Here is a 57,671-nt window from a genome sequence, read left to right as displayed (position 1 = left end):
CAACCGTTCTTGTAATTCGGCGGTTAAACGGTCGGAGACTTCCGTTGGATTACTCCGGAGGGTAATCTTCTTTGCATCATCAAACGTGTCATACGGATATTCAGAAGCCACGTGACGAACCGCCGACTCACTTTGAATCTCCACAAATTGTTCATAGTCATCGACTGCAAATAAAGCTGTACTCGTATCGACCACTTTAAACACAATTACGGCCGCAATTTCAATCGGATTTCCACGTAAATCATTGACCTTTAAAATCGCACTATTAAAGTTCCGAACACGCAATGAAATCGCAAATTTATACGTTAGCGGCACGGTCATAAACAATCCCGAGTCACGAATGGTCCCAATGTACTTCCCAAAAAACGTTAAAACCTTAGCTTGGTTCGGCCCAACAATCGTCAGTGAACTGGCCCCAAACGCTGCAATCACAATCAATAACGCCCCTAAGAACACACTAACAATATGATCATCAGTCGCGCCTGACCAGATTAACCAACCACCACCTAGCACGAACAATACGGCCAATACTAAGCCGACGTAGCCATTAATATGAAACACTGATTTTTCTTGCATAGTAAATCCCCCTTTACCTAGTAAGTATACCTGATTTAACCATTGAACACGATCTTCAACGCCATCATTATACGCGTGTAACGTTTAGTGCTATTTAGGCAATGTTCCATTAAACCTGGTTATTAACTAACAAAAAAACCGCCCTAACTGTTAAACAGTTAAGACGGCCTAACCTAATTCGCAACGACAGTTACGCAATTAAGCTTAAATGATCTAAATTAGTTACGGCGACGTTCTGGGATACGAGCGGCCTTACCATGTAAGTCACGTAAGTAGTATAACTTAGCACGACGGACACGACCTTCGCGGATAACATCAATTGAAGCAACCCGTGGGGTGTGTAATGGGAAAGTACGTTCAACACCGACACCGTTACTGATCTTACGAACAGTATAGGTTTCGCTGATACCTGAACCATGACGCTTGATAACAACACCTTCGAACAATTGGATACGTTCGCGGGTACCTTCGACAACGCGGGCATGAACCCGAACAGTGTCACCAGGACGGAAATCAGGAATATCAGTCCGTAGTTGTTCTGAAGTAAGTTTTTCGATTAATTGATTTTGACGCATAATATATCTTCCTTTCGCCGATATTCGTGACAGCTTTGGTCAGCGGAATGTCGTTTATGGGCATTAACAGCCAATAAATAGAATACCATATCCTAATTATCAGTGCAAGCCTTCTTTAAGCTTCGTCGGCATCGGCTTTAATATCCGCCAACATTTGTCGTGCTTTAACTGATAAATCTAATCCAGTTAACATGTCTGGTCGCCGTTCATACGTCCGTTTTAAGGCTTGTTCCAGCCGCCAGTCATCAATCTTACCATGGTCACCGCTTAACAAGATATCTGGCACTTTCATCCCACGAAAATCAGCTGGTCGCGTATATTGAGGGTATTCCAATAAACCAGATGAGAATGAGTCACCGGGCGCTGATTCGGCATTACCTAAAACACCAGGAATCAAACGCACCGTCGCGTCAATCATCACCATCGCACCAAGTTCGCCACCAGTTAGGACATAGTCCCCTAACGAAACTTCGTCAGTCACGAGCGAGCGAATCCGTTCATCGTAGCCTTCATAGTGACCACAGATAAACGTTAAATGATCTTCTTTAGCAAAGTCTTCAGCCACACTTTGGTTAAATTGATACCCAGCCGGATCAAGCAAAATAACGCGACCCTTTTCAGGATGCTTCGTTTGTACATTCGCTAGAGCATCAAAGATCGGTTGTGGTTGAAGTAACATTCCGGCACCACCACCATAAGGATAATCATCAACATGATTATGTTTATCCGTGGTGTAATCGCGGAAGTCGGTCACGCCAATGTCGATTTTCTGGTCATTGACGGCGTTTCCGATCATTGATGTGTGCAACGGACCATCGAACATCTGCGGGAATAAGCTTAAAATATCAATCCGCATTAATCGATCAACCCTTCCATGAGTTCTACCGTCACTTGGCCAGCCTCGATATCGACATTTTTAATCACTTGCGGGATCTTTGGCAATAAAACATCACTTTGACCATGGTCGCGTTGTACGACCCAGACATCATTAGCGCCTGGAGACAAGATTTCTTTAATCTTACCCAACGTCTCACCATCAGTCGTGACAACTTTTAAGCCGACAATTTCGTGATAATAGTATTCACCTTCTGGTAAATCATGCAAGGTTTCAGCGGCCACTTTAATGGTCCAGCCTTTATATTTTTCAACGTCATTAATGTTGTCGAACCCTTTAAATGTCAGGAAAAAGAGTCCTTTTTGTTCGCGTGACTTTGAAATCGTCATCGAAACGCCACCTGTTGTGGCATCAACATCTTTAAATAACGTGACTTTTTGACCCTTAGCAAACCGTTTTTCAGGAAAATCGGTGATGACGACAACTTTAACTTCACCCCGAATCCCGTGAGTATTCACTAATGTCCCAACGCGATAGTAATCCATATATTAGCCTCCTCAAAAATTGATAAATTGTTATGGTAATAAAGGTTGAAAGATACTTTTTAACAATAATCGTTGATATGACAAGTATTTAACGGCCAAGACTAGTCATACTTGCCACCTACCGTTCGCCCACATTGAGCCGGAACCCTGTGGGTGGACCGGTTCAGCCAAAGTGCGGTCTGAACCATCGTTTTGAACCGCCTAACCCGCGTTTCAAAAACGCCACGCTCTAAGCGATAAATCGCTAAGAGACTCCCATGGCTGGGCTCAATGTGCGCTCACTCTCGGTTATCTTCGTGATCACAAAACTATTTAACATCTGCGATATAACCGAAGTCAGCCAGTGATGGCGCTGGCCGTGACGACACCGTTAGTCCGGGTGCTTTTGCCGGACTTTACGATGTAGACGACTTTTGAGACTAGTGGTTTTGGCTAGGCTCAAAAGCGAGGTGGAAGCCCGTCCTTTGGCTGGAACCGGTCCCCACCGCCGGCAGAATCGCTGACTGACGTAGGTGACCAATTTAGCATCACTCAGACCAATACCAGTAAGGCTTCTATCGCCATAATTATTTTCAACCTTTAGTTATGGTAATAAAAAAGCTCTTAAACAAAACATCGCTGCTTCGCTCAAGAGTTTTTTTTCTGTCCATCTTCGATCGTAAGACGAACACGTTTAGGTCCTGAAACTCGGACACTATACACAATCGTGCGAATTGCCGAAGCAACTCGACCTTGGCGACCAATCACCCGACCGATATCCTCAGGATTAACCGTTAAGTTATATTCTAAGTAACGATTGGTTTCTTTGAAACTAACCGCAATATCAGCTGGATATTGAACCAATGGTGTCACGACTGTAATGATTAAAGCTTTAATATCTGCCATGATCTATTACCGCTTTATTATTTAGTGAACTTAGCTTCGTGGTACTTCTTCATGACACCGGCTTTAGATAAGATATTCTTAACCGTATCTGAAGGTTGGGCACCATTGTTTAACCAACCGAGGATATCTTCCTCTTCAAGTTTAACTTGGGCTGGTTCTGTAAGTGGGTTGTATGTGCCGACTTGGGCGATAAAACGACCATCACGTGGTGAACGTGAATCAGCGACAACAATCCGGTAAAATGGATTTTTCTTAGAACCCATCCGCTTTAAACGAATCTTGACTGACATTTAAACACCTCCCGAATTCTTTAACAGGTAATAATATACCAGTAAATCAATAGCTTGTAAAGGACTTTTTCTTGACAGGCTAAAAAATGTTTTAAATTAACGCTTCCGACGGCGCATGGCCTTGGCTAAACGCTTTTGTTTTTTCTTCTTGGTCTGACGAACCATCCGCTTCATGGCCATTTGTTGCATCTTGCCACCGATACCGCCACCACCAGCGCCGCCCATCAGGCCTTCCATGCCAGCAAAGTTACCTTTGGACATTTGGTTCATCATTTTCTTCGTCTGATTAAATTGCTTGATCATCCGGTTCACTTCATGAATTGGTCGACCAGAACCAGCCGCAATCCGACGACGACGCGAAGGGTTCAACAAATCAGGATCAACCCGTTCTTGCGCAGTCATAGAGTAAATAATGGCCCGCACGTGCCCCATATCTTTGGGGTCCATGTTCATATTCTTCATGGCTGGATTGTTGGCCATCCCAGGAATCATCTTCATGATGTCTTCCATGCTACCCATTTTTTCAACTTGATCGAGTTGATCGATGAAATCATTAAAATCAAAGCTGTTTTCTTGAATCTTCATGTTCATTTCTTCAGCTTGTTTTTCATCGAACTGTTGTTGGGCCTTTTCGATCAAGGTCATCATGTCACCCATGCCCAAGATCCGGTTAGCCATTCGATCTGGATGGAAGACATCCAAATCAGTCATTTTTTCACCTTGACCAACGAACTTGATTGGTTTCCCAGTCACAGCACGAATTGATAAGGCGGCCCCACCACGGGTATCCCCATCTAACTTGGTTAAGACAACCCCAGTCACATCAAGCTTGTCATCAAACCCTTGGGCGGTGTTGACGGCATTTTGACCGGTCATGGCATCGATTACCAAGAGGATTTCATCAGGATGAGCCAGAGCTTTAATATTGGCCAATTCTTCCATCAACTGTTCGTCAATTTGCAAACGACCAGCGGTATCAATGAAGACATAGTCATTGTGATTTTCTTTGGCTTGCGCTAACCCTTGCCGCACAATTTCAACCGGATCAACATCGGTGCCTAATTGGAAAACAGGCACGTCAATTTGTGACCCAACTTGTTGTAACTGTTCAATGGCGGCTGGCCGGTAAATATCGGCCGCAATCATCATTGGTCGCGCATTTTGTTCATTTTTCAGCTTTAAAGCGAGCTTCCCAACGGTGGTCGTTTTACCGGCCCCTTGGAGCCCAGCCATCATAATGATCGTTGGAATCTTGTCAGATTGGTTCAACGGCACTGCCGTTTCCCCCATCGTCTTCGTTAATTCTTCGTCAACAATCTTGACGATTTGTTGGGCTGGATTTAACCCTTCGAGGACTTTCGCCCCCAACGCGCGTTCGCGGACCGTTTTCACGAAATCCTTAACCACGGTAAAGTTAACATCGGCTTCCAGCAAAGCTAAACGGATTTCCCGCATGGTTTGCCGTAAGTCACTTTCTGAGACCTTCCCCTTCCGACGGAGATTGGTCATTGCGTTTTGTAAACGCTCTGTTAGGCCTTCAAATGCCATCAGAGTCACCTAACCTTTACTTTTTATTCTGAGTCAGCTTCTAAGTTGACTAGTTGTTGAATCATTTTCATTAAATCCGCATCACCATGATAGTGTTGCTGAATGTACGCCGAAATCGCATCGACTTGTTCGTTACGTTCCACAAACGCCTGATACAAATGGAGTTTGGCTTCGTAACCTTCTAAAATCTTTTCGGTTCGCTTGATATTATCGTAAACCGCTTGCCGTGACACCGAAAACTCGGCGGCAATCTCGCCTAAAGAATAATCATCACCATAGTATAACTGAATATAAACTTTTTGTTTATTCGTTAGTAGTGGTTCATAAAATTCAAATAGGGAGTTGATTCGATAATTTTTTTCAATTTCCATCGCTTGCTCCTTCGGTCACGATTGCGTGACTGCATACTAACTTAGAGTACCGATTTTTCCCCGTCACGTCAACCAACTAACGCGATTTCGCCATAAAAAATGAAAACGGTCTTCCGTTAACCGAAAAACCGTTTCATCACTAATTATGCCGTAATGACGTCTTTAAATAACCCGTAGACAAAGTCGTTGGCATTGAATGGTCGTAAATCGGTGACCTTTTCACCTAATCCAACGTATTTGACCACCAGATGGAGTTCATTACGGATCGCTAACACAATCCCCCCACGAGCCGTTCCATCAAGCTTCGTTAAGACAATCCCGGTCACATCAGTTGATTGTTTAAACAACTTGGCTTGGTTCAAGGCATTTTGTCCAGTCGTTGCGTCTAAGACCAACAAGACTTCGTGTGGTGCTTCTGGTAGTTCCCGCGTAATGACCCGTTTGATCTTTTCCAGTTCATTCATCAAGTTAACCTTATTTTGCAACCGACCGGCAGTATCAACAAATAAGATGTCGTAATCTTCGGCTTTGGCTTTCTTAACCGCATCAAAACAAACTGAAGCTGGGTCACTCTTTTCAGGACCCGCGACGACGTCAACACCGTCACGTTGTCCCCAGACTTGTAATTGTTGAATAGCGCCGGCTCTAAACGTATCACAGGCTGCTAACAAGACTTTCTTACCTTGTTGCTTGTACATGTTCGCCATTTTCCCAATGGTCGTCGTTTTACCGGCCCCATTGACGCCGACAAACAAAATGACGGTTGGACCAGATGTCGCCATGTGAATGGAATTGTCTTCACCCTCACCGGCTTCGCCATACATATCGACTAGTTTCTCAACAATAACGCTAGAAATATCTTTTTTGCTCTTGGCATTTTGTAGCTTCACTTCATCACGTAATTCTTCGCTGATCCGCATGGCAGTTTCGTAACCCACATCAGATTCGATTAACGTATCTTCCAAATCGTCAAAGAACGCTTCATCAACATGTCGGAAATTGGCTAAAAAGGCGTTAATTCGTGCCCCAAATGTTTGCCGTGATTTCTTCAAGCCTTCGTCATAACGTTGGGCTTCCGTTGGTTCTGGCGTGCTTTCTGCCACTTCAGCGGAGTCAACTACTGGTGCGGTCGAAACAGCAGCTTCAGTCGCACTCGCTGGTGCACTAGAAGCAGGCGTTGCGGAAGCTGTTTCAGCAGAAATTGGGCCAGCAGCAAGACTGGCATTGGCTGCGGCAACGCTAGCTTGAGCGCTCTTAATCCGTGCCGCCATACTTTCCGTTGCGGTTAATTCATGACTGGTCGCTTCACTAGCAATACTTGGTGCTTCACTTTCGGTACTCGTTACTGGTGCCGTGCTTTCGGCACTCATTGGTGCGGCTGAGCTCTCGGCACTCGTTGGTACTGAACTCGTCGCTTCTGACTGCGCACTAACTGGTGCTGCCTCGGATTCGGCAACGACCGTTTCACTGGCAACGGGTGCCGTACTAGTGGCACTTTCAACAGCTTGACTGGCAACCGATTCACTAACAACAGCTTCACTATTAGCTTGGCTAGTTTGTGACTCAGCAGCCGATTCTGGTTGGCTAAAAGCTTCTTTTAAGCGGCTAAATAATCCCATATATTAATACACTCCTTTGTTATGAGGTGGTGGTTTGATCTTTTAACTCATCCAATGAAACAGAAACCATCTTCGAGACCCCAGACTCTTCCATCGTGACCCCATATAAGACGTTAGCATGTACCATCGTTCCCTTACGGTGGGTAATGATGACAAATTGGGTCTCATTTTGAAAATCATTCAAATATTGACTAAAGCGATCGACGTTGGCATCATCTAACGCCGCTTCGGCTTCATCCAAAATACTAAATGGCACTGGTCGAACTGCCAAAATCGCAAATAACAACGTAATGGCCGTTAACGCCCGCTCACCACCGGATAATAAACTCAACCGTTGGAACTTCTTACCAGGTGGCTGTGCCATAATATCGACCCCACTCGTTAATAAATTATCGGGGTCGGTTAAAATCAATTCGGCTTTCCCACCGCCAAACATTTGACCAAAAATTTGGCTGAATTCACGAGCCACTTGATCAAATGCGGTCTTAAAGCGGGTAACCACGGTTTCATCTAGATCAGCCATCGTTTGAAGTAGGTGCTCTTTTGAGGCTTTCAAATCAACCGCTTGATCGTTTAAGAAATCGAATCGTTGACTCACCCGATCATATTCATCAATCGCACCTAAATTGACCGTGCCGATCTCATCTAACCCTCGTTTCAAGAGCTTCAACTGTTCCGCGATTGCTGATAGTTCAAGATCACTAACGTCAGCTTGAGCAGCCTCCACTGTTAACTGATACTTCTCATTCAGATCAGCCGTCGCATGCTCAATCTCACCCGTTAATTTGGTTTGACTTAATTCTAAGCGGCGATAATCATCAGTCGCCGCAGCGGCTAATTGCTGTGTCCGAGTTTGCTGATCAGTTAAAGTGGCGACCTCATCATTTAGTTGCGTCAAGCTCGTTTGAACTTGTTCTTGTTCAGCCACAACCTTGACTTGTTCTGCTTTAGCTTTGGTTAACAGGGCATCGCGTTCTTTAACGGAGAGTTGTTGCGTATTTAAGGCGTCTTGCACCGTCGTTAAAGCCGCTTCTGCCTGACTTTGAGCCGCTTGTTGGTCACGCAACTGTTCAGCACATTGGCTAACCTGTTGTTGGGTTTGTTTACACCGTTCTTTTAGTGTGACCAACGTTTCTCGTTTAGCTTGCAGTTTACCAGCTTGGTCTTTTTGATACTGGTCGTAATCATTTTGTTGTTGTTCAACCGTGGTCATTTGTTGTTGATAATCGGCCAATTTACGGGTGTTTGCTTCAATCGCCGCCTGATTTTTGGCCACTTGATCATCATAACTATCAGCTTCGCCCGCCCGTTGTTCTTGCTCGTAAACCAATGCTTTGACTTGGCGTGCCAATTGTTGCTGGCTCGCTTGTGCCGCTTGCAATTGGGCTTGAACTTGACTCAATTGATCCTTCAAGTCCGTTAAGCGTTGCTGAGTCGTTTCGACTTGCGCGGTTAAATCTTGCGCCGCTTGTTTCGACTTGGCTAAGGCTTGTTCATAGGTCACTAAGCTGGCCTGCATTTGATCAATGTCTTTAGCCAATTGTTCAGCTTGCGCCTGTTGTTGCAGTGGGCCTTGGTTATCATGACGATTACGACCACCAGTAACAGCCCCACCACTCGCAACCACTTCGCCATTTAACGTTACTAATTTACAACGAAACTGGCGCGTTTGTGAAATTGCTTGCGCATGAGTCAATGTATCCACAATCACTGTGGTGCCTAACAAATACCGTTTAATCGCGGTAAATTGTGGATCCGCACTCACTAACTCACTAGCAACCCCAATGACACCTGGTTGACTAGCTAAAGCCCGTTCAGTAGCAACGGGTAATTGTCGAGCCTGCATCCGTTCTAAAGGTAAGAAGGTTGCCCGGCCAGCTTGATTCTGGTTCAAAAAGGCCACAACTTGCTTAACGGTCGCTTGCGTATCACAGACCACATTTTGCAATTGCCCACCCAAAGCCAATTCAATCGCCTTAGCATAGTCAGCGGGAACCGTTAAGAGTTCTGATACGGCCCCCGCGATTCCAGGAAATGACTGCCGATGTTGCAATACTGCTCGAACGCCTGCGTAGTAATTGGTATAACGATCCTGTAGTGCTTGCAACGCTTCCAACTGTGACTTGGCCTTTTCTTTCAAACCGGCCGCTGACAACCAGCGTTGTTGCTGATCGTCAATCTTGAGTTGTGTAGCTTTTAACTGCTCACGTTGTTGTTGCAACGTTTGTTGTTGCATGGCAACTTGATTGGCTAATTGACTTTGATCGCGATTTTGAACATTCACCGTTGTTTCAGCTTGCTTCAATTGAGCCTGAGCTTGCACAATCCGTTGCGCTAAGGCATCGGTTTGGCTCCCAGTTTGTTGATGTTGTTTCGTTAAGTTTTTCGCTTCGTTATTCAGTTCGGCTTGAACTTGTTTTTCGTCAATATAGGCATTCCGCAAACTGGTCAATTGATCGGCTAACTGTTGACGACCGGCTTCACTGGTCGCCGTGGTTAATGCTGTAACCTCTGCTTGTAAGCTTTTAACTTGCGCTTGCTGATCAGCTAACTGTTGGTCCAGCTGAGTTTGTTGTGCTGTCAAATTAGCCACTTGGGCTTTGGCGGTTGCTAAATCAGCTTCCAGCCGCGTTTGCGTGGCTTGTTGATTTTGCCGACGTTCGGCATCGACACCTTGCTGCCCTTGTGTGTTTTCAATGGTCTTAGTGAGTTCCAAATTTTTGGCGGCTAAAACATCCTTGGCTTTAAGTTGGGCAGATTGCTGCAACTTTAAAGTTGCCAGTTTCGTTGCGCCGGCTTCACTTTGCCGCCGATAGTCTTGCATCAACGCCTTAGCTTGGGCTAACTTTTCGTTCACCCCAACCAATTGGTCATGCGCCACCGTCAGCTTTTTCACCAACCGCGACCGATCTAAATAATCATATTTTTGTTTCTGATCTTGATAATCACGCGCCAAACTGGCCTGTTCAGCAAGTGGTTCTTTTTGTTGCGTCAGTTCAGCGATAATATCATTGACTCGGTCCAAATAATCAGTCGTTTCGGCCAATTTGGTTTCCGTCGTCTGTTTGTCTTTCTTGTATTTCAAGACCCCCGCCACATCTTCAATAATGCTACGACGATCTTCTGGTTTAGCATTAAAAACTGCTTCAACGCGGCCCTGTGAAATGATGGAAAATGACTCTTTTCCAAGACCAGTATCCACCATTAAATTCATAATATCTTTTAAACGACATGCTTGATTATTAATCAAATATTCACTGTCGCCATTGCGAAAGAGCTTCCGCGTGATACTGACTTCGGCATAGTCGAGCGGTAAAAAGTGATCACTATTGTCAAAAACAATCGTGACTTTAGCCATATTTAGCGGTTTGCGATTCGCTGAACCCGCAAAAATGACATCGGTCATCTTAGTACCACGTAAACTTTTGACGGCCTGCTCACCTAACACCCAGCGAATCGCTTCAATGATGTTACTTTTACCGCTACCGTTTGGGCCGACAATGCCAGTCATGCCAGATTGAAAATCAATTTTGGTTTTATCAGCAAAGGACTTGAATCCGCTGATGGTTAATGATTTAAGTTGCATTCGACACAAACTTCCTGTAAGTATTAATCGTTTTGTTGTTGCAATTGTGAGTACGCTTGCCGCGCCGCACTTTGTTCAGCTTCTTTTTTCGAATGACCCCAGCCGGAACCAATCTTCTTGCCATTAGCGGCCACCGAAATTTCGTAAGACCGTTCGTTAGCGGGACCATCTTGTTCAACAAGTTGATAGTCGATTTCGACATCACCATCTTGTTGCAAGAATTCTTGTAACGTGGTCTTGTAATCAAAGACGCCATCAAAACGGCCTTCATCCAATTTCGGAAAAATGACCGTTTCCACAAATTTTTGTACTGGGGCGCGACCTTGATCTAAATACAAGGCCCCCACAAATGATTCAAAAATATCACATAGTAATGAATCACGTTCCCAAGCACGGGCTTTTTGTTCACCCTTACCGAGACGGATATATTGGGGAAAGTCGCACTCGCGGGCAAAGCTAGCAAAGCTATCTTCACAAACCATTGCTGCCCGTAAGCGAGTCAACTTACCTTGGGGCATGTCTTTATACCGTTTGTATAAATACTCGGAAACAATTAATTCCAAGACGGCATCTCCCAAAAATTCGACCCGTTCGTAAAATTTCAATTTTTGATCTTGATGTTCATTCACGTACGACGCTTGGGTAAAAGCTTCTGCCAGTAAATCTTGGTTTCTAAACGTAATGCCAAAGCGACTTTGGAGCATCGCTGCTAATTCAGTTATCATATTGTGCATCCTTTCATAGTCAAATACCGATACATTAAACTATTATACTATGCTTGCTAGCTTAATAACAATTTTCATTCGCAAAAAAATGCGTAAACAAAAAGCAGCGTGATTAATTAACCACAGACTGCCTTTGATTTAGGACTAAATCCTAATTATTTAGTTTGGTGTGCTGCGATATAGTCCACAACTTCGCCAACAGTGTTCAATTTTTCAGCGTCTTCATCTGAAATTTCACTGCCAAAAGTATCTTCCAATTCCAAGACAAATTCAACAAAGTCAATCGAATCAGCATCTAAATCCTTTTGAAGATTCATTTCGTTAGTAACCGTGCTTTGTTCCACTTCAAAACGATCGGCGATGATAGCCGCAATTTTATTAAATATTTCTTCTTTAGTCATTAACTTATCCCTCGCTAACTTAAATTCACTAGAGTATTCTAATCGTTTTCGGTCGGCTTGTCTACACTTGCCGCCTGATTAGCTTGTTGGTTAGCGAAGTAATCTTCAACACCGGGAACAATATCCGTATTAACCATTTGACGAATTTGCCGAATCGTATTCACAATGGTTGGGGCTTTACTGGAGCCGTGAGTCTTGACAACTGGAGCTTTTAAGCCGAGTAAGACGGCACCACCATATTGAGAGTAATCCATTTGTGAGCGGATTTGGTTGAACCCATTTTTGAGTAACAAGCCCCCCAATTTGCCACCAACACCGGTATTATAAACAGCATCTTTGACCAGCCCAAGCATCGCACGAGCCGTTCCTTCAATACTCTTCAATACCGCGTTCCCGGTGAAACCATCGGTAACGACCACATCAGCCACGCCTTTGAGCAAGTCGCGTGATTCCACGTTCCCAATAAAATTAATCCCACTCGTTTGTTGTAAGAGTTCAAAGGCAGCCTTGTGAACCTTGTTCCCTTTATCATCTTCAGTCCCATTATTGAGTAAGGCAACACGTGGTTGCTTAGCGTACATCATCCGTTCAGCATAATACGTCCCCAAAACGGCATATTGTTGCAGATTTAACGGTTTACTATCGGCATTGGCACCGATGTCCATCATGACAAAGTTAGATTGATTTTCATTACGAACGACTGGTAAAGCCGTGACCAAACCGGGACGATCAATCCCTTTGATTCGGCCAACGATGAATAGCCCCGCAGCTAACACGGCACCGGAATTTCCAGCTGAGAAGAACGCATCGGCCTGGCCATCTTTAACGGCTTGAGCAGCCATGACGATTGATGAGTGCTTCTTACGACGAACGGCCCGAACCGGTTCATCTTCCATCGTGATGACTTCGTCCGCGTTAATCACTTGAATCCGATCACGTTTTTTCAAGTACTGATTAATCACCTCACGTTGTCCATATAGTAAAAAGATCGTATCTTCAAATAAATCCCGGGCTTGTTCGACCCCTTCAATGACTGCGGCTGGCGCATAGTCGCCACCCATGGCATCAATTGCAATTTTAACCATTGTTGTTCACCATTTCCTCTCACTGACAGCGTTAGTCGAGCGTGCCGACCGCTGCTAATTTCGTTTTTAAGATTTGGGCTAACGCGCGGTTAGCCGGTTGCTGTTGCCAATCTGGTTGCGCCACAATCGCGTGCGCATCTTGTTGGGCCACTTGTAAGACGTTTAGATCCGCAATTGGATCCCCAACTTTAAACGATGGTAGCCCTGATTGTTTGACGCCCAGCACTTCGCCGGACCCTCGTAATTCTAAATCTTTTTGGGCTAAAACAAAACCATTAGTCGTTTCTGTCATAATTTGCATTCGCTGGACCCCTTGTTCGTTCTTAGGATCAGCAACGAGAATACAATAAGACGCTTGTGAGCCTCGACCAACCCGGCCTCGCAATTGATGCAGCTGAGCCAAGCCGAAGCGATCAGCATCATAGATCATCATGACGGTCGCATTCTTCACGTCGACCCCCACTTCAATAACCGTCGTGGAGACTAACAATTGAATTTCATTGGCTTTAAAGGCCGCCATCACAGCTTCTTTTTCGTCAGGTTTCATCCGGCCATGTAATAGGCCAACTTTATAATCTGGCGCAAAGTAATCTTGTAAGTTAGCCGACAATGCTTCAGCATTTTTAACATCCAATGTTTCTGACTCTTCAATCAAAGGGGTCACGACATAGGTCTGTTCCCCAGCTGCCAACCGTTTGCGGACAAAACTCAACGCCGAGTTGGCTTGATTACTACGAACCCACGTCGTTTGAATCGGCTGACGACCAGCTGGCAGTTCATCGATTTCTGAGACGTCCATTTCACCATAAGCCGTGATTGCCAGTGTTCGTGGAATTGGCGTTGCCGTCATCGCCAAAGCATCGGGTTGATGGCCTTTTTGCCGGAATTCAGCCCGCTGATTCACCCCAAAACGATGTTGTTCATCGGTAATCACTAATCCCAAATTTGCGTACTCAACTCCGTCTTGGATGAGTGCATGCGTCCCAATTAATAAGTCGATCTCACCAGCCGCTAATGCCGCCAATAACGCTTTGCGAGCCGCTGGTTTCGTTGACCCAGTTAATAAGGCAACATTAACATCGGTATCCGCAAAAACTTGAGCCAAATTATTGGCATGTTGTTCCGCTAAAATTTCGGTCGGCGCCATTAGTGCTGCTTGATAGCCCGCGGTGATCGCCGCGTACATCACAATGGCTGCCACGATCGTCTTCCCGGAACCAACATCCCCTTGCAATAACCGATTCATATGTTGAGGGGCCTTCAAATCCAAACAAATTTCATTAACCACTCGTTTTTGCGCGCCGGTTAATTCAAATGGCAAAGTTTTAATAAACGCTTTAAGCTTAGCATTGTCGTAATGAATTGTAATCCCATCAGTCGTGCGATCGGCTTGTTTCAACGTCTGCATCTGCATTTGAAACAGCAAGAATTCTTCATATGTCGCGGATCGACGAGCGGCAGTTGACGCGTCTTGACTGGCTGGAAAATGCATATCATGAATCATTTGCCGACGTGGCAGTAAGCGATATTTTTCGGCTAAGGGTGCCGGAACTATATCGACTAACTGATCACCATACGTCTCAAAAGCCTGTTTAATCAACTTTTGAATCGTCCCTTGTCGAATCGATTTACTAGCTGGATAGATCGACCCAAACGCCTGCTCCGCGTTATTTGGATTGATAATTTTCATACCAGTGAGGCTACTCCGCTTAGCATCCCACTTCCCATAAACAGCCAGCGCTTGACCAGTTTCTAGTTGTTTCATCAAATAAGGTTGATTGAAGAATGTCACCATATAGACATCATGATCAATCAATAATCGAAAGTTTAACCGATTCTTTTTGCGACCAAATCGCGCTAAGACCGGTTCTGACGCCACAGTACCTTTTAACGTGACTTTTTCCTGATCAGCAATCTCGTTAACATCTTTGACTTGTAAATCATCATACCGAAAGGGGTAATAGGTCAACAAATCCGCAATCGTATTAATACCTAGTTCCGCGAGCGCTTTTTGTCGGGCGGGACCCACACCAGTCATGGTGCCAACTGGTGCCGTTAAACTGGTTTCCATTTGCCAACAACCCCTTTCCTCATTTATTTGCTAGTGTTGCCATTATCTATTTATATTGCCAAAGGTTGACCGTTACTTTTTCGCAACAATCGCTAATATGACGGGCATCTACTGATTAAAAATAGCGCGACTTGCCACCTGCCGTTCGCCCACCTTGAGCCGGAACGCGGTGGGCGGACCGGTCCAGCCAAAAAGCGGTCTGGACCGTCGTTTTGAACCACTAAACCCGTGTTTCAAAAGCACCAATCTCTAAGCGATAAATCGCTAAGAGATTCCTACGGCTGGGCCCAATGTGGAGGCACTCTCGGTTATATTAGTGATCACAAACTTAATCAGCATCCACGAACTAACCTACGCCAGCCAATATTTCTATCGCCATTATTATCTGTCAACCTTTAGTTATTATACCAAAAGCCGCCCATATATGGGATGTTAACCGCGCCTTTAGCTAACATTAAAGGGATTAACGCCAATCAACGTCAATCCCTTTAGTAAGAGCTATTATCAGCCTATTCAACTGAAATCAAGAATGGGTAGACTGGTTGGTCCCCTTCATGAATTTCAATTTCGAGTTCATCATCTAAAGCACTGACAGCGTCTGCTAACTGATCAGCATCAGCTTTAGTCGCATCGGCGCCATAGAAAATAGTGACGAGTTCGCTGTCTTCATCAAGCATGCGCTTAACCATCTCGACAGTCGCCGTTTGCCGATCAACATCGGTCACGACAATCTTACCGTCAACTAAGCCCATGTAATCATCTTTATGAATTTCCATCCCATCAATGGTCGTGTCACGAACGGCATGGGTCACTTGACCACTAATGACCGTATCTAAAACGTCTTCCATTTCAGATTGATTTTCATCAAGATCAGCTTCCGGATTGAAGGCTAGCATGGCCGTCATCCCTTGTGAAATCGTCTTGCTGTGAATGATCTTAACAGGAATATCGGCCACTTCGGCAGCTTGTTCAGCGGCCAAGAAGATATTCTTGTTATTTGGTAAAACTAAGGCTTGCTTAGCGCCACTAGCATTAACGGCTTTGACAATATCAGCCGTACTTGGGTTCATGGTTTGACCACCGGCAATCATGTCAGTGACACCCAAACCCTTGAACAACGTCGCAATTCCATCACCAGAAGCCACGGAAATAATCGCATAACCGTGCATATCTGGTTTTGGTCCATTGGCAACTTCTGGGACAGCAGGTGCTAATGGTGTATCTTCAGCTTGATCATGTTCCATGATCGTTTCTTGTTGAAGACGCATATTATCCACTTTAACCTTAATTAAAGCCCCGAAACGTTGGCCCCAAGTCATGACATCACCAGGATGTTCCGTATGAACATGGACTTTCACGATTTCATCATCATTGATGACTAAGAGCGAATCACCGAGTCCAGCCAAATAATTATAGAACGTATCATAGTCAAAGTCTTGATCGACTAACTTACCGTCACCGATCCGAACCATGATTTCAGTACAGTAACCATACTTGATATCATTTGGATCAAGCTTACCTTGGACACTTTGATGATGTGCAGCATCGATCATTGAATCCATTTCAGCATCGTCTGGTTTGTAGTCTTCTGATTCATCAATTTTGCCACTCAATGAGTCACTAAACGCTTCTAAGACGAAAGTTAACCCTTGACCACCAGAATCAACAACACCAACTTGCTTCAAAACTGGTAACAAGTCAGGGGTTGATTTCAAAGCAGCTTCAGCAGCGACAACGACGGCATCCATGACTTCACAAATGTCATCAGTCGTTTTAACGGCTTCCTTACCCGCACCAGCGGCTTTTCGAATGACCGTTAGGATAGTTCCTTCAGTTGGCTTCATAACCGCCTTATAGGCTGTCTGAGCCCCAGCAGCTAAAGCTTCAGCTAAATCGTTTGCATCTAAGCTTTCTTTACCCGCAACGTTTTTCGAAAAGCCCCGAAAAATTTGCGATAAAATAACGCCGGAATTACCCCGCGCGCCCATCAACAACCCTTTAGCTAATGCAGAGGCTAAGTCGCCAACTTGCGTGCTCGTTGCTTCACGTTCATACTTGGCCCCACTGGCCATTGATAAACTCATATTAGTCCCTGTGTCACCATCGGGAACTGGGAAAACATTCAAAGAATTAATAAATTCGGCCCGTTGATTGAGCTTTTGGGAAGCCGCTTGGACCATCTTACCGAATTCAAGATTCGTTATTTTGGTGATTTTCAATTTCAAAATTCCTCCTTGGCTCACACCAATTTTGCTTAGTCAGCCATTACCCGAACACCTTGGACAATGACATTGACTGCATTGGCCGTAACGCCAAGCATATTTTGTAAGTTGTATTTAACCTTCGCCTGCACGTTGCGGGAAACTTCTGATACTTTAGTGCCGTAGCTCACGATAATGTTAACTTCAATAGAAACGCCATTATCTTCTTGACGTACGACCACGCCCCGTGCAAAGTTTTCGCGGCGTAAAATTTCATTTAAATTATCGCGAATTTGATTCCGACTAGCCATGCCGACAACCCCATAATTATCAGTTGCCGCGCCACCAACGACCGTAGCAATGACATCATTATCAATATCAATGGTTCCAAATTGCGTTTTGATTTTGACAGCCATGAAAATAGCCTCCTTATTTTAACGCGTTCATTTACGATAGTTTATCATAGCACAACGTCTAGCGAAAGAAAAATTAAGCGACCGCCCGTTTGAAAGCCTGAACTAGCGGAATTTAGCAGTAAAGTAAAATTACTTGATAGAAATGTATTGCAACCTGTATTAAACTATGATAAATTATTCTAGTGAATGATAAAGCAACGACCTTTTATCAATGATTACCGAAGGAGGCAGATCAACATGGCAAAAGACTTCGTTACAGGCAAGCGGACGCATTTTGGTAACACGCGTTCTCACGCCTTAAACCACAGCCGCCGCAGCTGGAAAGCTAACTTGCAAAAAGTTCGCATTTTAGTTGATGGTAAACCAAAAAAGGTTTGGGTTTCAGCTCGGACTTTGAAATCAGGTAAAGTAACGCGCGTTTAGCGCAACAAAACGCCACCGCAATTTTTTTTGCGAGTGACGTTTTTTGTTACCCAAAAATCAGTTTTTGACAACACTTTTTTATAATCTTTATAAAAATACCCATTTAATCTAACCCGAGGTGAACACATGCAGAATTTTCTCTTTGATTTTGACAGTACCCTAGCTGACACGCGCCATGTCGCTGTCATCGCAACCCAACAAGCTTACAAGCTTCAAGGACTAACTGTGCCAACTCCTGAAGCTGTCATTAGTTATATGGGTATTCCAATTGAAGTTTCCTTTGCTAAAATGGCACAAGAACCTTTGGATGAATCAGCCTTAGAAACCTTATATACTGTCTTCCGTGCTCAATATCAGCAAGCCGAACAACAAGGCATGGCCCCGTTTAACGGAATGGCGACCACTCTTGCACAATTGAAAACACGTGGCAATCGCCTCTTTGTGGTGTCTAGTAAACATTCGGTGGCGCTAAAACGCAATCTTGATCAACTTGAATTAGGGTCATTTTTCGAAGCCGTTAGTGGTTCTGATCTTGTGGACCATTATAAGCCGGCACCTGATGGAATTCTTGATTTGCTAACTCGTTTCGACCTTGACCCCAAAACGAGTCTCATGATTGGTGACGCCAAATATGATATCCAAATGGGCACGAATGCCGGCATTGCCACAGCTGGTGCCATGTGGGGTGCGGCCGATCCAGACTCGGTAAAAGCCGAATCCCCCACCTATATCTTAGTAACTCCCGCTGATTTATTAACCATTTAAGTGTTCACAAATAGGGCCTTTCAAGACTAACTCAATCTTGAAAGGCCCTATTTTAGTGTAACTTTCTAAAGGTTGAAAGCTAAATGTATTGGTCGAAGCCTTACCAACATTGACTTAAGTTGGATTAAATTTGTCACCTACGCCAGCCAGTGATTTTACCGGCTGTGGGGACCGGTTTCAGCCAAAATACGGGCTTCCACCTCGCTTTTAAGCCTAGCCTAAATCGCTAGTCTTAAAAGTCGTCCATATCGTAAAGTCCGGGGAAAACACCCAGACTAACGATATTTTCACGGCCGGCGCCATCACTGGCTGACTCCGGTTATCATGCGGATGCTAGTTAATTAGCAATCACTATCATAACCGAGAGTGAGCTCACATTGAGCCCAGCCGTGGGAGGCTCTTAGCGATTTATCGCTTAGAGCCTGGCGTTTTTGAAACACGGGTTTAGTGGTTCAAAACGACGGTTCAGACCGCTTTTTGGCTGAACCGGTCCGCCCACAGCGTTCCGGCTCAATGTGGGCGAACGGCAGGTGGCAAGTATGACTAGTTTTGATCTTAGTTAACTTTCTAGTGGCAATCATTATTTTTCATCGCGACTTTGAATCACCGCCACGACCCCTTGATCAAAACTAAAATGACTGGTCTCACCGACAAATTCATTGCTCGCCCACGAAATCGGATAATCGTTGACGGCATCATGCAATTGATATTTCGCATCATACAACGTTAAATGTGTCGGCATTAATGGCACGAATGCCAAATAACGTTTATCGGCTTCTTTTTGGATCTGGTACTCCCCGGGCAAAAAGAAACGAACACTATTTTGCCGATCAATTAATTTGATCTGAGGTGCCCAAGGTCGAAACTGTGGGTCTAACACCAGCCACAAGTTCGCCAGCAAGTGATCTAACCGTCCACCGGTTGCCCCATAAATACAGAGCTCATCGGGAGCCAAACGTTGAAAGATCGTTTTAACGGCCAATTGCGTATCCGTTTGATCTTGATCGGGCTTCACAACTACTGTTCCTGTCAACGCCTGTTTGACCGTTTGTAATTCCGTCGCATCGATGGAATCAAAATCACCGACCGCAATTGCCGGTTGGATGCCTAATTTGACCAACCGCAACGCGCCACGATCAGCCCCAACCCACGGTCCCGGTAATTGGGCAAGCTTGTCCGGCCAACTCGTTGTTGGACCACCGACTAACAACCGTACCGTTGCCGTCATTAGTTCGTCGCCACCTTCAAGTCTTGAATCCGTTGTTCTGGTTCCGGGCTATCATAAATATAAGATCCCGCTACCGCTACAGTGGCGCCAACATCGTAACATAACTTCACCGTTTCGGCGTTGATTCCACCATCGACTTCAATGTCAAAGGTTGCGCCAGATTGACGTTTAATTTGATCCAACTCTTGTATTTTTGCCAACATTGGGTGTAAGAAATGTTGACCACCAAATCCAGGATTAACCGTCATGACCAATACTTGGTCGACAATCGGTAGTAAATCCACAATTGCACTAATTGGCGTGCCTGGGTTAATGACCACTTCAGCCTTGGCTCCCGCTTCTTTAATCAATTGTAAAACGTGATAAATATGGCGTGTACTTTCGATATGCACCCCAATCAAGTCGGCCCCCGCTTGGGCAAATTGGGCCACAAAACGTTCCGGTTCAACCATCATCAAATGACAATCCAATGATAATGAGGTCACGGGGCGTAAGGCCGCCACCATGCTCATGCCAAAGGATAAATTCGGTACAAACTGTCCGTCCATAATATCAATGTGCAAGGCATCCACCCCAGCACGATCAACTAACTCAACATCCCGTTGTAAATTTGCGAAATCCGCACTTAAAATCGAAGGCGCAATCTTAATCATCAGCACTCACTCACTTTTTCTTATTATAGATAATCTTTTTATTTTTAATCGTTTCATAAAATTGTAAATAGTTGTCGTACCGACTCGCCAAAACATCGCCGGCATCTAAAGCAGCTTTGACCGCACATTTAGGTTCATTAATATGCACACAACCACGATATTTACAGTCAACGCCTAGCCGGACAAACTCAGGAAAATAATGTGTCAACTCATTAGCTGGAATGTCAAAGACCTCATAAGACGAAAATCCCGGCGTATCCGCAACTAAGCCACCCGCAATTTCGATCAAGCTAACTTTTCGAGTCGTATGTTTCCCACGGTTTAATGCTTGTGAAATTTCACCCGTTGCCAAATCCAAACCAGGTTGTAAATGGTTCAGCAACGTTGACTTACCGGCCCCCGTTTGACCCATAACTACAGCTAAATGGCCGGCTAACACCGTTTTAACGGCAGCTAAAGCTGGTTCACTAAACGCTTGACGATCAATAATGACCTGATAGCCAATCTTTTGATAAGCTGCGGCCAACTCGGCCCGTTCAGCATACTCATCATCGCTTAACAAATCGGTCTTTGCCATATAAACGACGGGTTCAATCCCCGCCACCTCTAATGCGACTAACTGACGATCCAATAAATTCGTCGAGAATTCTTTAGACGTCGTCGCCGTCACGACAATTGCCAAATTAACATTGGCAACGGGCGGCCGTACTAATTCCGTTTTCCGCGCCAATAATTTTAAAATGTAGCCCTCTTTGGGCGTCGTACTATCAAATTCTACTTGGTCCCCGACTAAGGGCGTTAATCGCCGTTTCCGGAAATTACCCCGTGCACGGGTCCGATAAAGTTGACCATCCGCATAGACATCATAAAAGCCACTAAGGGATTGTCGAATTTGTCCAATTTTCAAACTAGCACCACCTTATTTTTCATTTGGTACGGTCCACTTTTAGTAATTGGTTCCATTGTACCAAACTTAACTAAAAAAAGTCATGCCGCAGCATGACTTTTTTATTTTTAATTGGTCGCATCGCGGCTCGTTACTTTTAAGTTTTCAGCGACCACAACACCATTACAGACAATCCGATACTGACCAACTTGTTTGCCAGTCAGCTGGAATGGCAGACTCAAGCGGGTATCTCGAGTAATGGTTAAATCCCGATACACTGAACTGATCAGATGTGTATCGTCTTGAATATATACTTTAACATCATTTGATTGCGTTAGCGACGTGGTTTGATACGGCACCGTCGTTTTAACATAAAAACTCTTTGGTGTCGTGACCGTCGTCGGTTGACTGCCTTTAGACATATTCACCGTGACAGTTGATCCAGACCGAATCTCTGAACCACCATCAGGCGATTGACTATAAGAATAGTTTTTCTTTTGTTCGTCAGAATAACCACGCTTAAAATCGATATTTAACCGATTTGTCCGCGCATAGGCCAAAATATCGCTACGCGTTTCGCCAGTCATATCTTTCAAACTCACATAACGACTCCCAGCACTCACCGTAAAGGTCACGGTCGTTTTACTAGGTAAAACGTTGCTACTCGCCACCACGTCTTGGCTAATAATTTGGCCAGTCGCTAAGCTCGACGTACTGAATTGTTCCTTGACTGTGAAGCCATCGGCCACCAAGTTTTGACGAACCGTTGTGTAATTTTCATTCACGTAATTGCCAAAGCTAATCTTTTTAGTCCCGCTACTAATGGTCAATCCAATTCGTGAGCGTTCCTGAACCGATTGGTGCGCAGTTGGTAAGCTCTTAATCACATGATTTTTGGCGACAGCATTACTTTTAACCCGTTTGATAGTTCCGACTACTAAATTATGTTTCGCTAGCAATTTAGTGGCCGCCGATTGGGTTAAGCCTGACACACGCGGCACCGTCGTTTGTTTCGGTCGGCTGAGCTCCAAACCGACACCTAATGCTCCTAATAGGAGCACAGCAATCGCCGACCAAATAATCACTTTTCGTCGAAACGGGTGTTTTTTTGACCACGAACGCTTTGGCAATGGTTGCTCATCGTCATCCGTGGTCGGTGCTGTTTCAGACGTAGTCGCTGCCGGTGCCGCCGACTCTGGCGCAGCTGAAGCCGCATCCGCTTGTCGTTTGGCCTCAATGGCCGCCGTAATTTGGGCACTCGGCATAATTTTGGTTTCGTCATTACCGAGATCATTCGGTTCAAACCGTTTTTCACCGACACGAGTTGGCGATAAGGTCGTCAATAAATCATTGGCCATATCTTCAACCGTGGCATAACGATCACGTGGGTCTTTAGCCGTAGCCTGCAAGACCACATTTTCCAAGGCTTGCGGAATCTCTTCATCAAAATCCCTGACCGATGGCATTTCATTTTGGAAATGTTTCAGTGCAATCGAGACCGCGGTTTCGCCTTTAAATGGCACCGATCCGGTTAACAACTCATAGAGAATAATCCCTAATGAATAAATGTCAGATTGTTTAGTCGCCATACTTCCGCGAGCCTGTTCTGGTGATAAATAATGCACTGATCCTAAAATGGTATTCGTCTGGGTCATCGTATGTTCAGATAACGCCACCGCAATCCCAAAGTCTGTAATTTTGGCATTTCCATTTTCGTCAATTAAAATATTTTGGGGTTTTAAGTCCCGATGAATAATGTTGTGCGCATGCGCCGTGGCGACTGCACTTAATATTTGCTCCATGATGTCGACAATTTGTGGCATCGGTAATGGAAAATGTTCTTTGATGTAATTTTTGAGATCCATCCCTTTAACATATTCCATGACCAAATATTGCATCCCATTTTCTTCACCCACATCGTATAAGCTGACGATGTGTGGATGCACTAATTCCGTTGTCGCCAGTGCTTCACGTTGGAAGCGTTTGATGGTCTTCGGGTCATCCCGTAAGTCCAACCGCAACAACTTAACCGCGACATCGCGATTCAATATTAAATCGTGCGCCAAGTAAACGTTGGCCATCCCACCTTCACCTAAGGACCGAACGATACGATACCGTCCACTAAGGGTGTAGTTGGGGGTCATTGATGCGCCTCCTCACCATCTACGGCCACGATTAAAGCCGTGATGTTATCAAAGCCGCCAGCATTATTAGCCAGTTTGATCAGGGCTGCACACTTATCAGCCACTGGTTGATCCGTCTTCAAAACAGCCGTTAACTGGTCATCGGTAACCATATTGGTTAGGCCATCTGAACATAACAACAACTGATCACCGGTCTGCATTTGATACAAATTCGTATCAATGTCGGCATCCGGTGAAATACCTAATGTCCGCGTAATGATATTTTTTTGTGGATGTTGCCGAGCCTGTTCCGCCGAAATTTCACCACGTTTAACCAACTCATTGACTAATGAGTGATCTTCGGTCAATTGTTGCAAATGACCGTCACGGAATAAATACCCCCGACTGTCACCAATATTGGCCATCAAAAACTCGTTATTAAACATCAAGGCGGCAACCATCGTCGTCCCCATACCCTTTAAATCCGAGAATTCACGGGCTTTTTCAATAATATGTTGGTTTTCATCTTGAACTTCGGCTGCTAGCCATTTAACGGCATCGGTTGGTTCACTAAACGTGGTATTTTCGAACCGATAACCCATGTGTGAAACGGCCATTTCAGAAGCAACATCGCCGCCTTGATGGCCACCAATGCCGTCCGCAACGACGGCAAAGTTAATCCCCGCAGTATTCTTGAACACCCCGACATAATCTTCATTTTCTTGGCGTTGTTGGCCGATATCCGACCGATATGCAAAATCCACGCTCAATCACTCCACTGTTATTTTTTTCGTAAACAAGCGATGAAAAAGCCATCTGATAAATAGTCATCCGGATAGATTGACAAACTGTCCGTATCACGATCAGTTTTCAACTCACGGGCCGTTGTGACCGGCACCGCTTCAAAATCAGAATGTTCAGCTAAAAAGGCTTGGATCACTTGTTGGTTTTCTTGTTGTAAAATCGTACAAGTGCTATACGTCATGATACCACCTTTTTTCAAGGTCGGGGCCACGGCTGATAAAATCGACAATTGAACCCGTTGCAAGTTCAAACTATCTTGTAAGGATTTTTCGTAACGAATTTCTGGTTTCCGACGAATTAAGCCTAATCCAGAACAAGGGGCATCAACGAGAACTTTATCAAACCGCTCGTCACCAAATTCACTAGCCGCTTTACGAGCATCTAGTTCCGTTGCGTTAACGCGATCAGCCACATGCATCCGCGCTGCATTTTGACCAATCAACCGAACTTTAGGCGCATGAATATCTAAGGCCGTCACTTGACCACCTTGATCAGCATCTAATTCGGCTGCGATTTGCGTTGTTTTCCCACCAGGCGCCGCACAGGCATCTAAGACTTGATCACCAGGGTTTAGTTGCATTGTTGGAACAACTAATTGGGCACTTTCATCTTGAACGGTGAACATCCCATATTGCATCGCTTCGGTATTGATCGCTTGACCGTCTGTTACGACTAACCCCAGTGGTGAAATCTCACTTGGTTCAACCGTTAAGTCATCGTTAGTTAACGCCGTCGTGACATCTTCAACGGTAGATAACGCCGTATTAACACGCAAAGATTGTTTAGCTGGTTGGTTCAGTGATGCAATAATTGCTTGCATCTTGTCCGCCCCTAGTTGATCACGTAATTCATTAATCAACCAAATTGGCATACTGTACGTCACGCTCAACCGTTCATCAGGGTCAGTGATCGCCTCAAACGCTGGCAATCCCGTTCGATCCATCTGATGTAAGACCCCGGTCACAAACCGGCGAATTCCAGGATGACCCTTGACTTTCGCAATTTCAATCGTTTCATTGAAGACCGCCCGCTTAGGAATTTTGTCCAAATATTGCCATTGATACACGGCACTCAATAAGAGTTCGTGAACCCATGGATCGATTTGATTGGGATGGCGCACAAACGGTGCCAACCAATATTCCAAGGTTAACCGATGTTGGATGACCCCATAGACCATATTGGTTAATAAGTTAATATCACGCCGATCCATGTGATGTTGATTGATTAATTGATTTAATTGTAGATTTGAATACGCGCCATCTTTAATTTTTGCTAACGCGGATACCGCTAGCCAGCGGGGGCTATTGCCAACTTCACTCATTTTGTGATTACCTGCTCTCCAATAGTAAATTTATCTGTTGCGCCGTTTAAAAAGTCTGTAATTGATCGTTTAGGTTTGCCGGCAGGTTGAATCGTGTTCAACGCTAACGCCGTATGATCGGCCGCCGCAATCACTAATTCATGCTTGGTTTTACGTACCACTTGACCAGCAGCCTGTTCAACGGTTTCCGTTAACGGCGTGACATCCCACAACTTAGTCCGTTGCCCATCTAAAATCGTATAAGCGATTGGCGCTGGCCGCATCGCCCGTACCTGACAGTCAATTTGAGCCGCAGTTTGACTAAAGAAATCAACCATTTCTTGTTCGGGCTTAATGGTTGGTGAAAAAGTGACTTGGTCTTCGTCTTGTGGGGTCGCCGTGATCTCACCCGCAATGAGTTTTGGCAATGTGGCTAATAACAAGTTCCGACCAACATCGCTTAACTTGGCAAACATTGTGCCCGTATCATCGTTGGCTTCGATGGGAAGCGCTTGTTGGGCCAACATGTCACCAGCATCCATTTTCTTCACCATATAAATAATTGTGATCCCCGTTTCACGTTCGCCATTCATAATGGCGTACTGAACCGGTGCACCGCCACGATACTTAGGTAATAAGGACCCGTGAACGTTCACAGCACCGATTTGAGCGGCTTTCAACAATTTGGTTGGCAAAAATTGCCCAAAAGCGGCCGTCACAATTAAATCAGGCTGTAAGTCGATGACTTGTTGCATTTCTGGACTACCACTGATCTTTTCTGGTTGTAACACGGGAATCTCATGCTCAACGGCCACTTGTTTAACTGGTGATGCCGTTAACACATGTTTCCGACCAACTTTACGATCTGGTTGTGTCACAACCGCTTGCACGTCGTATTCTGGTTTTTCAATTAAACTAGCTAAAATTGGGGCCGCAAACTGCGGTGTCCCCATAAAAACGATTGATGTCAAATTCATATTCCTCCACTACATAAAGTGTAACGGCTCAACGTCGATGGCAATTTGTAACCCTTGCCGTTGTTGGGCTTGAGTCTCTTGCAATAAAGTACTCAGCGTTGCCGTTAAATTTGGATCTTGTTTATATTTAATCACGATTTGATAATAATACCGGCGGTTAACGCGGGCAATCGGCTTAGGTGTCGGTCCCAATATCACTGTATTCGGCGTTAATCGCGGCTTTAACCATTGTAACAGTTGATACATCCGTTTGGCAGCGATCGCTTCATCTAAATCACTAGCCGTGAGTTGCACCGTAAAATAGTATGGCGGATAGCCACCTTGATGGCGCATTCGCATTTCATATTTAAAGAAACCTTCGTAATCATGATGTTGGGCAAACCGAATCGCATAATGATCAGGATTAAACGTTTGAATGTAGACATGCCCGGTTTTTTCAGCCCGACCGGCCCGACCACTCACCTGCGTCAACAGTTGAAAGGTTCGTTCACTGGCTCGAAAATCTGGCAATCCTAACGCGGTATCGGCATTCAACACGCCTACTAGCGTCACATTCGGAAAATCCAACCCTTTGGCAATCATCTGCGTCCCAATTAAGATGTCGGCTTCTCCGGATCCAAACCGCGTCAGCAATTTTGCATGAGCGCCCTTTTTCCGAGTTGTATCATTGTCCATTCGAATAATCCGTGCATCGGGCAACAAGTCTCGAAGCTCTTCTTCGACCTTTTCTGTCCCAGTGCCATAGTAACGAATCTGCCGACTATGGCAGTTTGGACAAACACGGGGAATAGCTTCTTCATGACCACAGTAATGACACTTCATTGTATGCGTATCCATGTGTAGGGTCAGCGAAATATCACAATTTGGACATTTCAACACAAACCCACAATCCCGACACAACACAAAGGATGAATAACCACGCCGGTTGAGCATTAACACGCTTTGTTCGTGTCGATCTAAACGATCTTGTAACGCCACTAACAGGGCCTGCGAAAAATTACTTTCAGCATGTTTTTGTAATTCATTCTTCATATCAATAATCGAGACCTTCGGCAACGGCCGTTTATTAACCCGATCGGCTAAAACTAGCCGTTGGTAGACGCCCTTTTCAGCGCGAGCACGGCTTTCTAATGACGGTGTGGCCGAACCTAGGACGACCGGACAATGATGATACTGACTACGCCACAACGCCACTTGCCGAGCATGATACCGCGGCGCATCGTCTTGTTTGTAGCTACTTTCATGTTCTTCGTCCATAATAATCAAGCCGATATTGTCCAACGGCGCAAACACCGCTGAACGCGCCCCGACCACGACTTGGGCTTCATGGCGTTTGATTCGGCGCCATTCATCGTACTTTTCACCACTAGACAGGCCACTGTGTAAAACCGCCACAGCCTTGCCGAAACGACCTTTCACCCGTTGGACCATTTGTGGCGTCAGTGAGATTTCTGGTACGAGCATTAACGCCGTTTTACCTTGCGCCAATACGGCCGCGATCGATTGTAAGTAAACTTCCGTTTTGCCGCTCCCAGTAACACCTTCTAATAAAAACGTCGTTGTTGCGGGCTGATTAACTGCGGCCGTAATCTGATCAACGGCAACTTGTTGTTCATCATTTAATGTCAACGGTTTAGTGGCCTGAATATCGGCCGTGGCGTAAGGATCACGATACACTTCTAACGGTTGCTTTTTTAGCCAACCTTTTTGAACCCCTGTGCGAATAACCGCATCGCTAACGTCAAATCGTTGTTCGAAATCTTTTTGAGGTAAAACCTCACCATTTAACGTTTGCAGGCCATTCAATAAGGCAACTTGTTTCGCCGCACCTTTACGAACGTCGCCAAGTGCTTGATCAAATTCAGCCGCTGACAAGGTCGCTTTAATGCCCATAATCGTTTTTTTACGCGCTTGGTTTTTAACTTGATAATAAACGTCTACTTCACCGGCTGCTTGCAAACGTAGCAAACGACTAACCGCTTCTGGCGTTGTTGCCACTTGATCATAAACAACACTCGTCTCCGTTGCAAACAAGTCTTGTTGAACTTGCGCCGACGTTGTTGCCGTTGGTCGTAAAATTTTCACGTACTTCGCGCGCATGACTGCCGGTAACATCGTTTGAGCACAAGTAATTTGAAAAGCAAACGTCGACTGTGCGAGCCAGGCTGACAACTCAAGTCCTTCATGATTCAACACCGGTGCCAGATCGACAACAGCATCGATGGCCTTCAAATCACCATCAAAAGTGGTCACATCATCACACTTTAAGACTAACCCCTGTACGCGACGTTTGCCCCGGCCAAAGGGAACCACGACTCGCATGCCTGGCTGAACTTGCGACTGCCAAGCCGTTGGAATCTGATAACTATACGGCCGATCGGTTTGCATCGTCGGCACATCTACCAATACTTGTGCAATTTGAGCCACCCTCAACGTCCTCTCTCTTCATTAAAATACTTCGGTTTTAAACACCACGTTCAATTGCGGCTTTTAAAATCGTTTGGGCAATTTCTGTTTTAGATAATAAGTTAGTCGTCATTGGCGTGCTATTGGGGGTCAATAAAGTCACCTGATTCGTGTCACCATTGAAGCCAACCCCCGGTTTAGACACATCATTAGCCACTAACATATCCAGTTTTTTAGCCGCCAACTTCTTCTCAGCATTCTCAATTAAATGCTGTGTTTCCGCCGCAAAACCGACGACGAACTGATGCGTTTTTAATGGCGCTAGCGTTTTCAAAATATCTTCTGTTTCGGCTAGTTCTAAAGTCAATCCGGTCTGACCAGGTTGTTTTTTAATCTTTTGGTCAACGGCATGCGTAGGCTTAAAATCAGATACAGCAGCGGCCATAACTAATAGATCCGTTTCCTCAAAGTCAGCTTTAACGGCCTTAGCCAGATCAGCAGCTGATATCACTTCGGTATAGGTCACACCAGCTGGCCTGGTTAACGCAGTTGGCGTACTAATTAAGGTGACCTTGGCACCAAGCTCACGAGCCACACGGGCTACCGCATACCCCATTTTGCCGGATGACCGATTCGAGATATACCGAACGGGGTCCAACATTTCACGTGTTCCACCAGCCGTCACCAAGACTCGTTTGCCATGTAACGGTAAATCCGTCGCTTGTAACAAGTGTTGTTGCGTCAACCAATCATAAATGACATCAGGTTCGGGTAGCCGACCTTGACCGGCATAACCTTCCGCCAACATGCCAGTTGCCGGTGTTAGCACGTGCATGCCATCAGCCGTTAATTGCGCCAAATTCCGTTGAGTTGCCGGATTGGCATACATATGTGAATTCATCGCCGGTACCACGTATTTAGGCGCAGTTGTGGCCAAAATCGTTGTCGTGGCTGCGTCATCCGCTAACCCAACTGCCATCTTAGCAATAATATTGGCCGTTGCTGGAACAACGATTAAGCTATCGGTCCAATCTGCGAGTTCAACGTGAACCACGTGTTGTGGATCTTGCAACGTAAACTCATCACAGACCACTGGTTGTTGTGTCAACGTTTGAAACGTCAATGGAGTCACAAATTCTGCCGCATGTGGCGTCATCGCCACACGCACGGTGGCACCCTGTTTCATCAGTTGCCGAATCAAATAAATTGCCTTATAACTAGCGATGCCGCCACTTACTACGACGGTAACGTGTCGATCTTGCCAAATACTCACTACCGTTACACCTTCTTTGGTGAATCGACTAACCGATCCACACGAATTAATTACATTTGAATAGTCTAATTGTATCAAGAATTGACACCGAGTTGAAGCACCAAGACTGTGACCACAAAAAAAGCGTTCAGGCGATTTGCCTCAACGCTCATGTGTCAACTCAAGACTAGTCGACGTCTTTTTCATCGGGATCGATCATTAAATCGCCAGCCGCGATTTCTTCCATGGCCCGACCGATTGTTTTAACTGATTTGTATTCACTCAACATTGGGGCCGCACCGGCATCCAATTCATGCGCCCGTTTGCTGGCTAACATGATTAATGAGTAACGTGAATTAACTTGCTTTAATAAATCATCAACTGATGGGTATAAAATCAAGATTCTGCATCTCCTAACATTTCTTCATATTCTGGCATCACACGTTTAACACTGAAACGTTCACTGTGAATAATGGCTTTAATGCGTTCTGCTGCCAACGGTACTTCATCGTTGACGACCGCATAATCATAATTGCGCATCATTTTGATCTCATCAACAGCCTTCGCCATCCGCTTATTAATGACATCCATGTTATCGGTCCCACGACCAAATAATCGATGCTTTAATTCCATTAAATCAGGCGGCGTCAAAAAGATAAAGACACCATCGGGCATCTTTTCGCGAACTTGCATCGCACCGTTTACTTCAATTTCTAAGAAAACGTCTTTGCCTTCAGCTAAGGACTGCTTAATATATTTTAAAGGCGTGCCATAGTAGTTGTCAACATACTTAGCATATTCCAGCATGCCACCACTCTTGATTTCATCCTCGAACTCGTCTTTGGTTACAAAATAATAGTCCTTACCATTAACTTCACCTGGCCGCATTTGGCGGGTGGTCATCGAGACTGAATATTGAAAATCATTATCATCTGCGTCAAAAATTTCCTTCCGGACGGTACCTTTACCGACACCAGAGGGACCTGATAAGACGATTAACATGCCTTGCTTCGCCATGATCGTAAATTCCCCTTATTAAATATGTTTTAAAGATTATTTTGCACTTTTTTGCGTCACATTGCAAGCTTTATTACACGCTAATCCTGGTCTCCGACGCAATTGAACAATTAAAACAAACAGACGTTCGAAAATAATGCTTGCTTTTTAGAACGTTCGTTCGTATAATAGAAACACAAACAAATGTTCGAGGTGGCTATCATGCAAAACAAGCAAACTAGTAGTATCAAATATATTTCTCAAAATATCCATGCTTCTTATCGTCAATTTCTAACCGAATTGACCACGGCCGCCGAAGTGGAAGTGCCGTTACTACCCGTAATGCCCGCTTTTCAACGGACTTTGTTCTTAACACAAGCTCAAACACGCGACTACGCGGTGATGTTACAAATGAATCCAATGTTGACGCAAACACATCCCTACAATATTCACGGCCACTTACGAACCCTTGCTTCTGGCCAACTCGTTTTGATCAATCGTGCCAAGCATTTGACACACTTGATTGATCCCGATCAAATCCGCTACTTAAAGCGGGTCTAAACGTTAAAATTAACATTGCATCGAAAGATGAGATCAGCCTTAATAAAACCTTGCCTATTAAGTTGGTGTTTTTGATGCAAACAAAAAGATTGATGTTACAGTTCAACCGAACTTCCCTGAATGAGTTTGGTTGGCACCTGTAAATCAATCTTTTTTTATCGTTTATTTTTGCGTTGGATCAGCTTTCTTTTCAATCCAACCTAACACGGCATCAGAAATAATCGCCATCAACGCGGTTGGCAAAGCCCCCGCTAAGATAATGGCACCACCATCGGTTGCATTGGTTCCCCGAATGATGATATCCCCTAAACCACCAGCACCAACGAAGGTCCCAATCGCGGTAATCCCGATTGCCAAAACCAAGGCATTTCGAATACCGGCCATGATCACCGATAATGAAAGTGGTAATTCCACAATTCGGAGGACTTGCATCCGGGTCATCCCCATCCCTTTACCAGAATCCAAGACACTCGGATCAACGTTTTTCATCCCAGTATAGGTATTCTTGATAATTGGCAGTAACGCATAGAGGAAGACCGTCACAATGACCGTATTCACACCAAGACCCAAGCCAATCATAATAATCGATAACATCGCTAACGATGGCACCGTTTGAATCACGTTGGCAGCCGCGATGACCGTCCCACTCAATTTATGATGATGCGCAATGAAGATCCCAATTGGAATCCCGATAATTGCCGCAAACAACACGCCATAGATGGAAATCAAGAAGTGACGCATGAATTGGCTTAAGACGTAGACCCCATTTTGTTGGTAGTAATAGATTAATTGTTGCAGCATATTCATATTAGCCATGCTTACTTACTCCCTTCAAAATAGTTGTGCTTCTCAAGAAATTGCTTAGCAACCACTTCTGGTTCGACTAGGTTATTATCAACTTGGTAGTTCAAACTTTGCATCGTCTTCAGACTAATCTTGCCATTCAAACGTGATAAGATCGATTTCAATTCTGGATGTTGTTTTAAGACTTTATTCGTCGCCACCGCACTAGCATTGTATGGTGGGAAGAAGTTTTTATCGTCTTTCAAAATCTTCAGGTTGTAACTCCCAATTCGACCATCAGTTGAATACCCTAAGATGGCATCCATCTTACCAGATTCCAAGGCGTCATAGACTAACCCAATTTGCATTGGATAAGTCTTCCCAAATTTAAAGCCGTACAACTTCGAAAAGTCGGTATAACCATCGCCCTTCCGTTCCAGCCAAATTTGATCAAGTCCAACGGTCAGCTTTGAAGAAATTTTCTTCATATCACTAATCGTCTTCAAATGATATTTTTTGGCAGTCGCCTGGGTCACCATGAACGCGTACGTATCAGAAAACCCATAAGATGGGAAATACGTCATGTGATATTTAGAGTTAAATTGACGTTTAACTTTGGCATCAGTCGCTTTAACATTGCCACGGTCCGCTTTTTCACCTAAGATCGTGGTTAAATCGGTCCCAGTATAACGGATCGCTGAAATATCAGCTTGTTTATTCTTTAAGGCATTGAAACTAACTGTCCCAGAACCTAAGTTATTAATGATCGTCGTATTTAATTTCGAATAATGTTGAATCATATCCTGGATCATATACGCCATCACTTGTTGTTCAGTGGTATTTTGCGAGGCAATCCGAATCGTATCCGAAGACGTCCCTGCTAAGCCCGGGAAACCACAGCCCGCTAACAATAACCCACTCGCAGCCGTTGCCACGATGGCGAGTAACCATTTTTTAATTTTTCGCATGTCGTTGCCCTCCTTACGCGTGTGACGTCTTTGGGGTAACAACGGCTTCGAGTTTACCCAATAACCAATCAACAATTAACGCCAAAATAATGACGGGAATCGACCCACCTAAGATCAGATCAGTCCGATACAAATTCAAACCGTTGAAAATGAAATCCCCTAAACCGCCGGCACCAATATATGACGCTAACGCCGCCCACGCAATCACGTACGTAGCAGATAACCGAATCCCGGCCATAATGACTGGCGCCGCCATCGGCACTTCGACTTTAATGATCGACTGCCAGCCGGTCATCCCCATGCCTTTAGCCGCATCGATTAATGCGGGATTCACATCTTCCATCCCTAAATACGTATTGCGAAGAATTGGCAACAGCGAGTAAATAAATAGCGCAATAATCGCGGGAATGGCCCCGATCCCAAAGAACGGAATCATTAACGCTAATAAGGCCATTGCAGGAATCGTTTGGAGCATACTGGCAATCGCCATGACCACATTTGCAATGGATTTAACTCGTGTGAGCAAAATGCCTAGTGGCACCGCGACAATGATCCCTAACGCCAGTGAAAACGCTGAAATGTAAAGATGTTGCCAAGTTTTCAGCAATAATTGCATCCCATAAGTTTGTAAGAACGTGATCATTGCTGATCACCGCCTTCAGCGCCGGTTTGGTCAACCTCCGTTGCCGGCGTTTCATCGACATGATGAATGTTGTTAGATTCTTCATCTTCTTCTTCGTCACCCCAGAGGGCATCGTAGACAATATCAACTAACGTGGCCCGAGTCACAATCCCGACTAAACGATGTTGATCATCAACAACCGGAATATTCTTAAATCCACGTTTCAAGATCCGTTCAACCGTATCGCGAATCAAAGAATTAGATTGTACATAGAAAATATCACGATTCATAATGTCATCAACACTCGTTGCCGAATTGAAATTGTAGTCCACATCTTCAATACCAATCATGCCTTTTAAGATCCCAGCTTCATCCGTAACTAATAGTGAATCGACCCGTTTGTCATGCATCAACCGCAAGGCATCTGTTAATGACTTACCTGGCGTTGTGGCAATAGGGTTCTTCAGCATCACTTGGCCAACCGTCGTAATACTTGGACGAGCTTGGATCAATCGATCTTTCCCGATCAAGTTTTCAACGAATTCGTTGGCTGGGTGACGTAAAATGCCATCCGGTGTGTCAACTTGCATGATTTTGCCACCATCCATGATGACAATCCGCGTAGCTAATTTCAACGCTTCATCCATATCATGAGTGACAAAGACGAAGGTCTTGCCTAACCGTTCTTGCAAATCTTTGACTAAATCTTGTAAGGCTTCACGGGTAATGGGATCCAACGCCCCAAATGGTTCATCCATTAAAACCAAATCTTGGTTGGCCGCTAGCGCCCGCACAACCCCGATCCGTTGTTGTTGTCCACCAGATAATTCTGATGGATAACGATCCAAGTAGTCTTCTGGTAATTCGACTAACTTGATCATTTCTTTAGCCCGTTCATTCATTTTATCTTGGGGCCATTTTAATAGTTTGGGGACCAAGGTAATGTTATCGCGAATGGTTAAATGGGGCATTAAGCCGATATTTTGAATCACGTAGCCGATTTGGCGCCGTAGTTTAACAGCGTCCATCTTACTGATATCTTCCCCATTTAACTTAATTGTTCCCGAAGTCTGACTTAACATCCGATTAATCATCCGCATCGTGGTCGTTTTACCGGAGCCCGACGTCCCGATGAAGCAAACAAATTCACCCTTCTCGATTTCCATGTTGAAATCTTCCACCGCAACTTTGCCACCAGGATAAGTTTTATTCAAATGTTCCATTGTCAGAAACAACCTCATCACTCCAATCTTTTTGAAATTATAATTATTTTTTCTAAACAGTACACATTAAATCATAACTTATATTGAAACCCAATTGCAAACAACTCGTAATGGCGACCCGGTAAACGATGGTAAACAATCACTCACGAATGGCATGAGGACGCACAAACGGCCGAAATCAAAAAAAATTCCGGCCGTTCACTCTATAACGTACTTATTCAGCTTTTTCTTCACCAGCCAGCCGTAACAGTTCTTCGGCATGTTCAAGTGATAATTTCGTTACTTTAGTCCCTGCTAACATGCGCGCTAATTCTTGAACTCGTTCAGGATGCGCTAAGTGCGTAATGCTGGTTTTGGTCCGTTGACCCGTAATCTTTTTCGCGATGAAATAATGATGATCACTCATCGCCGCGACTTGTGGCAAATGCGTGATACATAGCACTTGAGAAAAACGGGCAATCCCACTAATTTTTTCGGCAATCGCTTGCGCCACTCGCCCACTCACTCCGGTATCCACTTCATCAAAAATGATACTCGTAATGCCTTGCGATTCAGAGAAAATCGTTTTCAAAGCTAACATCATCCGTGACAATTCCCCACCGGATGCAATTTTCGCTAATGGCCGCATCCGTTCTCCCGGATTGGTTTGAATATAAAATTCAACACTATCTAGTCCACTGCGATAAATTTGACCTTTAGTTGGCTTAAAGCGAACTTCAAAGACGGCCTTATCCATGTACAAATCTTTCAATTCTTGATGAATTTGTCGTTGCAACGTTTTGGCACACGTTCGCCGTTGATCGGAAAGCTTGTGGCCAATTTCCAGTAGGGCCGCTTGATGTTCCTTAACACGTTGGGCCAGGCCTTCACTGTTTTCTTCAGAATCGGTCATCTTGGCTAATTCATCCGAGATTTTTTGATAATAATCTAAAATCTGCTGTTCTGAATCGCCATATTTACGTTTCAATTGGCTTAACACGTCTAAGCGTTGTTCAATTTCATCTAAGCGCCCTTCATCAAACTCCTGTAAATCCAATTGATTTGAAATTTGTCCAGCTGCATCTTGCAAGCCGTAAAACGCATTCTTGACGTTGACCGTAATTTCATTGAAAGCTGGGTCCAAATTGGCAATGGGTTCTAACGCATGCATCGCCATCCCAACTGTATCAACCGCTCCAGTCGTCTCTTCACCAGCTGCTAATAAGGTATAACTTTGTTGTAAAGCTTGATTAATCGTTTGATAGTTATCGAGACGATCACGTTCAGCCGTCAAGTCAGCTTCCTCGCCAACTTTGACTTGCGCGCCTGCAATTTCTTCCACTTGAAAATTCAACATATCAAGCCGCTGAGCCCATTCTTTTTCGTTGGCATTCTTTTGTCGCAGTTCTTGATTAAGTTGCTGATAAGCGTCATATTCAGCGTTATATTGGGCTTTCAGTTTACGAATCTTTCCCGCCGCAAATTCATCCAGTAATCCCAGATGCTTTTCTGGTTGCATCAACTCTTGATGCTCATTTTGACCATGAATATCCACGATCGTTTCACCGATTTGTTTGAGCGTGGTCGTATTTACCAACATGCCATTAATACGACACGTATTACGACCACTTTTGGCAATTTCACGTTGTAAAATCACCGTATTATCGGCATGATCAATCCCGGCTTCATCCAAGAGTTGGGCCGTGACGCCATCTTTTGGTAAGACAAACATGCCTTGTAAGACGGCCTTATCAGCCCCCGTTCGAATGAACTCTTGTGAGCCACGACCACCAGCCAGGAGACCGACCGCATCAATAATGATCGACTTTCCGGCCCCAGTTTCCCCTGTTAGTACCGTCATGCCAGTTTCAAAGGCAATATCCAAATGTTCAATAATCGCAAAGTTGGTAATTGAAAGTTCTTGTAGCACGCTAAAACCTCCTAATAAAAACGACCTGCCACCAAAACTGTGTGCAGGTCGGTGATAACATGTTTTAGTTATCGCTTAGTAGTCGTTGAATCGTTTGTTGTAGCTCTAAAGTGGCGTCTAATGACTTACAAATAATCAAAACAGTGGCATCATCGCCGAGCGTCCCAAAGACGGTCTCGTAATGCATCGCTTCAATTAAGGTCGCTAACGCGGGCCCGTTGCCGGGTAACACTTTAATCAACACAAACTTATCCTGAGTCGCATACGAAACATAGGCATCTTTTAACGTGCGCCGCAATTTCTTTTCAGTGTCCATTTGCTTTTGGACCGGCATGCTGTAATGATAACCACCCGTTACCGAGGGGACCTTGACCAGCTGCATCTCTTTAATATCACGCGAAATTGTGGCTTGCGTCACTTCAATGTTTTCGGCGTGTAATAAGCGGACAAAGTCTTCTTGTCGTTCAATTTCGTTTGAACTCAATAATCGTTTAATGTAGCGTTGGCGCTCCTGCTTTTTCAACCGATCACCCCCGGCGTCGTCTAGTTATTGCTCTATATATTCATATAATAAGCTATTATGCATAAATATGAAAGACTCACCGGTAAAATTTTATTGATTTAATTGGTCATAAGCCGCTTGTTGCGTTGCGTCAATCGACACATTAGGCGCAATCGTGGCCGTTTCATCAGTGGCTTGCAAATGAATTAAAAATTCAATATTGCCTTCGCCACCCTTAATTGGTGAATAATCTAAGCCCAACACATTGAATCCTGCGGTTTGCGCAAAATCGACAATATCAGCTAAGACCGCCGTATGCACGGCATGATCACGGACAATCCCATGTTTACCAACATTTTCACGGCCCGCTTCGAATTGTGGTTTGATTAACGCCACGACTTCCCCACCATTGGCGATAATGCCATGTAGGGGTGGCAAAATTAAGTGTAACGAAATGAACGATACATCAATCGAGGCAAACGTTGGTTGACCACGATGAAAATCTGCTAATTTGCTATAACGGAAGTTGGTATGTTCCATGACTTCCACCCGGGGGTCTTGGCGTAACTTCCAAACAAGTTGATTACTGCCGACATCCAGGGCATAACTTAATTGCGCACCATTTTGTAACATGACATCCGTAAAGCCACCGGTTGATGACCCAATGTCTAACACGATACGGTCGGTAACATCAATATCAAAGCTTTTGAGGGCTTTTTCAAGTTTTAAGCCACCACGTGAGACATACGGCATTGGTTTACCCTTTAAATGCAATTCCGTTGTCACTGGAATCTTCATGCCCGGCTTGTCGAGACGTTCTTCATTGACGCCCAAAATTTCACCAGCCATGACGGCCCGCTTGGCTTTTTCACGGGTATCAAACAACCCTTGTTGTACTAATAATACGTCGATCCGTTCTTTTTCCATCTAATATATGTCCTCTAATTCGTAAAATACGTTAAAAACGATGCTAATAGATCCATTTTCGTTTGACTGGCAGCTTCAGCGCGATCTAAAGCAGCTGTGGCACTCGTCAGTGCCGTCTTAAGCGCCTGTTGTGCACCGTCTAAGCCTAATAATCCAGGATAAGTATTTTTGTGTTCGTCCGCATCTTTATGCGTGGCCTTGCCCATTTCGGCTGGCGTACTGGTAACGTCTAAAATATCATCATAAATCTGAAAGGCTAAACCAAACGCATCACCAAAATCAAGTAAAGCAGCCCGCGTTGCCGCCGAGACGTTGGCTTGAACCGCCCCCGCTAAAACAGCGTAATGGATTAAAGCACCGGTTTTGCGGCGATGTAAGTGTTGCAACTCGGGTAAAGCTAACGTCTGACCAGTCGACTTGACATCCGCAACCTGGCCAGCCACCATCCCTTGCGGACCAGCTGCTAAGGCTAATCCTAACGTTAACTGGGCAATCTGGTCAGCGGTTAGGCCGCTATCCGCCAACCATTGAAACGCCAGCGGTTGTAAGGCATCCCCTGCTAAGATCGCTAAATCTTCACCAAATTTCACATGACTCGTCGGTTTACCCCGCCGCAACGGATCATTGTCCATGGCAGGTAGATCATCATGAATTAACGAATAGGTGTGCAACAATTCCAACGCTGAACTGGCTCGTAACTCGGCCGCCGTAATTGGACAGTCAAAAGTTGCCAAAACGGCCAAACTCAAGAGCGGCCGTAAACGTTTGCCCCCGGCTAGCACTGAATAACGGATCGCCGCCGTTAAATCGGCACGATCACTGACCGTCCGCAAGCTTTCGTCTAAATACGTATTGATCCGTGGCACCCAGGTCGCTTCAAAACTCGTTAAAGTTGCCTTACTCATTGGCGTCAGAAGCTTTCGCATCTTCAAATGGCACTTCATTGCCATTTTCATCCATCATTTTCGTTAAGGTCTTTTCGGCCCCTTCCAAGGTTGCTTGTAATTGCTTACTCAAAGCGACCCCTTTTTGAAATTGATCTAAAGCTTGTTCCAATGGCACATCGCCAGATTCTAGTTGATTGACGATTGTTTCTAAACTCGTTAAATTTGCTTCAAATGTTGGTTGTTCAGCCATCTTGATTTCCTCCATCGACCTTGGTAATTTTAGCGGTCGCTTGACCATCCGCTAAGTGAATCTGTACCGTTGCATCCGGTGCCAATTGTTGCGCCGAACGTACAATTTTATCATCAGGCGGCGTGGTTACAAAGGCATAACCCCGTCCCATAATCTTCAGTGGACTCAATAAGTCTAGCGATTGCGCGGCACGAGCAAATTGTTGCTGCTTAGCGGTTAAGACTTGTTGTGCTCCCCGTTGCAAGCGTTGTTGTAAATTGGTAACTTGCGTCTCAGCTTGACGAACCCGATGAATCGGCGTTTGTTGGGCTAATCGTTGGGTCAACCGTTGGCTTTGCTGCGTCGCCTGTTGCACGTTTTGACTACCCGCTTGTTTCAACCGTTCCATTAAGAAATCCAGTTTTTGTAAATAGCCTTCGTATAATCGGTTTGGCTGGGTAAAGACGTAAGACGCCATTAATTTGGTTAATTGTTGCCGATCATGCTGGACAATATTTTGAAACGCATTAAAGACCCGGGTCCGATTTTGATTCAATTGTAGTAACACTTCGTTATACACCGGTACGGCTAGTTCTGCGGCCGCAGTTGGGGTCGCAGCGCGCACGTCGGCAACTAAATCTGCGATCGTCGTATCCGTTTCATGACCTACTGATGAAATCACCGGCAATGCGCTATCCGCAATTGCCCGGGCGACAATTTCCTCATTAAATGGCCACAAATCTTCAATCGAGCCACCACCCCGACCAATAATCAGCGTGTCAAAATTTCCGGCTTGATTAGCCCGGCTAATTTGTTGCGCAATATTAGCCGCCGCTGCATCCCCTTGAACTTGAGCGGGGTACAGCACGATTTGGGCGATTGGAAAACGTCGCCGTGTGGTCGTGATAATATCTCGAATCACGGCCCCACTGGGACTTGTCACCACCGCAATTCGTTTTGGAAAGCGTGGTAAGGCCTTTTTCGGTGCACTAAACAAACCTTCCGTTGCTAATTTTTTCTTTAATTGTTCATAGGCTTGGTATAAAGCACCCACGCCATCTGGTTCCATGCGTTCCACATAAATCTGGTAACTGCCGCTAGGTTCGTATAATCCAATCCGACCAACGACTAAGACTTTCATCCCCTCTTCGGGTTGAAATTTCACTTTGGCAAACGCCGAGCGAAACATAATCGCTGAAATCTTAGCATGATCATCTTTTAAACTAAAGTATTGATGGGCATTAGCCCGAGGCCGAAAGTTAGAAATTTCGCCAGTCAAATAAACTTTGCCTAAATACGGATCAACTTCAAATTTACGTTTAATATACTGTGTTAGCGCTGAAACCGTCAAATAATCTTGACTGTCACTCACTTAAATCACTCCACTTTGCTAATTCCACCGTGGTTTGCATTAATGTGGCAATGGTCATTGGCCCTACACCGCCAGGAACAGGCGTGATAAAGCCTGCTACCCCCTGAGCTGAGTCAAAATCAACATCACCCACTAATTTACCATCGGCATCACGATCCATCCCAACATCAATTACCGTGGCCCCAGGTTTAATATCAGCACCAGTAATCAAATGGGCAATCCCCGTCGCCACCACTAAGATATCGGCCGTCCGAGCCAATGCCTTTAAGTCTTTAGTCCGACTATGCGCAACGGTAACCGTGGCATTGGCATTCGTTAATAACGCCGCCATTGGTTTGCCGACAATCGTGCTTCGGCCAATCACCACGGCTTGTTTACCGGCGGGATCAATCCCATATTCGGCTAATAACGTCATAATCCCACGAGGCGTATTGGCTACCGGATAGTTGCCAGGAAAATTCGTGATTAATTTTCCCATATTGGTTGGATGGAAACCATCAACATCTTTTTTTGGATCAATAGCCATAGTGATTAACGGTTCATTAATCTGCTTGGGCAATGGCGATTGGACTAAAATACCATGAATTGAGGCATCCGAATTATATTCAGCAATAATTGATAGTAGTTCGGCTTGCGTCGTGGTGACAGGCAACTGACGGACCACCGAATGCATCCCTAACTTGGTTGCTTTCCGATTCTTGTTCCGCACATAGATCTGACTGGCAGGATCTTCACCAACAATGATTACCGCAATACCGGGTTTAATACCTTGTTGTTCGAGTTCTGCAACCGCGGTTTGGGTTGCTGCATTCACTTTTTTCGCAACTGCTTTACCATCAATAATTGTTGTCACACGCGCCACTCTCCTTCGTTTGTCTTTTTTCATTTTAGCATAATCCGACCCGCGATAAATAGCCGTTTTCCTAAGAAGTTTATAAAAAAAGTCTGGCAAAATGCCAGACTTTCATCGTTGAACAGTTTATTGTTCGGTTTTAGACTAAATGGATTCGCGACCGACTGTCTTACCTAAGACACCACTCACGAACTTCCGTGACCGTTCATCGCTAAAAGCCTTCGTCAATTCGATGGCTTCATTAATCGCAACTTTATCGGGCACATCATCCACATAGGTCAATTCAAAGAATGCAAGCCGCAAGATAATTAAATCGGTTTTTGCTAACCGATCTAACGACCATGCTTGGCTCAAATATGGTTGAATCTGAGCGTCTAATTCCGCTTGATGTTCTAAGACGCCGGTTACCAACGTGCTTAGATAACTTGGAATTTCAATTTCAGCGTTATCATCAGGATTCAATAACTGTTGGAATAACTGATCTTCATCAGCATCCGGATTCGCATTCAAGGCAAATAAAGCTTGAAACGCTTTTTCACGGATTTCATGACGCGTTAAACTCAAGATTCTTCACCATCTTCATTTTCATCTACTTCAGGGTCTTCATCACCGAAAAGATTGTTCGGATCAATCGTGCTTTCCGTCTTTTCGGTTACAATCCCGGTAATGTGGACGTTAACTTCATTCAAAGCCAAATCAGTCATAAACAAGATTTGTTGTTTAACTTTATCTTGAATGGCTAAAGCCACCTTAGGTACGGAAACACCGTAGTTTAGGTAGGCATAGACATCAACACTGATTTGATCATCGACAATCGTTAACTTAACCCCTTTACCAAGGCTCTTTTTACGACCGAACAACTCATTTACACTGGAAGAAATCGAGCCACGCATCCGGTTAACGCCATCAATTTGGCTGACCGCGATACCAACGATTATCTCAAGCACTTCGGGTGCAATTTGAATTTGTCCTAAGCTGGGTTCTTTACTTTTTAACGTAATATTGCTACTTTCAGCCATTTTGACATTCCTCCAATTCCATGTTTGTCGGTTCTAAATTAATTTAGGCCCGAGAAACGTAGGTGCTATCAACGGTGTTGACGATTAATTTTTCGCCCGCTTTAACGAAGAATGGCACTTGAATAATCGCACCAGTTTCCAAGGTAGCTGGTTTTGAACCACCTGAAGCTGTATCACCCTTGATACCTGGTTCAGTTTCAGCAACTTCCAACGTTACCGTGTTAGGTAATTCAATCCCTAATACTTCACTGTTGTATAACGTTACTTGAACTTCCATGTTTTCCTTCAAAAACTTCAATTCATTTTGAATGTTTTCGCCAGGAATTTCAATTTGTTCGTAAGTATCCGTATTCATGAAGACATAGCTGTCACCATCAGCGTACAAGTATTGCATCGTACTCTTTTCGATTTGAGCTTGTTCCATCTTAGCACCGGCACGGAAAGTCTTATCTTGAACGGCACCAGTCCGTAAGTTCTTAAGCTTTGAACGAACAAACGCGCCACCCTTACCTGGCTTAACGTGTTGGAATTCCAAAATCCGCCAAATCGCATTGTCCACTTCAATTGTTAAACCGTTTTTAAAATCTGCTGTAGAAATCATTGCAAGTTCCTCCTATGAAGATATCTTTATTACTATAACAAGCCAGCGCCGTTGTGGCAACTGTCTGAACTACAAAATTAATAAATTACGCGTTGCCATCGTCAAGCGTTCATGACCCGTGGCCGTGACCAAAACGTCATCTTCAATTCGCATCCCACCTAAACCTGGGAAATAAACCCCTGGTTCAACGGTGACGACACTATTGGCAATTAAAGTTTCAGTCCCACGCTTAGAAATGAGCGGACCTTCATGAATCGCTAATCCGATTCCATGGCCCATCCCATGATTAAACGCGTCACCATACCCAGCTTGGGTAATCAGCTCACGACCAACTTGATCTAGGTCTGCACTCACTGCACCGGGTTTCACTTGGTCAACCACGGCTTGTTGCGCATCTTGAACCACTTGATATGCGGCTTTTAATTTGGCATCCGGTTCCCCTAACGCAAACGTCCGCGTCATATCTGACGTATAGTCATTCAGGAAGTAACCGAAGTCTAACGTCACCATTTGACCAGCTTGTAACACCGCGTCACTCGCAGTTCCATGTGGCAACGCTGCCCGGGCACCACCAAGCACAATCGTGGTAAATGATGGCCCACTGGCACCATGCGTCCGCATAAAGGCGTCTAACAAGTTGCTGACGTCAATTTCACGCATGCCGGGACGTACGATACTCGTGACATACTCAAAGCCAGCATCGGCTAATTTAGCGGTTGCTCGTAGCTTGGCGATTTCCGCCTCGCTTTTTTCAATCCGTAAATCCGCCACGACTTCAGGTAACGCCACTAGATCGCTAGTGAGATTTTCATCCAAATAACTGTACGCTGCGTACGGTATTTCGGCATCAAATCCCATAACGCCCGTGTTGGTTTGCGCGATGACATCGCACACTGCCCCTAAATAATCACGGGTAATCAATAAGTGTTGGGCATCGTATTGCGATGCAAACGCCGTTTGATAACGGGCATCCGTAATTAAGTAAACGCTATCGTTTAAAACTAATAAATACCCATCGCCAGCCATATCGGCCATTCCAGTTAAATATTGTAAATCGCTCGCACTAGAAACTAGTAACGCATCAATCTTTAACTGGTCAAACGTCTGTTGGACCCGGGCAATTCGCTCTGACATATTGTCACTCCCATCATGGACTCAGCATCCATTATACCAAATATCTGACGGGTGCGACTAATGCGTTAAAAAAAGAGCCTCACGCAGAGGCTCTTTCAAAAGATTATTTTGCTGGGTAAACAGAAACTTGGCGCTTGTCGCGACCTTTACGTTCGAAACGAACGACACCGTCAACCTTTGCAAATAATGTATCGTCACCACCACGGCCAACGTTTACGCCAGGGTAAATATGCGTACCGCGTTGACGATAAAGGATGTTACCACCCTTAACAGTTTGGCCATCAGCCCGCTTTGCGCCTAAACGACGACCAGCTGAGTCACGACCGTTGGCAGTAGAACCGCCACCTTTATGGTGAGAGAAGAATTGTAAGTCCATTTTCATAGTAAGTCCACCTCCGAAATGTGGTTATCGTGTTTGCTCACGAACTTGGATATAATCTGCATAGTTCGTGGCTACATCGTTCAACCCGAGTGTGAAACTTTCAAGGAGCGTCTGTAATTGTTGATTCGCTAAGTCAAGCTTAGTGAAATCAGCAATCAACAACCCGCCGTTGGTTTCATCACTTTGGATTAGTGGCTCGAGATGCGCAACTTGTTCAATCCCATTGATTGTACTAATTGCGAGTACCGAAACCGCCGCACAAACGATGTCTTGTCCATAAGCACCTGAATCAGCATGACCCGTCAATCTAAAACCGGTGACTTGACCAATTGGATTTCGGGAAATCGTTGCTTGAATCATGCAAATGCCTACTTTCTATTTATGCGTTGATTGAGTCGATCGTTACCTTGGTATATGGTTGACGATGACCTTTCTTAGTATGTTGACCCTTCTTGGCCTTATACTTGAAAGTAACCACTTTACGTTCGCGGCCTTGTTTTTCAACAGTACCTTCGACCGTAGCACCGGCTACCGTAGGGGCGCCGACCTTGGTTGAGTCGCCACCGACAAAGATAACTTGATCAAAAGTAATCTTGTCACCTGCAGCTGCATCTAGCTTTTCAACATAGATAGCTTGGCCTGCTTCGACTTTATATTGTTTACCACCAGTTACAATAATTGCGTACACGTTTGTGCACCTCCTTAAATTATAAATCACTTAGACTCGCCAAATTAAGCGTCATTGCTGAACTTAATACTTAACATGAGCGGTTGTAGCTGTAGAAGTCCACAAATACAACAAGAAAATACTATCAAAATAGTCATCACTAGTCAAGTAATATTTTTATTGCACGAAGAAATCCGTGAAGCTAATATTGCCCACGGTCATTAGATGATGCATTTTTTTAAGACACTTCGTTAAATAACGCGGGGTGTACATCATGTCATTAGCGAGCCAGTCGGTGACTAAGCCTAGTGTTGATGACACATAATAAGCAATTTGAATGCTGACGGGCACTTCCAAATCAGCGAACTGATCTTCGAAATCGCAATAAAATCGTTGCATCCATTGCGTGAGTTGTTGTTGCAGGCGGCGACTTACCGCTAACTGGCTCTGGTCTAACAGCAAAGTTCGAAAGGCCTCAGCGTGTTGATCGATGTAAGATAACGCTTTAGTCAGCGAAAAAACTTGGACTCGGCGTAATGGATCGGCAGGATTGGTGATTACTTCTTCAATGGAAACGGTCACAATTGCTTCGGCGAACAATTCGGTGACCAGATCATTAAGTGCTTGATCGATAAAATCTGGTTTGTCTTTATAATGTAAGTAAAAGGTTCCCCGAGTGACAGCGGCTGTCGTCGTCAGTTGTCGAACCGAAATATTTTCGACTTTTTGTGTTTGTAGTAATGTTATTAAAGCTTGGCGTAACCGGCGACGTGTTTTATCGACTCGCGGATCAATTTCGTGACTCATTGGGCTTCCCTACTTTCTAATAATTTCAATATAACATCAATCAGAAAAGGTGTCTATTACCTATTCATCAGCAAGACAAAATGATGTAAAACGTTTATCAAAAATGCCTTTTTTCAAAAAAGAGGCGATTTTAGTTGCAATTTACGTTATAATGGCTTTACAATATTTGTTATTGGACTAATAAAGGAGGAATTTCTCTCATGACTGAAGTACGTAAGCCATATAACACTTGGGCATCACGTCGTCCAGTTGCTGACAAGCAAAAGCGCATTCGTCGCGAAAAGCAAACCGCTGCTATCCAACGTTTTGCCGCTGGTAAGACTGAAACCATTGAAGCAACACCAAAACTTAAGTAAGCATTATAAAAAAAGAACTGACCATTTAATTGGTCAGTTCTTTTTTTGATTGATTGTAATATTTGCACCGTGTGCAGTGCCTTGCTTGATAGAAAACACCCGTCTGCCTAACGGTCACTACGGGCAGTAAAATGTTTGCTAGCAGCGTTTTCCTTGGCAACGAAATTTGAATAGTATTGGACACCGCCGGCAACGGCTAAAATGCCAATAATTGCTAAAACTGAACCCATAATTGTTTCCCCTTCCCTGTTACATTTACATTATCGTTTTGTTACAGAAATATTTCAAGCGTAATGCTCTGATTTTTACACGTTAATTACTTTCTTTAACTTTTCTTAATATTAGTTAAGGGGCGTGATGATGTTGCTAATTTCTATAATTTTAAATAATAAAAAAAGACCCCCTTTTTATTCAAAAGAGATCTCACTTATACTAAAAGTATTACATTTTAGTCTTTCAAAAAATTAAGAACATTCAAATGTAGAAAATTCTATTTTTTTATTCACCATTGCATAAATAGCTAGAAACAATTAATCCAAATTTGATAGAAGATCGCCTAAAGTACCAGCCAAATTTCCCATTTTAGACCGAATTAAATCGATACTGTCAGTTGTCACTTGTTGTTTATCTAAATCAGCTGCCATCGTGGCTAAATTTGCATTTTGAGAAGTAGTAAACCGTCCCTTAAAAATATTATACACTTTCAAAAGAGACGCCTGATCCATTTTTGTTGTACTGATTTCTACGCTACTAGAGTAAGAATACCAATCTCCACCCCATGCATAACTGAGATTATCACCAACTGATTTGTACGTACTTGTTAGCGAGGCTTTTGCGACTTCTTGAACACCACTGGAAGCAAACATAACCGCACGATTGTAGGCAACAATATCATTTTGACGTAACTTAGCTTTGTTAATTGGTGCTTTACCAACCGTCAAATACTTACTATAAATCCAGCCATGCTTTTTACCAGACGTAATGTAAGTCAAAGACGACTTCTTGCCACTCTTCTTGATCGTAGCTTTCTTTGTCCCATACCAAGTCGTGTACTTATAATTCGTCATGTGCTGCGACTTCTTAGTTAACTTCGCACTACTGTAGATATAACCTTTCTTACCATGATAAGCCGTTTGGGCAATCGTTTTAGTCGAAACAATTGTCACTTTCTTACTTGCTGCATTTGCAGAAGTCGTTGCACTTGGAATCACCAAGGCTAGCCCGAGGGCCATCATCAAACCCGCTTTAAACCATTTTTTCATTACAAACTCCTCCATCCATTGATACCTCATTATGGCACGCTGTTTTTGTGGTTTCAATGCTATCAGAAATGGCGAAAATTCCTATTATATCAACGTTTTTTATGTATAGTCACATTCTATTATAGGTGTTATCCCAAATTAATTTAATTATACAGAAGAATTTGTGACAGACTTTTTTCAAAAATACCCATTAATTTCTAATTACAACTTAGCCTTAACCTGCAATTAGAAATTTTGTGATATATTTAGTCTATACTCTTAGCTTTTCCAAACTCATGTAAATTAGTGTTTTTGTAAAAGCAAAACGCTGTTACACCGGGATTTATTTAGGGTGTTCCCCCACGCATGTAGGGATGATCCTGTCACTCCTCTAGTCTAATCGAGAAAATTTGCGTATTCCCCACGCATGATTCATATGTCGTTGGCATGGCAGCATTTGATTAGCAAGTGTGGCAAAAGCATTGCACAGTCTGACCTTTTAATGCTAGAACATGAATTTTTTGAGTCGATTTTAATGGAAAAAGATAATATGACCTATCAAAAAGCACACGCAGAGACCGATAAGATACATAATTATCGTGAGGCTTTAAAGAAGGAGGGCATTGATCATGATTAGGCTGTGGTTGACAGAGCACGACGACGATTTGTATCACTATAAGTTTCAAGTTGAAGATGATTCTGCTATTGGAGAAGTCATTTTTAGTAAGAAACGTAAGGCTGTCAAGTTTGTGGGCGATACGATACTGGCTTATCCAGATAGCTACTATGGCCGGATCAATCGCTCTCTGTTTGATATGTATAGAAATGGGAACTTTATGAAACTAAAAATCATTGCATGGATTTAAAAACTAAATACCAAAAAAGCACTCCATAGCGAGTGTTTTTTGTATTCCCCACGCACGTAGGGTTGAACATTCAAATAACACGCATAAAAAAGGAACCCCACTAAACAAAACGTTTAGCAAGGTTCCTTTTCATCATAAATTATGTCACGAGTGAGACTTGAACTCACAACCCTCCGCTTAGAAGGCGGATGCTCTATCCAGTTGAGCTACCATGACAACAATCGCATACGCTTAGCACGCAACATTGTTAATTATAGATAACTCGACCATACCTGTCAATTTAATTTTTACCACGCCATCAAAAAAGTGTAACCTCGTTTCCAGGCTACACTTCCCTTTTAATAATCGTTTTCCTGCCGAGCTTCATTCACTTGATTCTTCGCCACAAAGGCCGCTTGAATCTCGTCCTGATCAAAGCCAAACTCAACCAGACCAATCTTCAAGAACACGTGCCAAGCATGCTTATAACTCTCCTGACGATGATCAAAGTAAGCATTATACAATAAGTGCTTAATAGCTAAATATTGCTTATCTAAATCTGTCTTAGGTTTAGATGCTACTTCAGCCAAATCTTCCGCCGTCATCGGCATTAAGTGCGTCCATTGTTGGATCGCCGCGACCAAGAAGAAGAAATCCATCGCATCAACATATTCATTCAACAAAGTCTCATGTGGCGTTTTGTCAGCATCGGCCTTGCCTTTATGAATCTTCCAAACTTTAAACCATTCGGACGTATTCGCCATTTCGGCTAGTTCAACATCCAGCGCGACCATTGCGTTTTGCAACCGCGTTTGTGGTCGGCGATGCAAGCCTTGCTTAGCAGCGATATCGGCATCTAATCGAATCGATTGTTGTTGTAATTTTGTTAAATCTAACATGCAATCTCCCCCATTAATTAAGCAAATACTAATGGATCCGCTTTAATTTCTAAGGCATCGATATTTTCCAAATACCAGTCCCGCATGAAGTCAAAGTGCAACAAGACATCAAACCATGATACCCGTTGTTCTGGATCGTGAACCGTAATCACCCAATCCGCCTTTTGTGATTGACCAGCATCAAAGACGTCAACGACGAGTGACCCCGGCAATTGAATTTCAGCCCCATGACCTGCTGGTGAGTTTTGCAACATATAGTCATGTTCAGCGGCCGTGACAAAGAGTTTATCCACGACTTCACCAGACAAATTAGCTTCACGTAATTCGTATTTCGCCGCATTGTCGACATCCAAAATATTGAAGTCCACATTAAAGCCAAAATCATCACGCAAGTAATGACCGAAGTTGATCAACGTTGCCAAAACCGTGTTAATTTGGTCGGTACCCACGCCTTTAAGCAACAGCTTATTAATAAACAAGTTAGTAAAGGCACGACTGTTAAACCGCAACAAACGGCGTTCTAGATGAACATAGAACAAGTTTTCACCCGTCGTTTGTTCATGATAATAAGCGCCACCATTTTCGTTATCCACGACTTGATACAAGAACGTATAGTCATCGGATAATCCTTCAAATACGTGGTATAGCGATTCGCTATGGGCTCGCGTATTTAAAATGGCTTGTTCATCATCATGCATGCTCAATAACCGACTCATAAAGATCAAGTAATAATCCGCATTCTGATATTGATGTGGGAACGTGACATACGCTGAATCTAACTTAAAGTCAGATAAGGTCCGCGCTGCTTGGAGCAACGTTTCACCATCAGTGGTATCAATTAATTGATCCATCAATTCGGTAAACTTTTGACCATTAGCTAAGCCACTCTTCAACCCTTGGTTAAACATTGAGAGTTTACCATGGGTACTTAAGGTCGCCGCATCAATTTTAGTCGTCTCATCATTCGCCATCAGCACTGACCTGGGCCTTTCCAATCAGCGTGGTCAAGTAGTCGGTATAGAGGCTACGGTTACGCTCATTAAAGTTTTCGAAACTCTTAAAGGCGGTTTCAATCGCTTGCTTTTCATAAGCTAAAATCGTGTCTTCTTTAGACAATGTCAAAATCTTAGCTTCATTATCTTTCATCGTGGCATGGGCATTGTTGGCTTGTTCATCTTCATCGGCCAACTTCGTTAATTGGTCAATAATTTGTTGCCGTTCTTCCTTGATCCGACCAGAATCAAAGAGTGAATTACGTTGCCCATTTTCTTTGAGCTGTTGCCGTAAGTCATCTTTTTGACGATCACGATCATCTTGCGCGTCAATTAAAGCTTGTAATTGATCGTTAGCTGCGGAAATCCGTTGTATGCCATCAGTATTAAACCGCTTATGGGCCGCGGCTAATTCAAAGGTTTTTTGTAATTTATTAAATTCAGCTTGGCTAAATTCGAACGCCACTTTTAAGACGTTCAACTTACCAAACTGGCGACGATCCCACCAGTTACCGAAGTAAATCTGGAATTCACCGAGTTGAGTTTCTTCGTAATAAAAGAATGGGTATTCATGCGCCAAATAATCAATTAATTTGGTACTTAGGTAATGACTGATTGCTGGATGAACATCCGTAATCAAATCGACTTGCGTGTTGCGCGTCGCATTCGGTTCTTCATTTAATAAGGCTTGATGATAGTGATCACCATCGATCAATTCGTAGATCAATCGGTCATCACCAGCCGTAATTGCTTGACGTAACGTTGATAAATAGTCCAACTTTTGTTGTAAACTATCGGTTAACGCCCGTGTAGGTTGATCTTGTTCGTTTTGTTCAAGATCAGGCTGACTTTGTTTTTCCATGATAATCTCCTTGCAATCATTGATAATTGGCAAATTGCTGAATTGCGTTACTGTTGTTAATGTTACCGAAAAACCGCTCAATAATAAAGGTTTGTGCGCCTAATTTTTCAATTTTATAAATTTTTTTCATTTGATGACAAAAAAGAAGCCCCACAGGACTTCTTTTTGTCGAAAAAACGGATTAATACAATTCCATGTATTGTTCGCGTTCCCATTCACTAACTTGTTGCCGGTATGACGCCCATTCGAGACGTTTGGCTTCCAAGAAACTTTGATAAATATGTGGTCCTAACGCTTTTTTCATCGTTGGGTCAGTTTGGAATTCCTTCAACGCATTATGCAATGTTGATGGTAAGTCCGCAATCCCGGCCTTTTGACGTTCGTCTTCATCCATCACATAAATGTTACGGTCGACGCTCTTTGGTGGTTCAATCCCATTCTTAATCCCATCAAGTCCAGCTTCCAAGACTGTGGCAAAAGCCAAGTATGGGTTAGCTGACGCATCGACACTCCGTAGTTCCAAACGAGTGGACAAACCACGCGCACTTGGGACCCGGATCATTGGTGAACGGTTTGAGCCTGACCAAGCCACATAAACTGGGGCTTCGTAACCTGGCACTAACCGTTTGTAAGAGTTAACCGTTGGGTTGGTAACCGCCGTGTAACTCCGGGCATGCTTCATTAACCCACCTAAGAAGTGGTAAGCATCCGTTGATAATTTCAATTCATCTTGTTCACTTTCGTCGTAGAACGCATTGCCTTGATCATGGAACAAGGACATGTTCACGTGCATCCCTGAGCCATTAACCCCATTGAGTGGTTTTGGCATAAAGGTTGCCCATAAGTTGTACTTCCGTGCAATCGTCTTGACAACGAGTTTGAACGTTTGGATATGATCCGCGGCACTTAAAGCGTCTGCATACTTAAAGTCGATTTCATGTTGGCCAGGGGCAACTTCATGATGACTGGCTTCCACATTGAACCCAAGGCGTTCTAATTCCAACGCGATATCACGCCGGCAGTTTTCACCTAAGTCCATTGGGGCTAAGTCAAAGTAACTCCCCTTATCGTTTAATTCAGTGGTTGGTTCGCCCTTTTCATTCATCTTGAATAAGAAGAATTCGGGTTCAGTCCCGATATTAAAGGACGTAAAACCAGCTTCACGCATATCGCTGAGTACCCGGATTAAGTTGTTCCGTGGGTCCCCTTCGAAAGGCAAACGATCAGCCGTGTAAACTTCACAAATAATCCGAGCGATCTTACCATGTTCCGTATTCCAAGGCATGATTAACCAAGTAGATAAATCTGGATATAGGTACATGTCACTTTCTTCGATCCGGACGAAACCGTCAATGGAAGAGCCATCAAACATCAATTTGTTGTCCAACAATTTTTCCAATTGTGAAACAGGTACTTCTACGTTTTTAATGGTCCCAAATAAATCAGTAAACATTAACCGTAAAAAGTTAACGTTCTCCTCTTTGACAATCTTACGAATATCGTCCTTTGTATACTGTTTTGCCATGAAAATCGCTCCTTAAATTGATTGACTAACTGGGTGCAGACGCATTAATGAGTTGGATATTCCGGACCATCCTTGGTCTTGAGACCCCCGATATTCAGAAACTCGTCATGTAAGATTCGCCGAACATCAATATCTGTCAACGGTTGCGCTAAAGCTTCTGCCTGTTGCGCAGCTTTTTGCTGTTGCTGGGCATAAATTTCTTTAATTCCAGCCATGTTAATCCCATCAGCCAAGTAATCCTTGATTTCTAATAACCGATCCACATCGTTTAACGAAAACATCCGACGATTGCCAGCATTGCGTTCCGGCTGAATCAAGCCCTGCTCTTCATAATAGCGAATCTGACGTGCAGATAAACTAGCTAACTTCATAACTGTACCAATTGGTAGGACAGCAAGTGAACGACGTAATTCCTTTTCTTTCATGACGACCCTCCTCGTTAATACATGCTTAATAGTAGCAATCACACCGTGGAATGTCAATCATTCATGTAAGAAAATATCACATTGTTTATTGAGGTATACCAATTATTTTTAATTCAACCAACTAATGAGGTTTTGCTTAATATTATTAAGTTCATCGGGCTGTTCAATTAAGTTATACCAGTCGACCGTCATTTTGTTTCTAAACCAAGTTAACTGGCGTTTGGCATAGCGCCGCGAATCTTGCTTAATTTGCGCCACGGCTTGATCAAGTTCAATCTCACCCGCAAAATAAGGAAACAGCTCATGATAGCCAATCCCTTTACCCGCTGGCAGTGTGATGCCGCCCTGATCATACAACCACTGTGCTTCGGCTAATAATCCGGTCGTCATCATCTGGTCAACCCGCTGATTGATTCGATCATATAATAGTGAGCGTTCGGCCGTTAAACAAATCGTCAACGCATCTAACGCATCGGTCTCAGTATCCGCTTGCGCTGAAAATAATTGGCCACTCGTCTGATGATATTCTAAGGCCCGCACGACCCGAACCGTATTATGTGGATCAATTGTTGCTGCCGCTACTGGATCTAAGTCCTGTAACGCTTGCCAGACTGTATCTGGACCTTGTTCGGCCGCTAAATCAAACCAATGTTGCCGATAAGTCAGATCAGGTTCAGCATCCGTTGGTCCAAATTGATAGCCCGCTAACAACGATTGTAAATAAAAGCCCGTCCCACCAACAATAATAGGTAATTTTCCGGCCGCATTTAATTGCGTAATCAAATCGGTGGCCCGGCTCACGAATTCAGCGACCGTAAATCGTTGCTGAACGTCCTTAATATCAATCAGATGATGCGGGATGCCTGCCTGTTCAGTTGGCAATACTTTCGCCGTCCCAATATCTAGTCGACGATAAACTTGCATTGAGTCACCAGAAATAATTTCACCATTAAATTGGCGTGCCAAATCTAATGACAAGGCTGTTTTACCGACCGCGGTTGGCCCGGCAATAAGTAAGACTCGTTTTTTCAATCTTTAACCTCCTTGCATTTGGACCCGTAATCGGTGGGCTAAACCAGGATAATCAGTAATCAGTCCCGCAAACCGATGGCGGTAACAAAACTTCATATCACGTTCCGTATTCACCGTCCACGGCCGCAACTGGACTTTCGGTAATAATAACCAGTGCCGTCGTACCCAGCGAATATCGGGATGATAACCAATAATAATTTGTTCGGCGTGTAATCGTTTAGCCGTTTTAAACTTCGTTTGAAATAAACTGTCGAATTCAACATCTGGTTGCAACGCATGTAATCGTTCGATAGACTTACCATAAAAGCTTGAATAGACTAATTTAAATGGCACTTCATGATGGTTAAAGTAATCCGCCACCATCGTTTCGATGCCCTCGTAATGAATTTTATTCGTTTTAAGTTCTAAATTAAAAATACCGGTAAACTTTTGTCGGATAAGTAGTTGCACGACTTCATCCAATGTTGGAATTTGGGTACCGGCATACGCCGCATCGTACCACCCACCCGCATCGAGTTGCTTTAACTCGGCCAAGGTGTGGTCAACAATCCGTCCGGTACCATTGGTCGTCCGATCAACTTTTTCATCATGCATAATGATGAGATGCCCATCTTTTGATAAATGCACATCGGTTTCTATCCCATCGGCCCCATCCATAAGTGCCGCATGAAAGGCCGGTAATGTATTCTCAGGACGGGTACCTTTACTGCCACGATGTGCAATAATTTGTGTTAATTCTCTTGCCACTTGAATTGCCCCCATATAATTTAAGTTATTTATATTGCTATCCAGCCGCAAAACAATCATAATAAACGTAAGAACTTACTAGGAGGGTCTATTTATGAAATCATTTACACGCGGTTTCTTATTCGGTGTTGTTGCTACGGCAGGTGCCGTGATCGGTTCCGTCTTGTCATTCAAGAAACAAATCGTTGATCCAATCGAAGATCAAGAAAACAAAATTGAAGACAACCGTAAAAAAGCACTACGTAAAAGTCGTTCCGCTCATAACGGTTAATTAAAAAAATGGTGGCATGAACAAAGAAATTTTGTTCGGGCCGCCATTTTTTTAATACTTCGCTTTTTTGGTTTTGCCTTCCCATTTTGCATAGCCGGGCTTTAAGATGTAAAGATCCTTATAACCTTGTTTAGCTAATAAAACCACTGCCCGCGTACTTAAACTATGGGTTTGGTCATACAAATAGATCGGCATGTCATCACGTAAGTCACTCATCCGTGCCTTAAAATTCGTGAATGGCATGTTCCGGGCGCCTAAAATATGGCCCGCATCGAAGTCTTTCTTTTCACGCAAATCAATCACTTGGGCTTTACGCATCCCAGCTTGAAAGTCTTCTTCTTCTAACATCGTTGACACTTGACGCCGCCGAATGTAGTTATATAATGACCACACAAAATAAGCCGCGATCAAAATTAACAAGACGATGTTGACAATTGTTAATCCGCTAATTGCTCCTAAAATCACAGTATCCCTCCTAAATTGCTACTTCTATATTCTACACATATCTTTAGGCCCTGTAAACCGCGGTTAGGCGGCAATTGATAAATTTCGTAAGCGCCAACAACACCTATCGAAAAAAGGAGTCGATAAAAGACAGTTTTCTACCGGGCATAGCCCAGGCATATGAATGATTGTGTATTTTCAACCGTTCGTATGCCGTAGCTCGGTTGCATTGTTAGTCTTTTGTCGTACTTTTTGACTAAAGGTTGAAAGCTAGGTTTTAGCAATAATCGTTGATATGATAAGCATTCATCGATCAAAAGTAGTCATACTTGCCACCTACCGTTCGCCCACATTGAGCCGGAACGCTGTGGGCGGACCGGTTCAGCCAAGAAGCGGTCTGAACCGTCGTTTTGAACCGCCTAAACCGCGTTTCAAAAACGCCGATCTCTAAGCGATAAATCGCCAAGAGCTCCCACGGCTGGGCTCAATGTGAGCTCACTCTCGGTTATGATGGTGATTACGAAATTGATTGGTAGTCGCAATACAACCGGAGTCAGCCAATGATGGCGCCGGCCGTGGAAATATCGTTAGTCCGGGTATTTTTCCCGGACTTTACGATATGGACGACTTTTGAGACTAGTGGTTTTGACTAGGCTCAAAAGCGAGGCGGAAGCCCGCACTTTGGCTGAAACCGGTCCCCACAGCCGGCAGAATCACTGGCTGGCGTAGGTGACAATTTAATCCAACTTAAGTCAATGTTGGTACGGTTTCGACCAATACATTTAACTTTCAACCTTTAGCTTTTTGACTATAAATATTCGAGGAAACAAAAAAAGCCTGGGTTTTGCCCAAACTCTTTTCGTCAATCATTTTAATTTAAATAAACTGGGTGGCTAATGAAGCTGCACCAATAACACCGGCATCATTGCCTAAAACAGCCAACTTCAAAGCAGTTGTGTTCCGAACTGTTGGGAACGTGTATTGCTTGAAGTAATGGTCAACTTGCTTCAATAAGAAGTCGCCGGCAGCTGAAACGCCACCACC

The 57,671-nt window shown here is 44.1% G+C and carries 63 protein-coding genes, 1 tRNA gene and 1 other annotated feature (2 of these 65 cut by a window edge); of the genes, 6 read left to right on the top strand and 58 right to left on the bottom strand.

What is annotated here, in order from left to right:
* The 16 genes from FFM84_RS01405 to FFM84_RS01330 all read right to left on the bottom strand — a co-directional run.
* Positions 1–576, bottom strand: the 5' portion of a protein-coding gene (locus tag FFM84_RS01405) for an SPFH domain-containing protein (RefSeq protein ID WP_130843778.1). 291 nt of this gene lie to the left of the window's left edge; 576 of the gene's 867 nt are visible here — the first part of the coding sequence; the start codon lies at positions 574–576; the stop codon falls past the left edge of the window.
* A 218-nt stretch (positions 577–794) separates the two neighbouring features.
* Positions 795–1,151 carry a 50S ribosomal protein L19 gene (gene rplS / locus FFM84_RS01400; protein ID WP_130843779.1) on the bottom strand — a complete coding sequence of 119 codons (357 nt, stop codon included), beginning with the start codon at positions 1,149–1,151 and terminating at the stop codon, positions 795–797.
* 115 nt (positions 1,152–1,266) lie between these two features.
* On the bottom strand, positions 1,267–2,007 hold the full coding sequence (gene trmD / locus FFM84_RS01395; RefSeq protein ID WP_130843780.1) for a tRNA (guanosine(37)-N1)-methyltransferase TrmD: 741 nt from the start codon (positions 2,005–2,007) through the stop codon (positions 1,267–1,269).
* Entirely contained in the window at positions 2,007–2,531 is a 525-nt protein-coding gene (gene rimM, locus FFM84_RS01390) for a ribosome maturation factor RimM (RefSeq protein ID WP_130843781.1), read from the bottom strand. Before rimM ends, trmD begins: the two co-directional genes overlap by 1 nt.
* A 627-nt stretch (positions 2,532–3,158) precedes the next feature.
* On the bottom strand, positions 3,159–3,416 hold the full coding sequence (khpA, locus tag FFM84_RS01385) for an RNA-binding protein KhpA (RefSeq protein ID WP_130843782.1): 258 nt from the start codon (positions 3,414–3,416) through the stop codon (positions 3,159–3,161).
* A gap of 17 nt (positions 3,417–3,433) precedes the next feature.
* Positions 3,434–3,706: a 30S ribosomal protein S16 gene (gene rpsP / locus FFM84_RS01380; protein WP_130843783.1), complete on the bottom strand. Its 273-nt coding sequence runs from the start codon at positions 3,704–3,706 to the stop codon at positions 3,434–3,436.
* Positions 3,707–3,802: 96 nt separating this feature from the next.
* Complete coding sequence (gene ffh, locus FFM84_RS01375; RefSeq protein WP_130843784.1) at positions 3,803–5,254, bottom strand: signal recognition particle protein; 1,452 nt, start codon at positions 5,252–5,254, stop codon at positions 3,803–3,805.
* Between the two features lie 23 nt (positions 5,255–5,277).
* Positions 5,278–5,625: a putative DNA-binding protein gene (locus FFM84_RS01370; RefSeq protein WP_130843785.1), complete on the bottom strand. Its 348-nt coding sequence runs from the start codon at positions 5,623–5,625 to the stop codon at positions 5,278–5,280.
* A gap of 143 nt (positions 5,626–5,768) precedes the next feature.
* On the bottom strand, positions 5,769–7,244 hold the full coding sequence (gene ftsY / locus FFM84_RS01365) for a signal recognition particle-docking protein FtsY (protein ID WP_130843786.1): 1,476 nt from the start codon (positions 7,242–7,244) through the stop codon (positions 5,769–5,771).
* 19 nt (positions 7,245–7,263) lie between these two features.
* On the bottom strand, positions 7,264–10,830 hold the full coding sequence (gene smc, locus FFM84_RS01360; RefSeq protein ID WP_130843787.1) for a chromosome segregation protein SMC: 3,567 nt from the start codon (positions 10,828–10,830) through the stop codon (positions 7,264–7,266).
* 23 nt (positions 10,831–10,853) lie between these two features.
* Positions 10,854–11,555, bottom strand: a complete 702-nt coding sequence (gene rnc / locus FFM84_RS01355) for a ribonuclease III (RefSeq protein ID WP_130843788.1) — start codon at positions 11,553–11,555, stop codon at positions 10,854–10,856.
* Positions 11,556–11,710: 155 nt separating this feature from the next.
* Entirely contained in the window at positions 11,711–11,956 is a 246-nt protein-coding gene (gene acpP, locus FFM84_RS01350) for an acyl carrier protein (protein ID WP_130843789.1), read from the bottom strand.
* Between the two features lie 38 nt (positions 11,957–11,994).
* Positions 11,995–13,041 (bottom strand): phosphate acyltransferase PlsX, encoded by a 1,047-nt coding sequence (gene plsX, locus FFM84_RS01345; protein WP_130843790.1) that lies wholly within the window; start codon positions 13,039–13,041, stop codon positions 11,995–11,997.
* Between the two features lie 31 nt (positions 13,042–13,072).
* Complete coding sequence (gene recG / locus FFM84_RS01340) at positions 13,073–15,112, bottom strand: ATP-dependent DNA helicase RecG (protein WP_130843791.1); 2,040 nt, start codon at positions 15,110–15,112, stop codon at positions 13,073–13,075.
* Between the two features lie 509 nt (positions 15,113–15,621).
* Positions 15,622–17,331: a DAK2 domain-containing protein gene (locus FFM84_RS01335; RefSeq protein WP_130843792.1), complete on the bottom strand. Its 1,710-nt coding sequence runs from the start codon at positions 17,329–17,331 to the stop codon at positions 15,622–15,624.
* Positions 17,332–17,366: 35 nt separating this feature from the next.
* The gene (locus FFM84_RS01330) at positions 17,367–17,729 is read right to left on the bottom strand and encodes an Asp23/Gls24 family envelope stress response protein (RefSeq protein WP_130843793.1); all 363 of its coding nucleotides are present in this window, start codon (positions 17,727–17,729) and stop codon (positions 17,367–17,369) included.
* A 237-nt stretch (positions 17,730–17,966) separates the two neighbouring features.
* On the opposite strand from FFM84_RS01330, the gene rpmB reads away from it, so the two are divergent.
* Both rpmB and FFM84_RS01320 read left to right on the top strand, forming a co-directional pair.
* Positions 17,967–18,152: a 50S ribosomal protein L28 gene (rpmB, locus tag FFM84_RS01325; RefSeq protein ID WP_057707039.1), complete on the top strand. Its 186-nt coding sequence runs from the start codon at positions 17,967–17,969 to the stop codon at positions 18,150–18,152.
* A gap of 126 nt (positions 18,153–18,278) precedes the next feature.
* Positions 18,279–18,917 carry an HAD family hydrolase gene (locus FFM84_RS01320; protein ID WP_130843794.1) on the top strand — a complete coding sequence of 213 codons (639 nt, stop codon included), beginning with the start codon at positions 18,279–18,281 and terminating at the stop codon, positions 18,915–18,917.
* Positions 18,918–19,497: 580 nt separating this feature from the next.
* Here the strand turns inward: FFM84_RS01320 and FFM84_RS01315 are convergent.
* The 11 genes from FFM84_RS01315 to gmk all read right to left on the bottom strand — a co-directional run bounded on the left by FFM84_RS01315 (position 19,498) and on the right by gmk (position 31,563).
* Positions 19,498–20,145, bottom strand: coding sequence for a thiamine diphosphokinase (locus FFM84_RS01315; RefSeq protein ID WP_130843795.1), 648 nt, complete (start codon positions 20,143–20,145; stop codon positions 19,498–19,500).
* Positions 20,145–20,798 (bottom strand): ribulose-phosphate 3-epimerase, encoded by a 654-nt coding sequence (rpe, locus tag FFM84_RS01310; protein WP_130843796.1) that lies wholly within the window; start codon positions 20,796–20,798, stop codon positions 20,145–20,147. The genes FFM84_RS01315 and rpe overlap by 1 nt, the downstream gene beginning before the upstream one ends.
* 10 nt (positions 20,799–20,808) lie before the next feature.
* Entirely contained in the window at positions 20,809–21,705 is an 897-nt protein-coding gene (rsgA, locus tag FFM84_RS01305) for a ribosome small subunit-dependent GTPase A (RefSeq protein ID WP_130843797.1), read from the bottom strand.
* 107 nt (positions 21,706–21,812) lie between these two features.
* The gene (gene pknB / locus FFM84_RS01300) at positions 21,813–23,828 is read right to left on the bottom strand and encodes a Stk1 family PASTA domain-containing Ser/Thr kinase (RefSeq protein ID WP_130843798.1); all 2,016 of its coding nucleotides are present in this window, start codon (positions 23,826–23,828) and stop codon (positions 21,813–21,815) included.
* The gene (locus FFM84_RS01295; protein WP_130843799.1) at positions 23,825–24,571 is read right to left on the bottom strand and encodes a Stp1/IreP family PP2C-type Ser/Thr phosphatase; all 747 of its coding nucleotides are present in this window, start codon (positions 24,569–24,571) and stop codon (positions 23,825–23,827) included. Before FFM84_RS01295 ends, pknB begins: the two co-directional genes overlap by 4 nt.
* 17 nt (positions 24,572–24,588) lie before the next feature.
* On the bottom strand, positions 24,589–25,932 hold the full coding sequence (gene rsmB / locus FFM84_RS01290; protein ID WP_130843800.1) for a 16S rRNA (cytosine(967)-C(5))-methyltransferase RsmB: 1,344 nt from the start codon (positions 25,930–25,932) through the stop codon (positions 24,589–24,591).
* Entirely contained in the window at positions 25,929–26,882 is a 954-nt protein-coding gene (gene fmt, locus FFM84_RS01285; protein WP_130843801.1) for a methionyl-tRNA formyltransferase, read from the bottom strand. The genes rsmB and fmt overlap by 4 nt, the downstream gene beginning before the upstream one ends.
* Before the next feature lie 15 nt (positions 26,883–26,897).
* Positions 26,898–29,315, bottom strand: a complete 2,418-nt coding sequence (priA, locus tag FFM84_RS01280) for a primosomal protein N' (protein WP_130843802.1) — start codon at positions 29,313–29,315, stop codon at positions 26,898–26,900.
* Between the two features lie 37 nt (positions 29,316–29,352).
* Entirely contained in the window at positions 29,353–30,567 is a 1,215-nt protein-coding gene (gene coaBC / locus FFM84_RS01275) for a bifunctional phosphopantothenoylcysteine decarboxylase/phosphopantothenate--cysteine ligase CoaBC (RefSeq protein ID WP_130843803.1), read from the bottom strand.
* Between the two features lie 166 nt (positions 30,568–30,733).
* Positions 30,734–30,946 (bottom strand): DNA-directed RNA polymerase subunit omega, encoded by a 213-nt coding sequence (rpoZ, locus tag FFM84_RS01270; RefSeq protein ID WP_130843804.1) that lies wholly within the window; start codon positions 30,944–30,946, stop codon positions 30,734–30,736.
* A complete protein-coding gene (gmk, locus tag FFM84_RS01265) occupies positions 30,943–31,563 on the bottom strand; it encodes a guanylate kinase (protein ID WP_130843805.1) in 621 nt (206 codons plus the stop codon). Before gmk ends, rpoZ begins: the two co-directional genes overlap by 4 nt.
* 201 nt (positions 31,564–31,764) lie before the next feature.
* On the opposite strand from gmk, the gene FFM84_RS01260 reads away from it, so the two are divergent.
* On the top strand, positions 31,765–32,103 hold the full coding sequence (locus tag FFM84_RS01260; RefSeq protein ID WP_130843806.1) for a hypothetical protein: 339 nt from the start codon (positions 31,765–31,767) through the stop codon (positions 32,101–32,103).
* Between the two features lie 162 nt (positions 32,104–32,265).
* Here FFM84_RS01260 and FFM84_RS01255 read toward each other — a convergent pair whose 3' ends face one another.
* The 19 genes from FFM84_RS01255 to FFM84_RS01165 form a co-directional block, all read right to left on the bottom strand.
* The gene (locus FFM84_RS01255) at positions 32,266–32,919 is read right to left on the bottom strand and encodes an ABC transporter permease (RefSeq protein WP_130843807.1); all 654 of its coding nucleotides are present in this window, start codon (positions 32,917–32,919) and stop codon (positions 32,266–32,268) included.
* A gap of 2 nt (positions 32,920–32,921) precedes the next feature.
* Positions 32,922–33,854 (bottom strand): osmoprotectant ABC transporter substrate-binding protein, encoded by a 933-nt coding sequence (locus tag FFM84_RS01250; protein WP_130843808.1) that lies wholly within the window; start codon positions 33,852–33,854, stop codon positions 32,922–32,924.
* Positions 33,855–33,867: 13 nt separating this feature from the next.
* Positions 33,868–34,497, bottom strand: a complete 630-nt coding sequence (locus FFM84_RS01245; RefSeq protein ID WP_130843809.1) for an ABC transporter permease — start codon at positions 34,495–34,497, stop codon at positions 33,868–33,870.
* The gene (locus FFM84_RS01240; protein ID WP_306418170.1) at positions 34,494–35,699 is read right to left on the bottom strand and encodes a betaine/proline/choline family ABC transporter ATP-binding protein; all 1,206 of its coding nucleotides are present in this window, start codon (positions 35,697–35,699) and stop codon (positions 34,494–34,496) included. The genes FFM84_RS01245 and FFM84_RS01240 overlap by 4 nt, the downstream gene beginning before the upstream one ends.
* 214 nt (positions 35,700–35,913) lie before the next feature.
* Complete coding sequence (gene recN, locus FFM84_RS01235) at positions 35,914–37,608, bottom strand: DNA repair protein RecN (protein WP_130843811.1); 1,695 nt, start codon at positions 37,606–37,608, stop codon at positions 35,914–35,916.
* 64 nt (positions 37,609–37,672) lie between these two features.
* On the bottom strand, positions 37,673–38,131 hold the full coding sequence (locus tag FFM84_RS01230) for an arginine repressor (protein ID WP_130843812.1): 459 nt from the start codon (positions 38,129–38,131) through the stop codon (positions 37,673–37,675).
* A gap of 90 nt (positions 38,132–38,221) precedes the next feature.
* Positions 38,222–39,037, bottom strand: coding sequence for a TlyA family RNA methyltransferase (locus FFM84_RS01225; protein WP_130843813.1), 816 nt, complete (start codon positions 39,035–39,037; stop codon positions 38,222–38,224).
* Between the two features lie 14 nt (positions 39,038–39,051).
* Entirely contained in the window at positions 39,052–39,942 is an 891-nt protein-coding gene (locus tag FFM84_RS01220) for a polyprenyl synthetase family protein (protein ID WP_130843814.1), read from the bottom strand.
* Positions 39,935–40,174: an exodeoxyribonuclease VII small subunit gene (locus FFM84_RS01215; protein WP_130843815.1), complete on the bottom strand. Its 240-nt coding sequence runs from the start codon at positions 40,172–40,174 to the stop codon at positions 39,935–39,937. The genes FFM84_RS01220 and FFM84_RS01215 overlap by 8 nt, the downstream gene beginning before the upstream one ends.
* Positions 40,167–41,525, bottom strand: a complete 1,359-nt coding sequence (gene xseA / locus FFM84_RS01210) for an exodeoxyribonuclease VII large subunit (RefSeq protein ID WP_130843816.1) — start codon at positions 41,523–41,525, stop codon at positions 40,167–40,169. The genes FFM84_RS01215 and xseA overlap by 8 nt, the downstream gene beginning before the upstream one ends.
* Complete coding sequence (locus tag FFM84_RS01205; RefSeq protein ID WP_130843817.1) at positions 41,518–42,378, bottom strand: bifunctional 5,10-methylenetetrahydrofolate dehydrogenase/5,10-methenyltetrahydrofolate cyclohydrolase; 861 nt, start codon at positions 42,376–42,378, stop codon at positions 41,518–41,520. The genes xseA and FFM84_RS01205 overlap by 8 nt, the downstream gene beginning before the upstream one ends.
* A gap of 144 nt (positions 42,379–42,522) precedes the next feature.
* The gene (gene nusB, locus FFM84_RS01200) at positions 42,523–42,942 is read right to left on the bottom strand and encodes a transcription antitermination factor NusB (protein ID WP_130843818.1); all 420 of its coding nucleotides are present in this window, start codon (positions 42,940–42,942) and stop codon (positions 42,523–42,525) included.
* On the bottom strand, positions 42,939–43,397 hold the full coding sequence (locus tag FFM84_RS01195; protein WP_130843819.1) for an Asp23/Gls24 family envelope stress response protein: 459 nt from the start codon (positions 43,395–43,397) through the stop codon (positions 42,939–42,941). The genes nusB and FFM84_RS01195 overlap by 4 nt, the downstream gene beginning before the upstream one ends.
* A 43-nt stretch (positions 43,398–43,440) precedes the next feature.
* Positions 43,441–43,998 carry an elongation factor P gene (gene efp, locus FFM84_RS01190; protein WP_130843820.1) on the bottom strand — a complete coding sequence of 186 codons (558 nt, stop codon included), beginning with the start codon at positions 43,996–43,998 and terminating at the stop codon, positions 43,441–43,443.
* A 69-nt stretch (positions 43,999–44,067) separates the two neighbouring features.
* Entirely contained in the window at positions 44,068–45,132 is a 1,065-nt protein-coding gene (locus FFM84_RS01185) for a M24 family metallopeptidase (RefSeq protein ID WP_130843821.1), read from the bottom strand.
* 103 nt (positions 45,133–45,235) lie between these two features.
* The gene (gene rpmA, locus FFM84_RS01180) at positions 45,236–45,514 is read right to left on the bottom strand and encodes a 50S ribosomal protein L27 (RefSeq protein WP_130843822.1); all 279 of its coding nucleotides are present in this window, start codon (positions 45,512–45,514) and stop codon (positions 45,236–45,238) included.
* A 24-nt stretch (positions 45,515–45,538) separates the two neighbouring features.
* Positions 45,539–45,874: a ribosomal-processing cysteine protease Prp gene (locus FFM84_RS01175; RefSeq protein ID WP_130843823.1), complete on the bottom strand. Its 336-nt coding sequence runs from the start codon at positions 45,872–45,874 to the stop codon at positions 45,539–45,541.
* Positions 45,875–45,893: 19 nt separating this feature from the next.
* A complete protein-coding gene (rplU, locus tag FFM84_RS01170) occupies positions 45,894–46,202 on the bottom strand; it encodes a 50S ribosomal protein L21 (RefSeq protein ID WP_130843824.1) in 309 nt (102 codons plus the stop codon).
* Positions 46,203–46,224: 22 nt separating this feature from the next.
* Positions 46,225–46,297: a sequence feature (ribosomal protein L21 leader region), on the bottom strand.
* Between the two features lie 61 nt (positions 46,298–46,358).
* Positions 46,359–46,988: a TetR/AcrR family transcriptional regulator gene (locus tag FFM84_RS01165; RefSeq protein WP_130843825.1), complete on the bottom strand. Its 630-nt coding sequence runs from the start codon at positions 46,986–46,988 to the stop codon at positions 46,359–46,361.
* A gap of 200 nt (positions 46,989–47,188) precedes the next feature.
* Between FFM84_RS01165 and FFM84_RS01160 the strand changes: the two genes are divergently transcribed.
* Complete coding sequence (locus tag FFM84_RS01160; RefSeq protein WP_130843826.1) at positions 47,189–47,344, top strand: hypothetical protein; 156 nt, start codon at positions 47,189–47,191, stop codon at positions 47,342–47,344.
* A 107-nt stretch (positions 47,345–47,451) separates the two neighbouring features.
* Here the strand turns inward: FFM84_RS01160 and FFM84_RS16390 are convergent, their stop codons facing one another.
* Both FFM84_RS16390 and FFM84_RS01155 read right to left on the bottom strand, forming a co-directional pair.
* On the bottom strand, positions 47,452–47,574 hold the full coding sequence (locus FFM84_RS16390; RefSeq protein ID WP_263854345.1) for a hypothetical protein: 123 nt from the start codon (positions 47,572–47,574) through the stop codon (positions 47,452–47,454).
* A 300-nt stretch (positions 47,575–47,874) separates the two neighbouring features.
* Positions 47,875–48,606, bottom strand: a complete 732-nt coding sequence (locus tag FFM84_RS01155) for a hypothetical protein (protein WP_130843827.1) — start codon at positions 48,604–48,606, stop codon at positions 47,875–47,877.
* Between the two features lie 608 nt (positions 48,607–49,214).
* On the opposite strand from FFM84_RS01155, the gene FFM84_RS01150 reads away from it, so the two are divergent.
* Positions 49,215–49,451 (top strand): hypothetical protein, encoded by a 237-nt coding sequence (locus FFM84_RS01150; protein ID WP_130843828.1) that lies wholly within the window; start codon positions 49,215–49,217, stop codon positions 49,449–49,451.
* Positions 49,452–49,593: 142 nt separating this feature from the next.
* Here the strand turns inward: FFM84_RS01150 and FFM84_RS01145 are convergent.
* From FFM84_RS01145 to FFM84_RS01110, 8 genes are all read right to left on the bottom strand, one after another.
* A tRNA-Arg gene (locus FFM84_RS01145) sits at positions 49,594–49,667 on the bottom strand.
* 122 nt (positions 49,668–49,789) lie between these two features.
* Positions 49,790–50,329, bottom strand: coding sequence for a dUTPase (locus FFM84_RS01140; RefSeq protein WP_130843829.1), 540 nt, complete (start codon positions 50,327–50,329; stop codon positions 49,790–49,792).
* A gap of 17 nt (positions 50,330–50,346) precedes the next feature.
* The gene (locus FFM84_RS01135) at positions 50,347–51,300 is read right to left on the bottom strand and encodes a hypothetical protein (protein WP_130843830.1); all 954 of its coding nucleotides are present in this window, start codon (positions 51,298–51,300) and stop codon (positions 50,347–50,349) included.
* On the bottom strand, positions 51,290–52,183 hold the full coding sequence (locus tag FFM84_RS01130) for an exonuclease SbcC (protein ID WP_130843831.1): 894 nt from the start codon (positions 52,181–52,183) through the stop codon (positions 51,290–51,292). Before FFM84_RS01130 ends, FFM84_RS01135 begins: the two co-directional genes overlap by 11 nt.
* 181 nt (positions 52,184–52,364) lie before the next feature.
* Complete coding sequence (glnA, locus tag FFM84_RS01125; RefSeq protein ID WP_130843832.1) at positions 52,365–53,708, bottom strand: type I glutamate--ammonia ligase; 1,344 nt, start codon at positions 53,706–53,708, stop codon at positions 52,365–52,367.
* Positions 53,709–53,752: 44 nt separating this feature from the next.
* The gene (locus FFM84_RS01120; RefSeq protein ID WP_130843833.1) at positions 53,753–54,133 is read right to left on the bottom strand and encodes a MerR family transcriptional regulator; all 381 of its coding nucleotides are present in this window, start codon (positions 54,131–54,133) and stop codon (positions 53,753–53,755) included.
* Between the two features lie 108 nt (positions 54,134–54,241).
* On the bottom strand, positions 54,242–55,165 hold the full coding sequence (gene miaA / locus FFM84_RS01115; protein WP_130843834.1) for a tRNA (adenosine(37)-N6)-dimethylallyltransferase MiaA: 924 nt from the start codon (positions 55,163–55,165) through the stop codon (positions 54,242–54,244).
* Positions 55,166–55,168: 3 nt separating this feature from the next.
* Complete coding sequence (locus FFM84_RS01110; protein WP_130843835.1) at positions 55,169–55,927, bottom strand: glycerophosphodiester phosphodiesterase; 759 nt, start codon at positions 55,925–55,927, stop codon at positions 55,169–55,171.
* Positions 55,928–56,006: 79 nt separating this feature from the next.
* Here FFM84_RS01110 and FFM84_RS01105 point away from each other — a divergent pair, with 79 nt between their 5' ends.
* On the top strand, positions 56,007–56,183 hold the full coding sequence (locus FFM84_RS01105) for a DUF3042 family protein (protein ID WP_130843836.1): 177 nt from the start codon (positions 56,007–56,009) through the stop codon (positions 56,181–56,183).
* 51 nt (positions 56,184–56,234) lie between these two features.
* Here the strand turns inward: FFM84_RS01105 and FFM84_RS01100 are convergent, their stop codons facing one another.
* Both FFM84_RS01100 and FFM84_RS01095 read right to left on the bottom strand, forming a co-directional pair.
* A complete protein-coding gene (locus FFM84_RS01100) occupies positions 56,235–56,648 on the bottom strand; it encodes a rhodanese-like domain-containing protein (RefSeq protein ID WP_130843837.1) in 414 nt (137 codons plus the stop codon).
* An 855-nt stretch (positions 56,649–57,503) separates the two neighbouring features.
* Positions 57,504–57,671 carry the 3' end of an ROK family glucokinase gene (locus FFM84_RS01095; RefSeq protein WP_130843838.1) on the bottom strand. Its footprint extends 795 nt past the window's final position, so 168 of the gene's 963 nt are visible here — the last part of the coding sequence; its start codon lies off the right edge, out of view — the gene reads right to left on this strand; the stop codon is at positions 57,504–57,506.

This window comes from Lactiplantibacillus mudanjiangensis (genome assembly GCF_005405385.1).
Lineage (GTDB): Bacteria > Bacillota > Bacilli > Lactobacillales > Lactobacillaceae > Lactiplantibacillus > Lactiplantibacillus mudanjiangensis.
The sequence above is the reverse complement of the archived record's forward strand: the minus strand, read 5'-3'. Positions and strand labels throughout refer to the sequence as shown.

What these genes read in the sequence shown, in the direction of transcription:
- rplS (WP_130843779.1), bottom strand. Translation starts at nt 1,151, where the DNA reads ATGCGTCAAAATCAATTAATCGAAAAACTTACTTCAGAACAACTACGG.
- trmD (WP_130843780.1), bottom strand. Translation starts at nt 2,007, where the DNA reads ATGCGGATTGATATTTTAAGCTTATTCCCGCAGATGTTCGATGGTCCG.
- rimM (WP_130843781.1), bottom strand. Translation starts at nt 2,531, where the DNA reads ATGGATTACTATCGCGTTGGGACATTAGTGAATACTCACGGGATTCGG.
- khpA (WP_130843782.1), bottom strand. Translation starts at nt 3,416, where the DNA reads ATGGCAGATATTAAAGCTTTAATCATTACAGTCGTGACACCATTGGTT.
- rpsP (WP_130843783.1), bottom strand. Translation starts at nt 3,706, where the DNA reads ATGTCAGTCAAGATTCGTTTAAAGCGGATGGGTTCTAAGAAAAATCCA.
- ffh (WP_130843784.1), bottom strand. Translation starts at nt 5,254, where the DNA reads ATGGCATTTGAAGGCCTAACAGAGCGTTTACAAAACGCAATGACCAAT.
- FFM84_RS01370 (WP_130843785.1), bottom strand. Translation starts at nt 5,625, where the DNA reads ATGGAAATTGAAAAAAATTATCGAATCAACTCCCTATTTGAATTTTAT.
- ftsY (WP_130843786.1), bottom strand. Translation starts at nt 7,244, where the DNA reads ATGGGATTATTTAGCCGCTTAAAAGAAGCTTTTAGCCAACCAGAATCG.
- smc (WP_130843787.1), bottom strand. Translation starts at nt 10,830, where the DNA reads ATGCAACTTAAATCATTAACCATCAGCGGATTCAAGTCCTTTGCTGAT.
- rnc (WP_130843788.1), bottom strand. Translation starts at nt 11,555, where the DNA reads ATGATAACTGAATTAGCAGCGATGCTCCAAAGTCGCTTTGGCATTACG.
- acpP (WP_130843789.1), bottom strand. Translation starts at nt 11,956, where the DNA reads ATGACTAAAGAAGAAATATTTAATAAAATTGCGGCTATCATCGCCGAT.
- plsX (WP_130843790.1), bottom strand. Translation starts at nt 13,041, where the DNA reads ATGGTTAAAATTGCAATTGATGCCATGGGTGGCGACTATGCGCCAGCC.
- recG (WP_130843791.1), bottom strand. Translation starts at nt 15,112, where the DNA reads ATGGAAACCAGTTTAACGGCACCAGTTGGCACCATGACTGGTGTGGGT.
- FFM84_RS01330 (WP_130843793.1), bottom strand. Translation starts at nt 17,729, where the DNA reads ATGGCTGTCAAAATCAAAACGCAATTTGGAACCATTGATATTGATAAT.
- rpmB (WP_057707039.1), top strand. Translation starts at nt 17,967, where the DNA reads ATGGCAAAAGACTTCGTTACAGGCAAGCGGACGCATTTTGGTAACACG.
- FFM84_RS01320 (WP_130843794.1), top strand. Translation starts at nt 18,279, where the DNA reads ATGCAGAATTTTCTCTTTGATTTTGACAGTACCCTAGCTGACACGCGC.
- FFM84_RS01315 (WP_130843795.1), bottom strand. Translation starts at nt 20,145, where the DNA reads ATGACGGCAACGGTACGGTTGTTAGTCGGTGGTCCAACAACGAGTTGG.
- rpe (WP_130843796.1), bottom strand. Translation starts at nt 20,798, where the DNA reads ATGATTAAGATTGCGCCTTCGATTTTAAGTGCGGATTTCGCAAATTTA.
- pknB (WP_130843798.1), bottom strand. Translation starts at nt 23,828, where the DNA reads ATGACCCCCAACTACACCCTTAGTGGACGGTATCGTATCGTTCGGTCC.
- rsmB (WP_130843800.1), bottom strand. Translation starts at nt 25,932, where the DNA reads ATGAGTGAAGTTGGCAATAGCCCCCGCTGGCTAGCGGTATCCGCGTTA.
- gmk (WP_130843805.1), bottom strand. Translation starts at nt 31,563, where the DNA reads ATGGCGAAGCAAGGCATGTTAATCGTCTTATCAGGTCCCTCTGGTGTC.
- FFM84_RS01260 (WP_130843806.1), top strand. Translation starts at nt 31,765, where the DNA reads ATGCAAAACAAGCAAACTAGTAGTATCAAATATATTTCTCAAAATATC.
- FFM84_RS01255 (WP_130843807.1), bottom strand. Translation starts at nt 32,919, where the DNA reads ATGGCTAATATGAATATGCTGCAACAATTAATCTATTACTACCAACAA.
- FFM84_RS01250 (WP_130843808.1), bottom strand. Translation starts at nt 33,854, where the DNA reads ATGCGAAAAATTAAAAAATGGTTACTCGCCATCGTGGCAACGGCTGCG.
- FFM84_RS01245 (WP_130843809.1), bottom strand. Translation starts at nt 34,497, where the DNA reads ATGATCACGTTCTTACAAACTTATGGGATGCAATTATTGCTGAAAACT.
- FFM84_RS01240 (WP_306418170.1), bottom strand. Translation starts at nt 35,699, where the DNA reads ATGGAACATTTGAATAAAACTTATCCTGGTGGCAAAGTTGCGGTGGAA.
- FFM84_RS01225 (WP_130843813.1), bottom strand. Translation starts at nt 39,037, where the DNA reads ATGGAAAAAGAACGGATCGACGTATTATTAGTACAACAAGGGTTGTTT.
- FFM84_RS01220 (WP_130843814.1), bottom strand. Translation starts at nt 39,942, where the DNA reads ATGAGTAAGGCAACTTTAACGAGTTTTGAAGCGACCTGGGTGCCACGG.
- FFM84_RS01215 (WP_130843815.1), bottom strand. Translation starts at nt 40,174, where the DNA reads ATGGCTGAACAACCAACATTTGAAGCAAATTTAACGAGTTTAGAAACA.
- FFM84_RS01195 (WP_130843819.1), bottom strand. Translation starts at nt 43,397, where the DNA reads ATGGCTGAAAGTAGCAATATTACGTTAAAAAGTAAAGAACCCAGCTTA.
- efp (WP_130843820.1), bottom strand. Translation starts at nt 43,998, where the DNA reads ATGATTTCTACAGCAGATTTTAAAAACGGTTTAACAATTGAAGTGGAC.
- FFM84_RS01185 (WP_130843821.1), bottom strand. Translation starts at nt 45,132, where the DNA reads ATGTCAGAGCGAATTGCCCGGGTCCAACAGACGTTTGACCAGTTAAAG.
- rpmA (WP_130843822.1), bottom strand. Translation starts at nt 45,514, where the DNA reads ATGAAAATGGACTTACAATTCTTCTCTCACCATAAAGGTGGCGGTTCT.
- FFM84_RS01175 (WP_130843823.1), bottom strand. Translation starts at nt 45,874, where the DNA reads ATGATTCAAGCAACGATTTCCCGAAATCCAATTGGTCAAGTCACCGGT.
- FFM84_RS01165 (WP_130843825.1), bottom strand. Translation starts at nt 46,988, where the DNA reads ATGAGTCACGAAATTGATCCGCGAGTCGATAAAACACGTCGCCGGTTA.
- FFM84_RS01160 (WP_130843826.1), top strand. Translation starts at nt 47,189, where the DNA reads ATGACTGAAGTACGTAAGCCATATAACACTTGGGCATCACGTCGTCCA.
- FFM84_RS16390 (WP_263854345.1), bottom strand. Translation starts at nt 47,574, where the DNA reads ATGGGTTCAGTTTTAGCAATTATTGGCATTTTAGCCGTTGCCGGCGGT.
- FFM84_RS01155 (WP_130843827.1), bottom strand. Translation starts at nt 48,606, where the DNA reads ATGAAAAAATGGTTTAAAGCGGGTTTGATGATGGCCCTCGGGCTAGCC.
- FFM84_RS01150 (WP_130843828.1), top strand. Translation starts at nt 49,215, where the DNA reads ATGATTAGGCTGTGGTTGACAGAGCACGACGACGATTTGTATCACTAT.
- FFM84_RS01140 (WP_130843829.1), bottom strand. Translation starts at nt 50,329, where the DNA reads ATGTTAGATTTAACAAAATTACAACAACAATCGATTCGATTAGATGCC.
- FFM84_RS01135 (WP_130843830.1), bottom strand. Translation starts at nt 51,300, where the DNA reads ATGGCGAATGATGAGACGACTAAAATTGATGCGGCGACCTTAAGTACC.
- FFM84_RS01130 (WP_130843831.1), bottom strand. Translation starts at nt 52,183, where the DNA reads ATGGAAAAACAAAGTCAGCCTGATCTTGAACAAAACGAACAAGATCAA.
- glnA (WP_130843832.1), bottom strand. Translation starts at nt 53,708, where the DNA reads ATGGCAAAACAGTATACAAAGGACGATATTCGTAAGATTGTCAAAGAG.
- FFM84_RS01120 (WP_130843833.1), bottom strand. Translation starts at nt 54,133, where the DNA reads ATGAAAGAAAAGGAATTACGTCGTTCACTTGCTGTCCTACCAATTGGT.
- FFM84_RS01110 (WP_130843835.1), bottom strand. Translation starts at nt 55,927, where the DNA reads ATGGGGGCAATTCAAGTGGCAAGAGAATTAACACAAATTATTGCACAT.
- FFM84_RS01105 (WP_130843836.1), top strand. Translation starts at nt 56,007, where the DNA reads ATGAAATCATTTACACGCGGTTTCTTATTCGGTGTTGTTGCTACGGCA.